Source organism: Micromonospora sp. RTBAU3-60, from assembly GCF_054963695.1.
Map to the genome: position 1 here is coordinate 1 of NZ_JBUEGB010000034.1, position 56,711 is coordinate 56,711.

General features: G+C 72.5%; 52 protein-coding genes and 1 pseudogene (1 of these 53 running past the window's edge). 26 read left to right on the forward strand and 27 right to left on the reverse strand.

Annotated elements, in window-relative coordinates:
* Positions 1–77: 77 nt before the first annotated feature.
* Positions 78–962, forward strand: coding sequence for an NAD(P)-dependent oxidoreductase (locus ACY34I_RS26405; protein WP_462757713.1), 885 nt, complete (start codon positions 78–80; stop codon positions 960–962).
* A gap of 72 nt (positions 963–1,034) precedes the next feature.
* Here ACY34I_RS26405 and ACY34I_RS26410 read toward each other — a convergent pair whose 3' ends face one another.
* On the reverse strand, positions 1,035–4,307 hold the full coding sequence (locus tag ACY34I_RS26410; RefSeq protein ID WP_462757714.1) for an ATP-binding protein: 3,273 nt from the start codon (positions 4,305–4,307) through the stop codon (positions 1,035–1,037).
* A gap of 133 nt (positions 4,308–4,440) precedes the next feature.
* Entirely contained in the window at positions 4,441–6,366 is a 1,926-nt protein-coding gene (locus tag ACY34I_RS26415) for a metallophosphoesterase (RefSeq protein WP_462757715.1), read from the reverse strand.
* 186 nt (positions 6,367–6,552) lie between these two features.
* Here ACY34I_RS26415 and ACY34I_RS26420 point away from each other — a divergent pair, with 186 nt between their 5' ends.
* From ACY34I_RS26420 to ACY34I_RS26440, 5 genes are all read left to right on the forward strand, one after another.
* On the forward strand, positions 6,553–6,888 hold the full coding sequence (locus tag ACY34I_RS26420; protein WP_462757716.1) for an ArsR/SmtB family transcription factor: 336 nt from the start codon (positions 6,553–6,555) through the stop codon (positions 6,886–6,888).
* Complete coding sequence (locus ACY34I_RS26425) at positions 6,885–7,340, forward strand: SRPBCC family protein (protein ID WP_462757717.1); 456 nt, start codon at positions 6,885–6,887, stop codon at positions 7,338–7,340. The genes ACY34I_RS26420 and ACY34I_RS26425 overlap by 4 nt, the downstream gene beginning before the upstream one ends.
* Positions 7,337–7,927, forward strand: coding sequence for a dihydrofolate reductase family protein (locus tag ACY34I_RS26430; RefSeq protein ID WP_462757718.1), 591 nt, complete (start codon positions 7,337–7,339; stop codon positions 7,925–7,927). Before ACY34I_RS26425 ends, ACY34I_RS26430 begins: the two co-directional genes overlap by 4 nt.
* 28 nt (positions 7,928–7,955) lie before the next feature.
* Positions 7,956–8,177, forward strand: coding sequence for a hypothetical protein (locus ACY34I_RS26435; protein ID WP_148795960.1), 222 nt, complete (start codon positions 7,956–7,958; stop codon positions 8,175–8,177).
* A 74-nt stretch (positions 8,178–8,251) separates the two neighbouring features.
* Positions 8,252–8,572, forward strand: coding sequence for a GYD domain-containing protein (locus ACY34I_RS26440; protein ID WP_148795958.1), 321 nt, complete (start codon positions 8,252–8,254; stop codon positions 8,570–8,572).
* On the opposite strand, the gene ACY34I_RS26445 is transcribed toward ACY34I_RS26440, so the two are convergent.
* The 3 genes and pseudogenes from ACY34I_RS26445 to ACY34I_RS26455 all read right to left on the reverse strand — a co-directional run bounded on the left by ACY34I_RS26445 (position 8,569) and on the right by ACY34I_RS26455 (position 10,733).
* A complete protein-coding gene (locus tag ACY34I_RS26445) occupies positions 8,569–8,787 on the reverse strand; it encodes an integrase core domain-containing protein (protein WP_462757719.1) in 219 nt (72 codons plus the stop codon). The genes ACY34I_RS26440 and ACY34I_RS26445 overlap by 4 nt on opposite strands.
* A gap of 107 nt (positions 8,788–8,894) precedes the next feature.
* Positions 8,895–9,032: pseudogene (locus tag ACY34I_RS26450) on the reverse strand (helix-turn-helix domain-containing protein); the annotation flags it as partial.
* Positions 9,033–9,041: 9 nt separating this feature from the next.
* Entirely contained in the window at positions 9,042–10,733 is a 1,692-nt protein-coding gene (locus ACY34I_RS26455) for a 2-isopropylmalate synthase (RefSeq protein ID WP_462757758.1), read from the reverse strand.
* Between the two features lie 260 nt (positions 10,734–10,993).
* Here ACY34I_RS26455 and ACY34I_RS26460 point away from each other — a divergent pair, with 260 nt between their 5' ends.
* The 3 genes from ACY34I_RS26460 to ACY34I_RS26470 are packed head-to-tail and all read left to right on the forward strand — an operon-like array spanning position 10,994 to position 13,188.
* On the forward strand, positions 10,994–11,635 hold the full coding sequence (locus ACY34I_RS26460; protein WP_462757720.1) for an NAD-dependent epimerase/dehydratase family protein: 642 nt from the start codon (positions 10,994–10,996) through the stop codon (positions 11,633–11,635).
* A 12-nt stretch (positions 11,636–11,647) separates the two neighbouring features.
* Positions 11,648–12,334, forward strand: a complete 687-nt coding sequence (locus tag ACY34I_RS26465) for a FadR/GntR family transcriptional regulator (protein ID WP_462757721.1) — start codon at positions 11,648–11,650, stop codon at positions 12,332–12,334.
* Positions 12,331–13,188, forward strand: a complete 858-nt coding sequence (locus tag ACY34I_RS26470) for an ABC transporter ATP-binding protein (RefSeq protein ID WP_462757722.1) — start codon at positions 12,331–12,333, stop codon at positions 13,186–13,188. The genes ACY34I_RS26465 and ACY34I_RS26470 overlap by 4 nt, the downstream gene beginning before the upstream one ends.
* A 150-nt stretch (positions 13,189–13,338) precedes the next feature.
* Here the strand turns inward: ACY34I_RS26470 and ACY34I_RS26475 are convergent, their stop codons facing one another.
* Positions 13,339–14,016, reverse strand: a complete 678-nt coding sequence (locus ACY34I_RS26475) for a DUF998 domain-containing protein (RefSeq protein WP_462757723.1) — start codon at positions 14,014–14,016, stop codon at positions 13,339–13,341.
* A 53-nt stretch (positions 14,017–14,069) separates the two neighbouring features.
* Here ACY34I_RS26475 and ACY34I_RS26480 point away from each other — a divergent pair, with 53 nt between their 5' ends.
* The gene (locus ACY34I_RS26480; RefSeq protein ID WP_462757724.1) at positions 14,070–14,663 is read left to right on the forward strand and encodes a PadR family transcriptional regulator; all 594 of its coding nucleotides are present in this window, start codon (positions 14,070–14,072) and stop codon (positions 14,661–14,663) included.
* Positions 14,664–14,789: 126 nt separating this feature from the next.
* Here the strand turns inward: ACY34I_RS26480 and ACY34I_RS26485 are convergent, their stop codons facing one another.
* The gene (locus ACY34I_RS26485) at positions 14,790–16,058 is read right to left on the reverse strand and encodes a sensor histidine kinase (RefSeq protein WP_462757725.1); all 1,269 of its coding nucleotides are present in this window, start codon (positions 16,056–16,058) and stop codon (positions 14,790–14,792) included.
* Entirely contained in the window at positions 16,055–16,711 is a 657-nt protein-coding gene (locus tag ACY34I_RS26490) for a response regulator transcription factor (RefSeq protein WP_187413434.1), read from the reverse strand. Before ACY34I_RS26490 ends, ACY34I_RS26485 begins: the two co-directional genes overlap by 4 nt.
* A gap of 131 nt (positions 16,712–16,842) precedes the next feature.
* Here ACY34I_RS26490 and ACY34I_RS26495 point away from each other — a divergent pair, with 131 nt between their 5' ends.
* The 4 genes from ACY34I_RS26495 (at position 16,843) to ACY34I_RS26510 (ending at position 20,529) form a co-directional block, all read left to right on the forward strand.
* A complete protein-coding gene (locus ACY34I_RS26495) occupies positions 16,843–17,391 on the forward strand; it encodes a hypothetical protein (protein WP_148795943.1) in 549 nt (182 codons plus the stop codon).
* A 188-nt stretch (positions 17,392–17,579) separates the two neighbouring features.
* A complete protein-coding gene (locus ACY34I_RS26500) occupies positions 17,580–18,632 on the forward strand; it encodes an efflux RND transporter periplasmic adaptor subunit (protein WP_462757759.1) in 1,053 nt (350 codons plus the stop codon).
* Between the two features lie 11 nt (positions 18,633–18,643).
* The gene (locus ACY34I_RS26505) at positions 18,644–19,324 is read left to right on the forward strand and encodes an ABC transporter ATP-binding protein (protein WP_462757760.1); all 681 of its coding nucleotides are present in this window, start codon (positions 18,644–18,646) and stop codon (positions 19,322–19,324) included.
* A complete protein-coding gene (locus tag ACY34I_RS26510; protein ID WP_462757726.1) occupies positions 19,321–20,529 on the forward strand; it encodes an ABC transporter permease in 1,209 nt (402 codons plus the stop codon). Before ACY34I_RS26505 ends, ACY34I_RS26510 begins: the two co-directional genes overlap by 4 nt.
* 97 nt (positions 20,530–20,626) lie before the next feature.
* On the opposite strand, the gene ACY34I_RS26515 is transcribed toward ACY34I_RS26510, so the two are convergent.
* Positions 20,627–21,574, reverse strand: coding sequence for a helix-turn-helix domain-containing protein (locus ACY34I_RS26515; RefSeq protein ID WP_462757727.1), 948 nt, complete (start codon positions 21,572–21,574; stop codon positions 20,627–20,629).
* 65 nt (positions 21,575–21,639) lie between these two features.
* On the reverse strand, positions 21,640–24,249 hold the full coding sequence (locus tag ACY34I_RS26520) for a S8 family serine peptidase (protein WP_462757728.1): 2,610 nt from the start codon (positions 24,247–24,249) through the stop codon (positions 21,640–21,642).
* Positions 24,250–24,629: 380 nt separating this feature from the next.
* On the opposite strand from ACY34I_RS26520, the gene ACY34I_RS26525 reads away from it, so the two are divergent.
* The 3 genes from ACY34I_RS26525 (at position 24,630) to ACY34I_RS26535 (ending at position 25,851) form a co-directional block, all read left to right on the forward strand.
* Positions 24,630–25,079, forward strand: a complete 450-nt coding sequence (locus ACY34I_RS26525) for a hypothetical protein (RefSeq protein ID WP_462757729.1) — start codon at positions 24,630–24,632, stop codon at positions 25,077–25,079.
* On the forward strand, positions 25,076–25,387 hold the full coding sequence (locus ACY34I_RS26530) for a winged helix-turn-helix domain-containing protein (protein ID WP_462757730.1): 312 nt from the start codon (positions 25,076–25,078) through the stop codon (positions 25,385–25,387). The genes ACY34I_RS26525 and ACY34I_RS26530 overlap by 4 nt, the downstream gene beginning before the upstream one ends.
* Before the next feature lie 137 nt (positions 25,388–25,524).
* Positions 25,525–25,851 carry a VOC family protein gene (locus ACY34I_RS26535; protein ID WP_462757731.1) on the forward strand — a complete coding sequence of 109 codons (327 nt, stop codon included), beginning with the start codon at positions 25,525–25,527 and terminating at the stop codon, positions 25,849–25,851.
* A gap of 202 nt (positions 25,852–26,053) precedes the next feature.
* Here ACY34I_RS26535 and ACY34I_RS26540 read toward each other — a convergent pair whose 3' ends face one another.
* The 9 genes from ACY34I_RS26540 to ACY34I_RS26580 all read right to left on the reverse strand — a co-directional run bounded on the left by ACY34I_RS26540 (position 26,054) and on the right by ACY34I_RS26580 (position 38,051).
* Positions 26,054–26,665, reverse strand: a complete 612-nt coding sequence (locus ACY34I_RS26540; protein ID WP_462757732.1) for a GTP-binding protein — start codon at positions 26,663–26,665, stop codon at positions 26,054–26,056.
* A complete protein-coding gene (locus tag ACY34I_RS26545; RefSeq protein ID WP_462757733.1) occupies positions 26,646–27,023 on the reverse strand; it encodes a DUF742 domain-containing protein in 378 nt (125 codons plus the stop codon). The genes ACY34I_RS26540 and ACY34I_RS26545 overlap by 20 nt, the downstream gene beginning before the upstream one ends.
* Positions 27,024–27,031: 8 nt before the next feature.
* On the reverse strand, positions 27,032–27,451 hold the full coding sequence (locus tag ACY34I_RS26550; RefSeq protein ID WP_148795929.1) for a roadblock/LC7 domain-containing protein: 420 nt from the start codon (positions 27,449–27,451) through the stop codon (positions 27,032–27,034).
* Positions 27,452–27,467: 16 nt separating this feature from the next.
* Positions 27,468–29,882 carry a sensor histidine kinase gene (locus tag ACY34I_RS26555; RefSeq protein ID WP_462757734.1) on the reverse strand — a complete coding sequence of 805 codons (2,415 nt, stop codon included), beginning with the start codon at positions 29,880–29,882 and terminating at the stop codon, positions 27,468–27,470.
* 202 nt (positions 29,883–30,084) lie between these two features.
* Positions 30,085–31,677: a prenyltransferase/squalene oxidase repeat-containing protein gene (locus tag ACY34I_RS26560; protein ID WP_462757735.1), complete on the reverse strand. Its 1,593-nt coding sequence runs from the start codon at positions 31,675–31,677 to the stop codon at positions 30,085–30,087.
* On the reverse strand, positions 31,667–32,572 hold the full coding sequence (locus ACY34I_RS26565) for a terpene synthase family protein (RefSeq protein WP_462757736.1): 906 nt from the start codon (positions 32,570–32,572) through the stop codon (positions 31,667–31,669). The genes ACY34I_RS26560 and ACY34I_RS26565 overlap by 11 nt, the downstream gene beginning before the upstream one ends.
* A gap of 11 nt (positions 32,573–32,583) precedes the next feature.
* Positions 32,584–33,966, reverse strand: a complete 1,383-nt coding sequence (locus ACY34I_RS26570; protein ID WP_462757737.1) for a cytochrome P450 — start codon at positions 33,964–33,966, stop codon at positions 32,584–32,586.
* A gap of 286 nt (positions 33,967–34,252) precedes the next feature.
* Entirely contained in the window at positions 34,253–35,236 is a 984-nt protein-coding gene (locus tag ACY34I_RS26575; RefSeq protein WP_462757738.1) for an AraC-like ligand-binding domain-containing protein, read from the reverse strand.
* 130 nt (positions 35,237–35,366) lie between these two features.
* Entirely contained in the window at positions 35,367–38,051 is a 2,685-nt protein-coding gene (locus ACY34I_RS26580) for a helix-turn-helix transcriptional regulator (RefSeq protein WP_462757739.1), read from the reverse strand.
* Between the two features lie 95 nt (positions 38,052–38,146).
* Here ACY34I_RS26580 and ACY34I_RS26585 point away from each other — a divergent pair, with 95 nt between their 5' ends.
* On the forward strand, positions 38,147–38,557 hold the full coding sequence (locus ACY34I_RS26585; protein WP_462757740.1) for a hypothetical protein: 411 nt from the start codon (positions 38,147–38,149) through the stop codon (positions 38,555–38,557).
* 63 nt (positions 38,558–38,620) lie between these two features.
* On the opposite strand, the gene ACY34I_RS26590 is transcribed toward ACY34I_RS26585, so the two are convergent.
* Together ACY34I_RS26590 and eccB are read right to left on the reverse strand one after the other, a co-directional pair.
* The gene (locus ACY34I_RS26590) at positions 38,621–39,271 is read right to left on the reverse strand and encodes a LuxR C-terminal-related transcriptional regulator (protein ID WP_462757741.1); all 651 of its coding nucleotides are present in this window, start codon (positions 39,269–39,271) and stop codon (positions 38,621–38,623) included.
* A complete protein-coding gene (gene eccB / locus ACY34I_RS26595) occupies positions 39,268–40,713 on the reverse strand; it encodes a type VII secretion protein EccB (protein ID WP_462757742.1) in 1,446 nt (481 codons plus the stop codon). Before eccB ends, ACY34I_RS26590 begins: the two co-directional genes overlap by 4 nt.
* Before the next feature lie 152 nt (positions 40,714–40,865).
* Here eccB and ACY34I_RS26600 point away from each other — a divergent pair, with 152 nt between their 5' ends.
* Positions 40,866–41,906 carry a type VII secretion protein EccE gene (locus ACY34I_RS26600; RefSeq protein WP_462757743.1) on the forward strand — a complete coding sequence of 347 codons (1,041 nt, stop codon included), beginning with the start codon at positions 40,866–40,868 and terminating at the stop codon, positions 41,904–41,906.
* A gap of 11 nt (positions 41,907–41,917) precedes the next feature.
* Here ACY34I_RS26600 and eccD read toward each other — a convergent pair whose 3' ends face one another.
* Genes eccD through ACY34I_RS26625 form a run of 5 tightly spaced genes read right to left on the reverse strand, consistent with a single transcriptional unit; the run spans position 41,918 to position 47,976 of the window.
* Positions 41,918–43,291: a type VII secretion integral membrane protein EccD gene (gene eccD, locus ACY34I_RS26605; RefSeq protein ID WP_462757744.1), complete on the reverse strand. Its 1,374-nt coding sequence runs from the start codon at positions 43,289–43,291 to the stop codon at positions 41,918–41,920.
* Positions 43,288–43,590, reverse strand: coding sequence for a YbaB/EbfC family nucleoid-associated protein (locus ACY34I_RS26610; RefSeq protein WP_148795910.1), 303 nt, complete (start codon positions 43,588–43,590; stop codon positions 43,288–43,290). The genes eccD and ACY34I_RS26610 overlap by 4 nt, the downstream gene beginning before the upstream one ends.
* A 59-nt stretch (positions 43,591–43,649) precedes the next feature.
* Positions 43,650–46,058 (reverse strand): TPR repeat domain-containing protein, encoded by a 2,409-nt coding sequence (locus ACY34I_RS26615; protein ID WP_462757745.1) that lies wholly within the window; start codon positions 46,056–46,058, stop codon positions 43,650–43,652.
* Position 46,059: 1 nt separating this feature from the next.
* The gene (locus tag ACY34I_RS26620; RefSeq protein ID WP_462757746.1) at positions 46,060–47,157 is read right to left on the reverse strand and encodes a hypothetical protein; all 1,098 of its coding nucleotides are present in this window, start codon (positions 47,155–47,157) and stop codon (positions 46,060–46,062) included.
* 54 nt (positions 47,158–47,211) lie between these two features.
* Positions 47,212–47,976 (reverse strand): hypothetical protein, encoded by a 765-nt coding sequence (locus tag ACY34I_RS26625; RefSeq protein ID WP_462757747.1) that lies wholly within the window; start codon positions 47,974–47,976, stop codon positions 47,212–47,214.
* A gap of 198 nt (positions 47,977–48,174) precedes the next feature.
* Here ACY34I_RS26625 and eccCa point away from each other — a divergent pair, with 198 nt between their 5' ends.
* The 7 genes from eccCa (at position 48,175) to ACY34I_RS26660 (ending at position 56,393) form a co-directional block, all read left to right on the forward strand.
* A complete protein-coding gene (gene eccCa, locus ACY34I_RS26630) occupies positions 48,175–52,122 on the forward strand; it encodes a type VII secretion protein EccCa (RefSeq protein ID WP_462757748.1) in 3,948 nt (1,315 codons plus the stop codon).
* 181 nt (positions 52,123–52,303) lie between these two features.
* Entirely contained in the window at positions 52,304–52,654 is a 351-nt protein-coding gene (locus tag ACY34I_RS26635) for a WXG100 family type VII secretion target (RefSeq protein WP_222870482.1), read from the forward strand.
* Positions 52,655–52,679: 25 nt separating this feature from the next.
* Positions 52,680–52,982, forward strand: a complete 303-nt coding sequence (locus tag ACY34I_RS26640) for a WXG100 family type VII secretion target (RefSeq protein WP_148795904.1) — start codon at positions 52,680–52,682, stop codon at positions 52,980–52,982.
* Positions 52,983–53,082: 100 nt separating this feature from the next.
* Positions 53,083–53,412 (forward strand): hypothetical protein, encoded by a 330-nt coding sequence (locus ACY34I_RS26645; RefSeq protein WP_462757749.1) that lies wholly within the window; start codon positions 53,083–53,085, stop codon positions 53,410–53,412.
* Positions 53,413–53,416: 4 nt separating this feature from the next.
* Positions 53,417–54,688 carry a PPE domain-containing protein gene (locus ACY34I_RS26650; protein WP_462757750.1) on the forward strand — a complete coding sequence of 424 codons (1,272 nt, stop codon included), beginning with the start codon at positions 53,417–53,419 and terminating at the stop codon, positions 54,686–54,688.
* Positions 54,679–55,995, forward strand: coding sequence for an alpha/beta hydrolase (locus tag ACY34I_RS26655; protein ID WP_462757751.1), 1,317 nt, complete (start codon positions 54,679–54,681; stop codon positions 55,993–55,995). Before ACY34I_RS26650 ends, ACY34I_RS26655 begins: the two co-directional genes overlap by 10 nt.
* Positions 55,992–56,393, forward strand: coding sequence for a hypothetical protein (locus ACY34I_RS26660; protein ID WP_462757752.1), 402 nt, complete (start codon positions 55,992–55,994; stop codon positions 56,391–56,393). Before ACY34I_RS26655 ends, ACY34I_RS26660 begins: the two co-directional genes overlap by 4 nt.
* Before the next feature lie 13 nt (positions 56,394–56,406).
* On the opposite strand, the gene ACY34I_RS26665 is transcribed toward ACY34I_RS26660, so the two are convergent.
* Positions 56,407–56,711: the 3' portion of an RNA-guided endonuclease InsQ/TnpB family protein gene (locus ACY34I_RS26665; protein WP_187413431.1), read on the reverse strand. The gene runs 979 nt beyond the window's last position; 305 of the gene's 1,284 nt are visible here — the last part of the coding sequence; its start codon lies beyond the right edge, outside the window; the stop codon is at positions 56,407–56,409.

Here is a 56,711-nt window from a genome sequence, read left to right on the forward strand (position 1 = left end):
TAGCCCGACCATCCCGGGCGGAGAGCGAAACATCCCAACCACTCAACAATGAGTGTTAATAGGAAGCAGTTGAGGGCATGTCCTCGGACACCGAAAAGTCTGTCACCGTGCTCGGCCTGGGCCCGATGGGTCGGGCACTGGCCGGCGCCTTCCTGGCGGCCGGCGTGCGGACGACGATCTGGAACCGGACGCCGGGCCGGGGTCGGGCCCTGGTCGATCGGGGCGCGGCCGACGCGCGATCGGCGGAGGAGGCGGTTGCGGCGAGCGGGTTGACCGTGGTGTGCGTGGTGAACTATGACGCCAGCGACGCCATCCTCCGGCCGGAGGCGGTCACCGACGCGCTCAAGGGGCGCACGGTGGTGAATTTGACCGCGGACACGCCGGCCCGGGCCCGGGACACCGCCGACTGGGCGGCCGCCCATGGCATCGGCTACCTGGACGGCGCGATCATGACCCCGGCCACGACCATCGGGACGCCGGCCGGGGTCTTCATCCACAGTGGCCCGAAGGGGCTCTACCAGCAGCACCGGTCGGTGCTGGACGCGCTGGGCGGCAGCCACACCCACCTCGGCGAGGAGATCGGTCGGGCGGCGGCGTACGACATCGCACTGCTCGACATCTTCTGGACCGCGATGGCCGGCTACGCGCACGCGCTGGCGGTGGCACGGGCGGAGGGTGTCAGCGCACGCGAGTTGGCGCCGTTCGCCAAGGGCATCGGGGCGATCATCCCGCCGCTCTTCGAGCAGTTCGCCGAGGACGTGGAGAACGGGACCTACTCCGGTGAGATCAACCCGATCACCTCCGCCGCGTCGTCGATGGCCCACATCGTCCACGCGTCCGAGGCCCACGGCATCGACGCGGGGGTGATGCGGGCGGTGGAGGGCATGGCCCGCCGCACGATCGGGCTGGGCCACGGCACGGACGGGTTCATCCGGGTCGCCGAGGTCCTGGGGCGCCGCTGACCGCCCCGGCGACCATCTGCGTCCCACTCGCGTCGGCCTGCCGGGCCGGCCCGGCAGCCGGTGTGGCACCGCCTACAGCTGCCAGGGCAGGGGCTCTGGCGGCAGGTAGCGGCAGGAGCTGCCGGTGGAGACGGTGGCGCGCAGGTGGTCGGCGAGCGCCGGGTGCCGGTCGTCGAGCCGGCGCAGGGTGTCGCGGATCCGAGCGGTGACCGCCTTGCGGGCCCGCTCGGCCTCGTCGCCGAGCCGGCGGCTGCGGCCGGCCAGCCCGGCCGCGGCGCGCAGCTCGTCCAGCAGCGCCGCGCGCTCGGCGTCGAGGGCGGCCGCCTTCGCCTCGTCGCCGCGTTCGGCGGCTCGGTCGATCTCGTCGTCGAGCCGCTGCAGATGGCGGCGGTAGCGGGCCTTGGCCTCGTCGTCGAGGACCGGGTCGGCGCCGAGGCGCCGGGCGGCGACCAGCTCCGGCCCGGCGGCGGGGTCGAGCAGTTCGACGGCGGGTACGTCCACGCCGGGGCGGCTCAGCAGCAGGCGCAGGTCGTGCAGGCCCTTGGCGTCCGGCAGGTGCACCACGCTGCCGGCGTAGGCGAGCCGCCACACCGCCCCGTCGCGGCGGAACTCGTGAGCGGCGACGGGCGCCGCGGGCGCGGCGGCGGCCCCGGCGAACGGGTTGCCCGGCCGGGGCGGTGCGGTCGAACCGCCACGGGCGCCGACCGTCGCGGCCGCCAGCTCGGCCGGGTCGCCGCCGCGATCGGTGCCGTGGGCAGCCCGGACGCCCAGCCGGTGCAGCACCTGGGTCATGCCCAGCGCCCGCGCTTCGGCCGTCACGGCGGGGCGCAGCTGGGCGGCGGCCTCCGCGTCGCCCGCGCGACCGCGCCCCGTCAGCGCCTCCACGAGCGCGGCGCGGCTGATCAGCGACCACGGTCGCGCGCCCATCCGGTCGGCGGCGTCGCGGGCCGCCGCGAACCCGGCGATCGCGTCGTCCCAGCGCTCCTGCGCCGCGTCGACGACGGCCAGCCAGTGGTCGACCGGGCCGCTGAGGTCGCAGCCGAACAGGGCGGCCATCCACTGGCCCCGGTGCGGCGCCAGCGCTTGCCGCGCCTGCACGCAGCGGCCCGGGTCGCGGGTCGCGGCGGCGGCCTGCGCGCGCAGGCGCAGCCACAGCGGGGACACCCCACGGTTGTACGTCGTGTCGGCGGCTTCGATGCCGGCGGTCAGCCGGGCGGCGGTCTCGCCGTCGCCGCGCTCGGCGGCGGTGATCGCCCGGACCAGCTCCAGGTAGAACCAGTCCGTCGGGTCCACCGCGGCGAGCAGCGTGTCGATCTCGTCGAATCGGCCCTGCAGCAGCAGCCGCGCCCAGCGCAGGTGGTGGTTGAGGAACGCGGTGTCGGAGTGCTCCCACTCGCCGAAGTCGGCCAGCTCGGCGAAGCACCGGTCGGCTTCGGCGAAGTCGCCCCGGAAGCCGGAGATGACGGCGCCGTCGATGGCCGCCGCCATCCGGTGGCGGGCGACGTCACCGGCGCGGCCGGCGGCGACGAACGCGGTGAGCTCCTGGTGGTAGCGGGGGTCGCCGAGTTCCAGCAGCGCGACCCAGCGCAGCGAGGTCGCCCACAGCTCGGTCTCCCGGTCGCCGCTGCGGCGGGCGACGTCGCGGATCTCGGCGGTCAGCGCGGCCCGGTCGGCGGCGGTGCCGAGCCCCCAGGTGGTGTCGTGGCGGGCCCACAGGCTGAAGGTGAGCGCCTCGTCGTCCTGGCCGCGGCGGGCGAGCGTCTCGGTGGCGGTGATGAGGTCGGCGACGACGGTGCTGAGCGGCACGCTGCCGTCGGGCTCGCCGATGAGCCGTCGATAGGCCTCGCGCAGCAGCTCCTCCGCGTCGGTCCGGCGGCCGGTGAAGGTCTGCTGCCGGTGGACGGTGAGCGCGACCCGGGCCAGCACCACCGGTTCGTCGAGGGTGAGCGCCACCGCCGCGGCGTCGGCGAGCAGCCGTTGGGCCTCGTCACCGTCGAGGTGGAGCAGGAGTTGGGCGAGCTCCACCATGATCCTGACCCGTTGGGTCGGCTCCCTGGCCACCTCCAGCGCGCGGCGGAAGTGCTGCGCGGACTCCTCCACGGCGAGCCGGCCACCGGCGTCGCGGGCGGCGGCGACCAGCAGGTCGGCGGCCCGGGTCGGGTCGAGGTCGGCTCGGGCGAGCCAGGCGTGGCGGGCCAGGTCGGCGGGGATCAGCCGGTCGGCGAGCGCCGCCGAGTGGTCGACGGCCCGGACCACGGTGGCGTGCCGGGCGCGCCGCTCGTCGTCGGGCAGCCCGTCGTAGAGGGTTTCCCGGACCAGGTCGTGGGCGAAGGCGAACCGGCCGCCGCCACGGGAGACCACGAGCCGGGCGGTCACCGCGCGGTCCAGGAGCCGGTCGACCTGCGCGGCCGGGGTGGGTACGCAGGCGGCGAGGACCTGGCGGTGGAAGTGGCGACCGAGCACGGCGGCGACGGTGAGCGCCTCGACCACCGGGGCGGGCAGTTGGGCCAGCCGCCGCCGCACCGCCTCCCGGACGCCGGGAGCGATGGTGCTGACCTGGCCGTCGGCGCGCCACAGCCGGGCGGTCTGCTCGACGAAGAACGGGTTGCCGCCGGTGCGCCGGTGCACCTCGTCGACGACACCGGCGTCGGGCTCGCAGCCCGCCGTGCGGGCCATCAGCGCGGCCACCTCGTCGCGGGACAGGCCGGTGAGGGTGATGGTGGTGGCCTTCGCGGTCAGCGGCATCAGCAGCGGTCGCAGCCGGTGGTCACCGGACTCGACCTCCGCGTCGCGGTAGGTGCCGATCAGCAGCAGCCGTTCGAACCAGGTGTGCTGGGTGGCGAACTGGAGCAGCCGCATCGAGGCCGGATCGGCCCAGTGCAGGTCGTCCAGGACGACCACCACCGGCCGGCGCTGGGAGGCCGCGACCAGGGCGGTGGTCACCGCGTCGTGGAGCGCGAACTCCTCCCGCTCCCCGTCGTCCCCGGCGTCGGTGCCGCCGTCGTTGTTGACGGTCTCGCCGAGCAGCACGGCGAGCCCGGGCTCGGCGGCCTCCCGCGCGAGGGTCCACTCGTCGGGAGCGCGACGCAGGCCGCGCAGCACCTGCACCCACGGCCAGTAGCCGGGTGCGCTGTCGGAATCCCAGCAGGCGGCGCCGAGCACGAGCGCGCCGCGCCGCCGGGCCGCTTCCGCCGCCGCGGTCACCAGCGTGGTCTTGCCGATGCCGGGCTCGCCGGTGACCAGGACGAGGCCGCCGTGGCTCGCGGCCACCCGGTCGACTTCGGCGCGCAGCAGCCCGACGGGGTGCTCCCGCCCGATGATCGCCTCGCCCAACCGCGGCTCCATGACGTTCCGACGGTAGCGGACCGGTCCGACACCGGGATCACACCCGGCCGGTGGCCTTCCTGCTCCGCGGCTCTCCCTGCCGGCTGACCCCGCCGACCGGGATGCCGGTCGGCGGGGTCACGGCGCCTGGCGGCTACCGGTGGCAGGACGCCGAGCCGGAGTCGGTGAAGCCGCCGGTGCTGCCGGCGATCGGTACGAATCGCCAGTCGTAGCCGGTGGGCCTGAGGGTCAGCTCCAGCGCCCCGAACGTGTCGCCCTGCGCGACCTCCAGGTTGGGGACCTGGTCAGGGGTGCCGTGGAAGCCGACACCGCCGGTGCCGACGATGAACTCCCGCGGCGCGTCGGGCCGGGGGTTGCCGTCGACGTCCTGCGGCGCGAACCGCTGGTAGCTGTGGTCGTGCCCGTTGAGGATCACGTCCACCCCGTAACGGTCGGCAAGCTCGTAGAGCGAATTGCTGTCGGGGTTTCCGTAGATGCCGCCGCGGAAGGTGCCGGTGTGCACCGGCTTGTGCCAGACGGCCAGCGTGCACATGTTGTGGTGCTGCTGGAGGTCCTGCTCGAGCCAGGCGTACTGGGCGGAGCCCGGGGAGCATGACACCACGCCGCACTCACTGTTGAGCGCTACCACGTGCCAGCGGCCGACGTCGTACGAGTAGTAGCCCTTCTCCCGGTCGCCGGCCCGCCCGTCCGGCGCGCCTACCCCGTTGAAGTAGTCGAAGTAGCCGTCGGCGCGGGCGCCCGGGTAGTAGGCCTGCGCGTACTCGTGGTTGCCGACGACCGGGTAGGTGATGTCCTTGACCGCGCCCCACGACTTGTCGTAGGAGGCGAGGAACGCGGGCAGCGTGCCGACGTCGTACTGGTTGTCGGCGAGGGTGAGCACGGCGTCGGGGTTCAGCGACTGCACCGTGTCGGCGACGGCGGCCTGCTGGCAGGTCGTGGGGGTGGTGCGGCTGGTCGCCGCGCAGGCGATGTCGCCCGCGGCCACGATGCGCGCCACGTCCGGACCGGCCATGGCGCGGTCGGGCCGGATCTGGCCGCGGTCGTAGGCGCCGGGTGCGATGGTCGGCGCCGGGGTCCGGAAGGTGACGTTCCGGGTGCTGGCGTTGCCGGCCGCGTCCGTGGCAGTGACGGTGAGGGTGTGCTCGCCGGCCGGGATGTTGCCGGTCGGGAAGGAGTTGGGGACGGGGATGGTGCGGCCGTCCAGCTTGGCGGTCACCGAGGCGACCGCGGAGACGCTGTCGGTCGCCGACACGGTGACCTCGATGCGGTCCCCGGTGACGGTGGCGCCGTCGGCGGGAGTGGTGGCGGTGACGACGGGCCCGGTGTTGTCGGTCAGGAACCGGACGACGGTGGCGGTGCCGGCCGAGGTCGCGGTGAGGGTGTGGGGGCCGTCGGGCAGCGGGCGGGTGTCCACGGCCGCGGCGACGCCGTGCGCCCGGGGCTCGTCGAGGGTGATCGCGAAGTTGGCGGTCACCTGGGCTTCGGTCGCGTTGCCGCCGGGGTAGCCGTCGCCGAGCGAGACGGCCCGGGTCGGCGGGATCGCGGGATCGGCGATGTCCGTACCGTCGAGGGTGGTGATCCGCACGTTGCGGACGGTGAAGTCGTCGTGGTTCGCGGTGAGATCGGTGGGCGAGATCGAGCTGCCGGCGCGGATGGTGAGCGTGTTGGTCCCGGCGGTCAGGTAGCCGGCCGGGACCGGGATCTCCGCCGTGGCGTAGCCCAGGTAGTCCTTGTTGATCAGGGTCACCAGCTTGCCGTTGAGCCAGACCGAGTTCAGCAGCCGCTGGGATCCGCTCTGGATGCCCTCCCCTTGGAAGCGCAGGGTGGCGGGCAGGCTCGATACCCCGGCCGCGTTGAGCGGACCGCCGTCCAGGTCCAACGTGGGCAGCGGCGAACCGGTGGCGTAGACGGTGGTGACGCCACGGATGACGGCGCCGTCGTGGACCGAGGTCGCGGGCGGCGCGCCCTGCGCGTACGCCGGCCCGCTCAGCAGGCCGGCGAGCAGTCCGGTGGCGGCGAAGACCGTCAACGCCCGGCCATGGGGGCGTTGCAGGATCATGTGTCCCTCCAAGGTTCGGTGAGCCAGTGCCGCTCGTACGGGCACAGCCTCAGGCCCTGGTCAGGCTAGGAACCCTGGCGATCTTGAAGGTGAACTCGGCGACAACGCCGGCGGACGAGCTGGGGCCGAACAAGAAGTTCAACCAATCTGTTGAACGTTGGCCGGCAGAGGACTATCGTCAACCACATGGTTGAGGATCCGGTGGGGATGGACGACGTGTTCCACGCCCTCGCGCACGGCGCGCGCCGCACCATGCTGCGCCGGCTCGCCGAGCGGGAGCTGACGGTCGGCGAGCTGGCCGAACCGCTGGCCATGTCCCTGGCCGCCGCCTCCAAGCACATCCAGGTGCTGGAACGCGCCGGCCTGGTGAAACGGACAGTCACCGGCCGGCGGCACGTCTGCCGGCTGGAGCCAACCCCGCTCGCCACCGCCTCCGCCTGGCTGAACTTCTACCAGCGCCACTGGACCGAGCGCCTCGACGCTCTGGAAGCGCTGTTCTCCGAAGAAGGGACCGAAGAATGAGCACCGTCGTCCGGCTGCACCGCGACATCTCCGCCCCACCCGACAAGGTCTACCGGGCCTGGCTCGACCCCGACCTGCTGCGCCGCTGGATGGCGCCCGGCGGGCTGGACGTGGTCCGCGCCGAGGTCGAGCCGAAGGTCGGCGGTCGGTACCGGATCTGGCACACCGACGCCGGCACCGACGTCGGCGGCTTCGACTGCGAACTGGTCGAGCTGGAGCAGGACCGGCGCATCGTCTGGCGGTGGGGCTTCGTCGGTCCGCAGCGCACCGACGCGCCGCACTTCGACTCCCTGCTCACCGTCACCCTCGACGGCAAGCCGGACGGCCGGACCGCGCTCACCCTCGTACACGAGCGGTTGGCGGAGCTGGCGGCGGCGCTGCCGCAGGTGGCCGCGAACGTCGCGGCCGGTTGGGAATCGGCGCTGGACAAGCTCGCGGAGGTGGCGGCATGAAGCTCGTGGTGGTCGAATGGATGAGCCTGGACGGCGTGGTGCAGGCGCCCGGCGCGCCCGACGAGGACCCCAGCGGCGGCTTCGCGCACGGCGGCTGGCACCTGCGCTGGTTCGACAACACCTCCCGGCAGTGGGTGGTCGACAACCTGAACGCCGCATCGGCGTTCCTGTTCGGACGGTCGACCTACGAGCGGTTCGCCGCGCACTGGCCGCACGTCACCGGGCCGGAGCGGGTGGTCGCCGACCCGCTGAACAGCAAGCCGAAATACGTGGTGTCGTCGACCCTTTCCGCCCCCGCGTGGACGGGTTCGTCGGTGCTGCCGGACGTGCCCGCGGTCGCCGAGCTGACCAAGTCGGGCGGGGGTGAGCTGCACCTGATCGGCAGCGCCCGGCTCGCCGCCGCCCTGCTCGCCGAGGACCTGGTGGACGAACTGCGGCTGATGGTCGACCCGGTGCGCCTCGGCGGCGGCAAGGCGATCTGGCCGTCCGACGGCGCGTTGCGTTCGTTCGCGCTGACCCGCTGCACGCCGACCAGCACCGGCTCGCTGCTGCTGCACTACGAGCGCGCCGCGGGGACGCAGGACTAGCGGCGGGCGGAGCGGGTACGCCCGGCGCATGGGTAGCCACAAGCGGAACAAGCATGATCCGGGCGGCGAGTCGGCGCGCGCCGGGCGGAATCCGGGCAGCGGGGCGCGGGGCCGGCAGGGCTCGGAGGTGGAGCACTCGCCGGACCGGCGGCACCTGCGGGCGGCGACCGGGACCTCGGGCACCGAACGTGACCAGGGCCGGGCGAGGGTCGAGGGTGGGGAGCGGGTCCAACGCCAGGGGACGCGTTGAGCTTCCGGGCCTGATTCGAGCAGGCGCTGGCGGCGGTCCGAGAGCCGCCAGCGCATCGGGGAGTTGATGTCGAGGTGCCCAAGTTCCTGTTGCAGTCGACCTACACCATCGACGGGATCAAGGGGCTGATCAGCGACGGTGGGACCAGACGCGCCCAGGTCGTCCGGAACACGATCGAGGCCAACGGCGGGCACATGGACTCGCTTCACTTCTCATTCGACAAGTACGACACCTACGTCTTGTGTGACCTGCCGGACCACAAGAGCGCCGCGGCGCTGGCCATCGCCATCCGGGCGGCGGGCGGGGTGGACACCCGGGTGATCCCGCTGCTGACGCCCGAGGAGATCGACAGGGCGACCCGGGCAGAGCCCCCCTACGAGCCGCCGGGCCGCTAGGTGTAGGAGGCCAGGACGTTGCTGACGCCGGTCGCGAGTCGTGACGCTGGCGGTTCTCCGTTCGCGGCGCTGTGTGGCCGGTGGTAGTTGTAGTGAATGTTCCAGACTCCAAGGGCTTCGCGGCATTGGTCCTCTGAGGTCCATGTGCACCATGTGCCCAGGGCGGCGGGCGACGATCTTCTGCGGCTCGCGATTCGACTCCCCGTTGGGGTCAATGAATCTGCGGTGGTTCAGTCCCAGCGCTGCCAGATGTCGGGTCACCGTCCGCCGGCTGATATCCACCCCGGCTGCATGAAGCTCGAAGGCGATGCGTGATGCCGAGCCACCGGTTGACCCACTTCGACGCTGTCGCCCGAGAGATTCCCATCTCGGCCGCGACGTGCGCAACCGGTCGAGTACGGCATCGCTCGACAAGTCGGCGTCGGCCTGTTGGCGTGAGGGGCGCGTTGCTGTGCACCATGACAGCGGTTCAGGCCGACGTTAGGGTGCCGGCGGTGGCGAGCGCGGCGCTGAGCACCGCGCGCACGCTGGCGGTCAACACGGACCGGTCTCGCCCGGCGGCCCAGTGAGTGCCGCCGCTGTTGCGGTATTCGATGAGGGTCAGCGCGTCGCTGTCGTTCCCGGATGTGAGCGAGGACTGGTGCAGGGAGAGGATCTCGACGCCGATGTGCTGCTCCTCGAGCAACCGGGCGGTGGCTTCGACAGGGCCGACGTCGTAGGTGCCGCTGTGTTCCACTCCGTCGATGCGCAGGCGGATATCCGTGCGGCTCGTGCCATCGTGGCTCCCGGATTGGAGGTCGATCAGCTCGATGTCATCGGTGTCGGGAGTCAGGTAGGCAGATTCGAAGAGTTTGAGCAGCTGTGGCGGGTCGATCTCGAGACCTGTGGTGTCGGCGCATTCCTGCACCCGGCGTGCGAAGTCGATCTGGAGACGGCGGGGCAGCTCGATGCCGTACTCGGCTTCGAGGAGGTAGGCGATGCCGCCTTTGCCGGACTGGGAGTTGACGCGGATGACCGCGTCGTAGTTGCGTCCGATGTCAGCGGGGTCGATCGGCAGGTAGGGCACTCGCCACTCGATTTCTCGCTCCGTGCGGTTCTCGGCCGCGGCCCGGTCCCGGTGCTCGGCGAAGCCCTTCCTGATGGCGTCTTGGTGGGTGCCGCTGAAGGCGGTGTGCACGAGGTCGCCGACGTAGGGGTGGCGGGGGTGCACTTCGAGTTGGTTGCAGTGCTCGACGGTACGGCGGATCTCGTCGATGTCGGAGAAGTCGACCATCGGGTCGATGCCCTGCGCATGGAGGTTCAGCGCCAGGGTCGCGATGTCGACGTTGCCGGTGCGCTCCCCGTTGCCGAAGATGCAGCCTTCGACACGTTGCGCGCCGGCCAGCACCGCAAGCTCCGCGCATGCGATGCCGGTGCCGCGGTCGTTGTGCGGGTGGACCGAGAGGATCACGCTGTCGCGGCGGGAGAGATTCTTGTGCATGTACTCGATCTGATCGGCATACACGTTCGGAGTCGCGACTTCGACGGTCGCCGGCAGGTTGAGGATCACCGGCCGTCCGGGCGTCGCGTCCCACAGCGTCGTCATCGCGTCGCAGATGTCGAGGACGTAGTCGGGCTCGGTGAGATTGAAGACCTCGGGCGAGAACTCGAATCTCACGTTCAGCATGCCGTCGGTGAGTGCCAGGACGTCGCGACCGCCACGGAGGATGAGCTCCTTCAGCTCGTCGGCCGGGTGACCGAGCACGACATCGCGCCAGGTCGGGGCGGTGGCGGTGTACATGTGGATCACGACCTGGTTCGGGATGCCGCGGATCGAGTCCACCGTTCGCTCGATCAGGTCGCGACGGGCCGGCGTGAAGACCACGATGGTGATGTCCTCGGGCGCGATGTCGGACTCCGCGATGAGGCGCACGAAGTCGAAGTCCGTCTGGGACGCCGACGGATAGCCGACCTCGATCTCCTTGTAGCCCATCGCCACCATCAGCTCGAAGAACCGGCGCTTGCGCCCAGGATCCATCGGCTCGGGCAGTGCCTGGTTGCCATCACGCAGGTCGACCGGCACCCACAACGGAGCCTTGGTCAGGCGGCGGCTGGGCCAGTCACGGTCGGTGAGGGGGATCTCGACGCGTGCGTAGACGTCGCGGTAACGGTACGACGGCATCTGCGATTCCCGCTGGCGGTTCCAGGCGGGAGCGGCATCCGGAACAGGACCTGAGGGCGTGGCGATCGTGGGAAAGCTGGACATGCTGGCGGTTCCTTCTCATCGAGGCTGGGAGATGAACCGGCGCACGTCTCGACTCCACGGTGGGGAGCCGGTTCGACTAGGCCCCGCCGTGGCAGCGAAGGAGAAGCACCTGCTGGATCAGCACCTAGTCACGCTAGCACAACTCCTCAGACAAGTAGACAGGTAGGGTTCTCATCATGAATGACGAGCCAGCGACTGTTTCGTCCAACGTTCCAGCACTTCGAGTGTTCGTCGCCGGGGCGACCGGCGTGATCGGATCGCGCTTACTGCCTCTGCTCACCCGCGCCGGTCACACCGTGGCCGGGATGACCCGCACCGCGTCGAAGGCGGGGCTGGTCCAGGAGCTCGGTGCAGAGCCCGTGGTGTGCGATGTCTACGACGCCGCCGCGCTCACGACCGCGGTGAAGGGCTTCCGACCCGACCTGGTCCTCCATGAGCTCACCGACCTGCCTGACACCACCGAGGAGCTTCCGGCTCGACGGGCAGACAACGCACGCATTCGCATCGAGGGGACGCGCAACCTCATCGCTGCAGCCACTGCCGCGGATTGCGGACGACTCCTCGCGCAGAGCGTTGCCTGGGAGCTGCCACCCGGCAACGGCGCTGAGGCCGTCCGGGCGCTCGAGGAAGCCATTCTCGGCTTCGGTGGCGTCGTACTGCGCTACGGCCAGTTCTACGGACCTGAGACTTTCTATCCCGACGCCCCGCCCGCCGGCCCCCGCATCCATATCGATGCCGCCGCGGAGCGCACGGTCGCCGTGCTGGATCGGCCCAGCGGGATCCACACGATCACCGACGACACCGCCACCTCGGACTGAGAGGGACGGCTCATGGAGCAGGTACAGCGAACCTCATTGGCTGACCAGGCTGCGCAACTCCTTCTCGAGCGGATCCGCGCGGGCGAGTGGCACCTCGGCGCGAAGCTCCCCGGCGAGACGACGCTGGGCCCCCAGCTCGGCGTCGGCCGATCGACGGTTCGCGAGGCGATCCGACAACTGGCCGGGCGTGGCGTTCTCGAGACCCGGCAGGGTGCAGGGGTGTTCGTCACGGCGCTCGACGTCAACGAGGACTGGGACCTGGTACTACGACAAGCAGACATCGCCGCGGTCATCGAGGGCCGCATCGCCATCGAAACCGAGGCGGCATCGCTCGCGGCTCAGCGGCGTACCGCATCGGACATACGAGCAATGCGACGGGCCCTCGCGCAACGCGTCACAGCAGGGCAGAGCGCTGAGAAGTACGTCGATGCCGACATGGCACTGCACCGCACCGTCGTGGCCGCGGCCCACAACAACGTCCTGCTGGAACTCTTCGACGGGTTCGTGCCACGGGTCCGCCGGGCGATGATCGACATGCTCAACCTGCAGCCAGCCGGCACCCCGTGCGACTCCGACGCGTCTGGGAACGACCAGGAGGCACATGCCGAACTCGTGCAGGCCATCATCGACCGCGAGTCAGCCACGGCCGCCCAGCTCAGCCGTACCCACCTCACCTCACTAAAGGCGGCCCTGGCGTGACCAACGGCAGCGTCGCCCACGCACGGCCCGTCATCGAGCTCGCCGAGGTCACGTTCCGGCGCGGCGAGCAGACCATCCTCGACTCGATCAGCTTCGCCGTACATCCGGGTGAGCACTGGGCGCTGATCGGCCCTAACGGTGCTGGCAAGAGCACGATCCTGGGATTCTGCGGTGCGCTCACGCATCCCACCTCCGGGACGGTCGACGTCCTTGGCTACCGGCTCGGGCGTGTTGAGCTACAAGCACTGCGCCGTTCCATCGGTCATGTCAATCCACGACACCCGCTGACCTCTCCGCTCGCGCTGCGTGAGGTGGTGCTGACCGGACTGACCGGCTCAATCGAGCTACCGCTGCGCTGGCAGCCCACACCCTCTCAGGTCCGCGCCGCCGATGCCCTGATCGAGCAGATCGGCCTGGCCGGGAAGTACGAGGCAAAGTGGCCGACGTTGTCGCAGGGTGAACGCGGCCGCGCCCTGATCGCCCGCGCACTTATCTGCGAGCCCGATCTGCTCCTCCTCGACGAGCCGACCACCGGTCTCGACGTGGCTGCGCGCGAGCAGCTGTTGGCGACCATCGCAGCACTCGAACATACTCACCCCGAACTCGCCTCGATCCTGGTCACCCACCACCTCGAGGAGCTTCCGCCGAGCACCTCACACGCCGTCCTCCTCAACGATGGACGCATCGTCAGGTCCGGTCCAGCAGCAGACGTCCTCACCACCGAGTACGTGTCGCTCGCCTTCACCTACCCCATCCAGGTCGGCCAGCACGGAAGGCGATGGTTCGCGCGAGCGAATTCAGCCGACGGGAAGTACCCGGTCGCAAGAGCTAAGACCCAGGTTTACTCGACTTGAGCCGTAGGCCGCAGAGGCGCTGAAGAACTCACGGGCGGGCCCCCACACACGCACGCCACCAAGATTGGATGTCAACAACGTCTTGGCCCGCAACAGCTAGGGCTTCACCTGCCGCGGTCTTGGGTCCTGTGCGAGCACCGCCTGGGGGTCTCACTCACCGATCGGATCGTGCCGGTACGCCAGCCAGCCCATGACCACGAACCAGCCGTGCACCTGCAGCACCAGCAGCCGCTGCACGAGTCCCGCGATGCCGTGCTCGGCGCCGTCGGCGGTCGGCTGGAACGTCGCGAAGAAGGCGACCAGGAGCACCAGGGTCAACGGGCTGCCGAGCAGTAGCAGGGTGCCGAACCGTCGCCACCCGGGGACGCCGCGGAGGTAGCACCCGGCGACGAGGAAGGCGGCGATCGGGATGCCGACGGCCAGGGTGAAGCCGAGCGAGTGCAGCATCGCGGCCTCGAGGTTGAAGATCCCGCACACGACCTGACCGATCCCGGTGCAGGCGAGCAGCGCGACCGACCAGCGCCGCAGGGCCGGCCGGTTGGGCGGGACGGCGCGGAACACGCCGACCACGCCGACGGCCAGGACCAGTCCGGTGACGACGAAGGCGATGTTCATGTAGGGGGCGGTCACTCCGAGGCCGAGGCCGCTGATCGGTTGGCTGATCGGCGAGTAGTCGGTGAAGCGGTGACCGAAGAACGTGTAGCCGGGGCTCAGGATGCCGAGGACGAGCCAGGCGAGGGTGAACAGCACCGGCCCGACCACGGCCCCGAGGGCGAGCCGCCGGGTCGAGCGGGAGACGTGGAGGCGAGGGATCGTCATCGTAGTCATGGATTGACTATACATATTATGACTATGAGTGTGTCAAGCGTTAGGCTCGGCCGGTGAACCAACCACGCCGCTCCGTGCTCGCGCTGGCCGTGCTGTCGATGCTCACCGAGGAACCGATGCACGCGTACCGGATGCAGCAATTGATCAAGGAACGACGCAAGGCCGACGTGGTCAACGTCAGCCAGCGCAACAGCGTCTACCAGACGATCCAGCGGCTGGTCCGGGACGGCCTGGTGGCGGTGGAGTCAACCGAACGCGCCGAGAACCGGCCGGAACGCACGACGTACCGCATCACCGACAGCGGGCGGGCGGCCCTGGGTGAGTGGCTGCGCGCCATGCTCTCCACCCCGACCCCGGAGTACCCGGAATTCCCGGCCGCCCTGTCCTTCCTGCCGAACCTCGCCCCCGCCGACGCCCTCGACGCGCTGACCACCCGCGCGGACCGGTTGGCGGAGCGGCTGACCGCACTCGACGAGGAGATCACCGAGGTCGGCCGGTTCCTGCCCCGATTGTTCGCGATCGAGTCGGAATACCAACGTCAGGTCGTCGCCGCGGAGCTGGCGTACGTCCGCACCCTGATCCAGGACCTGCGCGCCGAACGGATCACCTGGCCGTTCGTCGACGGCGCGCCGGTCTGGCCGGGCTGAACGAGGGCTCGGCCGCCGCGACGCCGTCGACCGAAGCCGGTCAGCTGAACAGCTCCCGGGACGGGAGGCCGACAAGGAACGCCGCAGATCAACGGCGGCGTGCACCGCTGTTCCGGTGGCACGAACTCACGCCCGGTGCCCGCGCGTCATGGCGGGCAGCGGTCGCGCCGGTTGGGCGGGGACCAGCGCGCCCAGCGGTGGCAGGGTCACCGTGACCACCAGCCCACCGCCGTTTCGCGGGTGGGCGTGCACGGCGCCGCCGTGCGCCTGGGCCACCGCGCGCACGATCGACAGGCCGAGCCCGAAACCGCGTCCGGCACCGGCCCGGTCGTCGGCGCCGCGGCGTTCGGCGGCCGGCCGGGGGCCGGCCAGGCGGTCGTGGTGCAGCCGCCGGAACGGCTGGAAGATGGTTTCGATCTCGTAGCTGGGCACCACCGGTCCGGTGTTGGCGACCACCAGGGTGGCCCAGCCGTTGACCAGGCCGGTGCTGACGTCGATCTCGCCGCCAGCCGGCAGGTTGTGCCGCACCGCGTTCTCCACCAGGTTCTGCGTCAGCCGCTCCAGCAGTACCGGGTCGCCGGCAGTGGCGGCGGACGCCAGTTGCCGGCGTACGGTCAGCTCCGGCGCACCGGCGGCCTGGTCGAGGACGTGCCGGGCGATCTCGGCGAGGTCCACCGGGGTACGGTCGACGACCTGCTGCTCGGAGTCGGCGAGGGTGAGCAACCCGTCGATGAGCCGTTCGTGGCGTTCGTTGATCGCCAGCAGCGTCTCGCCGAGCTGCCGGAGCTCGGCGGAGGCGCCCGGCCGGGACATCGCCACCTCCAGCAGCGACCGGTTGAGCGCCAGCGGCGTACGCAGCTCGTGCGACGCGTTCGCGACGAACCGCCGCTGGCCGTCGAAGGACCGGTCGAGCCGCTCCAGCATCAGGTCGAACGTGTCGGCCAGTTCCCGCACCTCGTCCCGGGGCCCCCGCAGCGCGATCCGCTCGTGCAGGCCCCGACCGGCGGCGCCGGCGGCGGCGATCCGGCGGGCGGTGCCGGTGATCTGGTGCAGCGGCTGCAACGCCCGCCCGGCGATCAACCAGCCGAAGCCGAGGGCGACCGCCGAGATCAGCAGCAGCGCCACCCCGCCCTGGGTGAGCAGGGACTCCAGCGCGGTCCGCTTCGCCTCGTCCTGGGCCTCCTGGATCAGGACCCGCACCTGCTCGGCCGCGCCGGAGGTGGGCAGCTTGCCGAACGGGTCCGCGTGAACGACCTGCGTCTTGACGTCTGCCAGCGGCTGGCGCATCCGCTGGTCGACCAGCACGTACGTGACGCCGAGCAGGACCACGCCGGCGAGCAGCAGGAGGCCGCCGTGGACCAGGGTCAGGCGGGCCCGGATGGTCAGTCGTTTCACCGGATCTGATACCCCACTCCCGGCACCGTCTCGACCACCTGTGGGTCGCCGAGCTTGCGGCGCAGCTTCATCACGGTCACCCGTACCACGTTGGTGAACGGGTCGATGTGCTCGTCCCAGGCCCGCTCCAGCAGTTCCTCGGCGGAGACCACCGTCCCGCCGGCCCGGACGAGTTCGGCGAGCACCGCGAACTCCTTGCGGGACAGCGCGACGTACCGGCCGTCGCGGTAGACCTCGCGCCGGGCCGGGTCGACCACGATGCCGGCGCGGCTGAGCTTCGGCGGGGCGGCCGGGCGGGCCCGCCGGGCCAGCGCGTGCACCCGGGCGGAGAGTTCGACCAGCGCGAACGGTTTGACCAGGTAGTCGTCGGCGCCGAGGGCCAGGCCGGCCACCCGTTCCCGGACGGCCGCGGCGGCGGTCAGCATCAGCACCCGCGTCTCGCCGCCGCTGTCCACCACCGCCCGGCAGACGTCGTCACCGTGCACCACCGGCAGGTCCCGATCGAGCACCACGACGTCGTAGTCGGTGATGCCGAGCCGTTCCAGCGCGGCGTCCCCGTCGTAGGCGACGTCCACCGCGAACGCTTCCCGGCGCAGCCACTCGGCGATGGAGTCGGCCAGCAGCGTCTCGTCCTCGACCACAAGCACTCGCACCCACCCATGGTGACGCGGCCGCGGATAACCACGGCGTTAACACCGACGGTTACGCCCCGGATACCGCCGCTGCGGTCGACTCGTCCGTATCGGCCGGCGATTCGCGCCGGCCCGGAGGAAGGAGTTGTGCGATGCGCCGACGAATGTCGGGCACACTGCTCGTCCTGCCCCTGCTGTGCGGGCTCGCGCTCGCTGGCTGCGCGCGTGCCGGTTCGGACGGGGAGCAGGTGGCCACGGCCGGCGGTGGTGCGGCCAGTGCCTCGCCCAGCGCCAGCGTCGTCCCGGTCAGCGACGAGGACCGGCAGCGCGAGTTCGCCAAGTGCATGCGGGAGAACGGGCTGCCGGACTTCCCGGACCCCGAGATCGCCGACGGGAAGGTCCGCATCCGCATGCCGGACGGAGCTGACAAGGCGAAGGGACAGGCGGCCATGGAGAAGTGCCGCAGCCTGATGCCCAATGGCGGCAAGGAGATCAAGCTCGACGCGGAGCAGGTGGAGAAGGTACGGCAGCTCGCCCGGTGCATGCGGGAGAACGGCGTGCCGGACTTCCCGGACCCGGGCCCGGACGGCGCCATCGAGCTCACCGGCGACGGCTTCGACCCGAAGAACCCGACGGTGCAGGCCGCGATGGAGAAGTGCCGGCAGGACGGCGCGCCGCTGCTGATGAAGAGGACACAGTGAGCGCGAGGAGTGAGCCGGATTTGCGAGCCCCGCAATCGCAAACAGAAGCAGCGCTCGTGAGCGCGAGTGAGCCGGGTTTGCAAGACCCGCAGCCGCGAACAGAAGCAGGCCCCGTGGGCGCCGGCGCCACCGCGCCGGCCGCCGGGTCCGCCGGGCGCGGCCGTCGCCGCCGGCGCGCGCGTACGCCGATCGTGGTCGCCTCCGCGGTGGTGGTCGCCGCCGCCGCGGGCGTGGCGGCCGCCATCGGGGTCGAGGGTCGCAGCGGGGGTACGCCGGCCAGCGGCGGGCTGCCACCGGCGACCGCCGAGGTCACCCGGCAGACGCTGGTCGACTCGGAGAGCTTCGACGGGGAACTCGGCTACGGCGCCACCCGCACCGCGACGCTGCGCACCGGCGGCACGATCACCGCGCTGGCCGCCACCGGCAGCCAGGTCAGCCGCGGCAAGCCGCTGTTCGCGGTCGACAACGCCGAGGTGCTGCTGCTGTACGGGCGGCTGCCGGCGTACCGGACGCTGGCGCCCGGCCTGTCCGGTGCCGACGTGCGGCAGTTCGAGGAGAACCTGAAGGCGCTCGGCTACTCCGGGTTCACCGTCGACGACGACTACACCTCGGCGACCGCGGACGCGGTGCGTCAGTGGCAGGACGACCTCGGCCTGCCCGAGACCGGCCGGGTCGAGCTGGGCCGGGTCGTCTACGCCGACGGCGCGGTCCGGGTGGACGGCCACGAGGCGGACCTCGGCGACCCGGCGCAGCCCGGCCAGGCGGTGCTCACCTACACCGGCACCGCCCGGGTGGTGACCGTCTCCCTCGACGTCGACGACGAGCGGCTGGCCAAGCGCGGCGCCAAGGTGAACGTCACGCTGCCCAACGGCAAGGACGTCGCCGGGACGGTCTCCGCCACGGAGACGGTGATCGACACCGGCACCGGCGGCGGGGCGGGCGGCCAGGGCGACCCGGAAACGAAGATCGAGGTCACCGTGACCGTGGCCGACCCGAAGGCGCTGACCGGTTTCGAGCAGGCCTCGGCCAAGGTGGCGTTCACCGCCGCCGAGCGCCGGGACGTGCTGACCGTGCCGGTCGCCGCGCTGCTGGCGCTTGCCGAGGGCGGCTACGGCGTGCAACTGGTCGAGGGCTCCACCACCCGGATCATCGCCGTCGAGACGGGGTTGTTCGCGTCCGGCCGGGTGGAGGTCTCCGGCACCGGGCTCGCCGAGGGGGCGACCGTGGGGATGCCGACGTGACCGGCGACGCGGTGGTGGAGCTGGCCGACGTGACCAAGTTCTACCCCGGCGGCGTACGAGCCCTCGACGGGGCGTCGTTGACCGTCCGGTACGGCGAGCTGGTCGCCATCGTCGGCCCGTCCGGGTCGGGCAAGTCCACCATGCTGCACCTGATCGGCACCCTGGACCGCCCCTCCACGGGCCGGGTACGCATCGACGGTCACGACGTGGCCGCCCTCGCCGACCGGCAGCTCTCCGCGCTCCGGTCGTCCCGGATCGGCTTCGTCTTCCAGCAGTTCCACCTGGCGCCGAACGTGCCGGTGCGGGACAACGTCGCCGACGGGCTGCTCTACGCGGGCGTACCTCTGCGGGAGCGGCGGCGGCGCGCGGAGGCCGCGCTGGACCGGGTGGGGCTGGGGCACCGGCTCGACCACCGGCCGCACGAACTATCCGGCGGCGAGCGGCAGCGGGTGGCGATCGCCCGGGCGGTGGTCGGTGCTCCCGCGCTGCTGCTGGCGGACGAACCGACCGGCAACCTGGACTCCGCGTCCGGTGCCGGGGTGCTGGCGCTGCTGCGCGACCTGCACGCGGCCGGGACCACCATCGTGGTGATCACCCACGACCTGGAGATCGCGGCCGGCCTGCCCCGCCGGGTGCAGATGCGCGACGGCCGGATCGTCGCCGACCACCGTCCCGTGGGAGTAGCAGCGTGAGCGCGCCGGTACGGCTGACGCCCGCCCGGCTGCGCCCGCGGGACGTCCTGCGGGTCGGCGGGGTCGGGCTGCGCACCCGGCCGCTGCGGGCCTTCCTGTCCGCGCTGGGCATCGCCATCGGTATCGCCGCCATGGTCGCGGTGGTCGGGATCTCCGCGTCGTCCCGGGCAGAGCTGGACCGCACCCTCGCCCAACTCGGCACCAACCTGCTCACGGTCAGCCCGGGCAACACGCTCTTCGGCGACAACGCGCAACTGCCGGAGGAGTCGGTGTCCATGATCGGGCGGATCGGGCCGGTGCGGGCGGTCGCCGCCACCGCGCTGCTGGCCGACACGAAGGTGTACCGCTCGGACCTGATCCCCCGCGGCGAGAGCGGCGGGATCGCGGCCCGGGCCGCCAGCCTGGAGCTGCGCGACACGGTCGGGCTGGAGATGGTCAGCGGCACCTGGCTGAACGCCGCCACCGCCCGCTACCCGGCGGTGGTGCTCGGCGCCGCCACGGCGCGGCGGCTCGGGATCGGCGCCGCCGGACCGGACGTGCAGGTCCAGCTCGGTGGACGCTTGTTCACCGTGGTGGGGATCCTGGCTGCCGCGCCGCTGGCCCCGGAGCTGGACCTGTCCGCGCTGGTCGGTTGGGACGCCGCGAGGTCGTACCTGGACTTCGACGGGCACCCGACCACCGTCTACACCCGCACCGCCGACACGGCGGTCGAGGCGGTACGCGCGGTGCTCGGCGCCACGGCGAACCCGGCGGCGCCGAACGAGGTGAAGGTGGCCCGCCCCTCCGACGCGCTCGCCGCGAAGCAGGCCACCGACGAGGCGTTCACCGGGTTACTGCTCGGACTCGGCGCGGTCGCCCTGCTGGTCGGGGGCGTCGGGGTGGCGAACACGATGGTCATCTCGGTGCTGGAACGGCGCCCGGAGATCGGCCTGCGCCGGTCGCTCGGCGCCACCCGCGGTCAGGTCCGCACCCAGTTCCTGGCCGAGTCGCTGCTGCTGTCCGCCCTCGGCGGGGTCGGCGGGGTGCTGCTGGGCGCCGGAGTCACCGCCGGTTACGCCCTCTCCCAGTCATGGCCGGCGGTGGTGCCGGCCTGGGCGGTGGCCGGCGGAGTCGGTGCCACCCTGCTGATCGGCGCCCTCGCCGGGCTCTACCCGGCGATCCGCGCCGCCCGGCTCGCCCCGACCGAGGCCCTCGCCACGCCCTGAGGAGCGCTCGCAAGATACTTGGCGGGTTGTGGTCGACCGAACGGCCACAACCCGCCAAGACCAGGTATGCGCTGTAATGGCCCGCCACCGAGGGCCATCAGGCCCAGCCGTGCCGCGCGGCGTGCCAGCCCAGCTGGATGCGCGTCGTCACTCCGGAAAGTGTCATGAGCGCTTGGATCCGGCGCTGAACGGTGCGCTTGGAGACACCGAGTTGGGTTGACACTGCTTGGTCGGTGAGGCCGACGAGGAGCAGCCGCAGAATCTGTGTGTCGAGCTGGTCGATGTCAGGGCCGGTCTGCCCATAGGGGCGGGCCGCCTGCCAGACGGCGTCAAACAGCGACTGCGCCAGCGCCGCGAGGCCGCCTCTGACGACGAGACTCGGATCCACGTCACCGCTCGCCGGGTTCAGCGGGAGCAGTGCGACCTCGCCGTCGACCACGACAAGCTTCGTCGGGAGCTCCTCGACGGTCCGCAGTATCGCGCCGCCCTGGAGGGACTCGTCGATGTTGGCGACGGCGTTCGGTGACGCGAGAAAGCCCTGGTCGATGACCGCCCGCAGGCGGATGCCGCGACCCAGCACGGTCGACTCCTTCGTCTCGGCCGGACCGACGGCTCGTGCCACACCGGTGACGAGTGTGTCGACGCGGGTTCGTGCCGCGAGCTGGAGCTGGACGTACCGGTTGCGAACAGTGTCGGGTCCCTCCACGACCTCGATGAGGTCGCCGGCCAGCTGGCTGAGCGACCCGGCGCGGTACTGCTCGACCAACTCGGCGACGGCGAGCTCGGCCCGGTGCAACCCGTCACGTCGGGCGGCCACTTCGGCGCCTAGTGCGAGTGCTGGAGGTGCGGGCACCCAGGCCCCGTCGTCGGGGCGGGAGCTGGCATAGCCCTTCTCCCGTAGCGCGGCCAGTGCGGCGGCCACCCGCTCACCCGACAGGTCGGCGACGATGACGATCTGCTCTCGGTCGCGCGCTATGCCGAGCGCGAGGAGGGCGCGGTACACGCCCTCCTCGTCTGAGGTGAATCCCAGCTCGCTCAGCGTCACAGTGGTCGACGCTCCTTCCCACCGGCCCCAGCTGGGGTCGACGGGCGTAAGCGTAGCGGCGTCGCTCACCGGATGAGCGTGACCTCGGGCGAAGTCCAGGACTCGGTCGACGGCGCCCCGTCGGCATCCCCACGTGCCTTGTCAAAGACGAGCCGGAGCCGGTAGGTGCCGGCTGGTGCGGGTGACCCGTCCGCCAAGGTGCCGTCCCACGACAGGAACGCAACGCCCGTGCCGGCGCCAGAGTTGCGGGTGACCCAGTGCTGGTCGACCGGGGTCGCTATGGCCCGGCCCTTGGTGTCGATGGCCTCGAGGCGGGCGCGCTCGAGCAGCGGGAAGCCGTGCGAGAGCATGACCCATGCCTTGTCGTTGGCTGTCGACGTGTCCGCGAGGTTGACCGTGGTTGGGACGCTCTTGCCGAAGCTGAAGTAGGCCGGCCGCAGCGCGGGGTTGTCCAGCGAAGGGTTGACCGCGGTAAACGTGGGGTTGATCGCCGATACCGCATCGAGGTCACCGGCGACACCTTGGTAGGGCACGCGCAGCGCCGGAAGGTCTGCCGCTACGGGTGTCAGGATGAGCCATCCCCCGTAGAGCGTTCCGGCCGGCACGTCCGCCGGCTCCGTCAGCTGCACGGCCGTCGTCACGGTCTCGCCAGGTGCCACGGTCAGGACCTGCACCCCGGGTCGCGCTGCGGGACCGGCCTCGGACGGCACCCAGGACCCCGTGTATGGCGGCATCGCAGAGATGGCTGCATCGTGGCCCAGGCGGTACGTCACAGGCGCGGACGTCGGGTTGTGAACGCTGATGGTCCTGACGCTCAGGCGACCCTCCGTGTCACCGAGTGGGAGCTCGGAGGGAGTGACGCTCGGCAGGCCGCGTTGCAGCTGTCCGATCGCGCGCGGTGCGTCGACGCGGCCGGCCCCCTGTTGCGCGAGCGGGTGGAGCCCTCGGTCCGGTGCCCCGGTGAGTCGGAGCGGTGTCGTCGTGTTCTGCAGGGCAGTGCGGATCGCGGCGGGGGTCGCCGTTGGCTGCGCCTGGCGCATCAGGGCCACCACGCCTGCGACGTGGGGTGTGGCCATGGAGGTGCCCGACATGATGCCGTAGGAACCGAGCCTAGGGGGCAGGGTGGAGAGGATGTAACCGCCGGGTGCCGCTAGGTCCGGCTTGAACTCCAGCTCGTTGCCGGGCCCCCACGACGAACTGGCATCCATGGTGCCCGCGAAGGTGGACGGCAGCGGCTCGTCGAAGTACGCACCCCACGTCAGGGCGGTGCCTGCTGGTGCGGCCTGGATCCGCCGGGCCGACGTGGCGGAGATGCCCACGAACGGGATGCTCGTGGTCCCGCAGCAGACGACGTTGTGGATGGCGTCCCCGCTGTTGTCCTCGTAGTACAGGGCCCCGACAGCACCGGCAGCCTCGGCGACTCGGACGATGTCCATCGCTCGGCAGGTGTAGCTCCCGGTGGCCCGCGTGAGCAGGGCTATCGTCCCGGTCAGGCTCCCTGAGGGGAGCGGGTCGCATGAGGCCGGGATCTGACGGACCGGGTAGGTCCCGCTCACCGGGGCAGCCGGCGCGTGGGACGTGTCAAGGTACGGGATGGGCCGACCGCCGTCGGCGAAATCGAATGCAAGGTAGGGGTACCGGTCGTTGTAGGTGCTGCCGACGCCGATGGCCAGGTCGGCCACAGCGGGGGACGACGCGTTGAACGGGCCCGCATAGCCATTGCCGATCGCGACGACGACCGGGGTTCCCGAAGCCACGAGGGTGTTGACTGCCTCCGCCAGGACGTGGTTGCTGCGCTTGCCGGTAAGCCCGAGGCTCATGCTCACGACGTCGACACCGTCAGTGGCGGCACGGTCGAGCGCCGCGAGCACCACAGCGTCGGTCGCCGGGTTCTTGTCGCCGAAGACCCGGTACGCGCGCAGCGCCGCATCGGGTGCGACGCCGACAAGATGTGCGTCGTTGCCCGCGATGATGCCTGCGACGTGCGTGCCGTGTCCGGCGGCCGGACCGAACTGGTCGTCGTAGGGGTCGGCGTCCTCGTCGGCGAAGTCGTAGCCACCAAGAACCTTGGCATTCGGGAAGCCGCCACCACCCAGGGCTGGATGGTCGTAGGCGACGCCTGAGTCGATGACACCGACGGTGACGCCTGTGCCGGTCCAGCCCTCGTCATGGGCGGTGGGCACGCCCGTCAGGTTCGTGGCGGTCACGGTCTCACGACCGGGCCGGTCCTTTGTGGCTGAGGCCGCCACGAGTGAGTCGACCGCGTCGGCGGTGAGCGCCGTCGGCACGGCCGGCATGTCCAGAGCCGACGGCTCGACGACCGACGCGACGCCGGGCAGGGCCGCCAGCGCGGCGAGGTCGTCCGGGTCGACGTCGACCACGACCGCGTTGGCGACATCGGTGACTCGGCTCTTTACCGTCAGGGCGACCCCTCGGCCGCGTGCCTCGCGGACGACTCCGTCCTGTTGCGCGCGAAGGTTCGCCCGCGCACTCGCGCGGCCCGACGGAGCCGCCCTGATTGCAGGAGCGCCTGAAAGCACGAGGATTCGCGCCGCCGTCGCGAGATCGCCAGCGCCTGACGCGGGCGCCGGGGGCACGGCGGACGCGACACCACCGATCAAGAGGCTGGAGGCCGCCGCGACGGCGAGGGCCATGCAGGAGGGCAGAGGTCTCATGCCGAGCATCAAAGGTGAGCCGCCCGAACCGGGTCAACGGATCTGCGTGGCGCCAACGCGCCATGGCGGCAAGACGACGTAGTGGCAGGTCAGACGCCCGTCTGTGGGGCGGTTGGTGCGGCGGTGGCGGGCGGTGCCGCGCCGACGGGAGACCCCGGCCGCCATGGCCTGCGAGTAGGTAAATGGTCGATGGAAGATCTCGCAAGACCTCCCGTCCGGCTGCCGACTCGCCCGCTGAACCCACGGGAGAAACCCCTTACACCTCCGGCGTAGCTGTAGCGGATTTCTCCCGCGTGGCCGGCAGCAACGCCGCAACCCACCAACCCGCGCCCCTGCGGCAACCACTTGAACGTCATTCAAGTGGTTGCTATCTTCGCCACATGGCCCCCTCCAGCGCCGACCCGTCCTCCACTCCCGGTGCCGGACCCGCTCCGCTCGACGCCGCCACCGCCGTGCGCGAAATCCGACGCGTCACTCGTCGGGTGCGCGCGAGCCTCTGGCGGGAAGTCCTCCAATGGCTGTTGATTGCCGGGTACATCCCCAGTTACCTGCTCATCCAGCACCTGCATCCCGAGTATTCGAACGGGATGGTGATTGCTGCGATTGTGATGTGTGTGCCGCTGGCCGTCCTCCAAGCGCGCACCGGTGCGTTCAGTCGGGGTGCCACCCGCCGAGACAAGGTGATCGGCTGGATCTGGATACCCCTCTTCTGCGGCGCCCTTGCCGCGCTGGACCGGCTGCCCCCGGGCCTGTCACCATGGGTGATGATCATCGCGATCGTGCCGGGTCTGCCACCGCTCCTAGCTGCGGCGTGGGTACTGCGCCGATGACCGACCAGGGCAGCCACCCACGTCACGGCCTCGTCGATGTCATCCACGCCCCGGTCCGGTTGTCGATCGTCGCCGCGCTCGCCGGGCTGGAGAAGGCGGAGTTCCGATTCCTCCGCGACACCATCGAGGTCAGCGATTCGCTGCTGTCCAAGCACCTGACCACCTTGGAAGCGGCCGGATACGTGCAGATCGTCAAGGCCGGCGTGGGGCGCCGACCGCGAACCTGGGTGAGTTTGACCCCCGCCGGCCGGACCGCCTTCACCGCCTACACCGAATCGCTGAAGAAGATCATCAACACCGGCGACTGAGCCGACCAGCGTCACGCTACTGCTCGGGTCGTCTCCTCCTCGGCCCATCTGCCGGTACCGGCGGTGGCGGTCGCCGCGATCGGCCTGCGCGCCTCCCGCGACGCCGTTATGGTCAACGCGTGATCAATGGTGCTCATGTGATCATTTACAGCCGCGACCCGGAGGGGGACCGGGCCTTCTTCCGGGACACGCTCGGCTATCACCATGTCGACGCCGGCCACGGTTGGCTCATCTTCCGGCTGCCGCCGGCCGAGCTCGCCCTGCACCCGACCGACGGCGAGCCGGCGCACGAGCTGTTTCTGATGTGCGACGACGTCGAGGCGACCATGGCCGAGCTGGCGGCGAAGGGCGTCGAGTTCACGATCCCGCTCACCGAGGAGCGGTGGGGGCTGCGCACCGCGCTGCGGTTGCCCGGCGGTGGGGAGCTCGGCCTCTACGAGCCGCGCCACCCGGTCACCATCTGAGGCCCGCGCGGCGACCACGCCGCCGCGTCGACCGCCAGGTCACGGCGCCGACCCGGGCGCGCGGGTCAACGCGACGAAACTCGACGCGTATGTGCCCGGGCGCGCCGGGCCGCGGGCACGTGCCGGTGACCTGCGGCCGGGCGACGGCGGCTGCGGCGCGGCCGGTCAGCCGGGTGGCCGACCGCTGGTCAGGCGCTGACCGTCAGGACCCCACGGTCTGGGGCGTGCGGGTCAGGCCCCGTCCCTTCATCACGTGCTGGAGCAGCGTGATGAGCACGTCCTTGCTGGACTCCCGCTTGCGGGCGTCGCACAGCATGACCGGCACGTCCGGGTCGAGGTTCAACGCCATCTGCACCTCTTCGAGGCTGTATTGCCGGGCACCGTCGAAGCAGTTCACCGCGACGATGAACGGCAGGCCCTGGCTCTCGAAGTAGTCGATGGACGGGAAGCAGTCGGCCAGGCGTCGGGTGTCGGCGAGCACCACCGCGCCGAGGGCGCCGAGGGCCAGCTCGTCCCAGAGGAACCAGAAGCGGTCCTGTCCCGGGGTGCCGAACAGGTAGAGCACGAGATCCTCGCCGAAGGTGATCCGGCCGAAGTCCATCGCCACCGTGGTGGTGGACTTCGCCTCCACGCCGGTGAGGTCGTCGACGCCGACGCCCCGCTCGGAGAGCACCTCCTCGGTGCGCAGCGGCTGGGTTTCGCTGACCGCTGCGACGAGGGTGGTCTTGCCGACGCCGAAGCCCCCCGCGATGAGGATCTTGAGGGCGGTGGGCAGGATCGTCCGATCCTCCCGGTCAGAGTTCTCGTAGTCCATGAATGAGCGCCTCGAATACGCTGTCGTCGGGGAGAGTGGCGGGCGGACGGGGTTCGGACACGTGCACAAGCTGGCGGGCGACCAGGTCGTCGAGCAGGACGCGGACCGTGCCGAGCGGCAGGTGCAGGTGCGCGGCGACCTCTGCCAGCGCGAGGGGCCGCTGGCACAGCTCGATGATCCGCGCGTGCTCCGGCACCAGTCCGACGTCGAGGGGCGGGGTCGCCCGAGCCGCGGTCACGAGTGAGATCACGTTGAAGCCGTTCCTCGGTCTGGCCCGGCCGCGGGTCATGGCGTAGGGCCGGACCACGGGTCCGGCCTCGTCATCGACCCACAGCGGTTCGGCGTCAGGCCTCGTCATGGGCGCCTCTACTTCCCGGACAACTGGACGGTGGCTCGGGCGGGGGCGGCGAGGAACTTGCCGGCCCGTTGAACGATCATGGCCATCTCGTAGGCGACGAGCCCGACGTCGGCGTCCTCGGCCGCGAGAACGGCCAGGCAGGCACCGTGACCAGCCGCGGTGACGAACAGGAACGACGACTGCATCTCGATGACGGTCTGGCGCACGGGTCCGCCACCGAAGCGGCGTCCGGCGCCCTTGGCGAGGCTCTGGATCCCGGAGGCGATCGCCGCCAGTTGCTCCGCGTCGTCGCGGCTGAGCCCGGCGGAGGACGCCATCAGGAGGCCGTCCACCGAGAGCACGACGGCATGCTGGGTCTGCTTGACACGTCCGACCAGGTCGTCGAGCAGCCAGGCCAGATCGGACCTCGAAGAGTTCTGCTGCTGCACGTGCTCGTTCCTCTTTCTACCGATCGGTTCCGGCCGTCGGTGAATCGTCAGCGGCCGGGGACTGTGCGTCTTCGTCGTCGAGCAGACGCGCGTCGTCGCGTCCGCGACGTGTGCCGCTCTGGTAGCGGCTCATCATCTGGCGGATCTGTTCCGGCGACCGGCCCGAGTCCGGCTCGGCGGGCGCCTCGTCGGCCGGTTCGGCGTCGGCCCGCAGTTGTGGCGCGAGGCTCGCCTGCCGGACTCGCACCGGCAGTCCCTGCGGGGTCCGGTCCGCGGCGGGCCGGGGGCGCGGCACGGGCGGGGCCTCCGCGCGGCCCGGCTCGGCAACGGGTGCCGCGTCCTCGACGGGTGCGGCGTCCGCAGCGGCCGGGCGCATCGGCTCCCGCGTGCCGACGGCCGGCAGCTCCAGGGTGGGCTGGCGGGCCGGCGGGGGCTCGGTCACCGCGACGGCCCCCCGCCGTTCCGCGGCGGCGGGCCCGCCGCCGCCGGGGGTCACGGCGGGCTCGCCGGCGGACGGACCGCCGGCCCGGCCGGGTCCGGCGGTGAGGGCTTCGGCGCTGGTCACCAGCTCCATCGGGATGAGCACGACGGCGGTGGTGCCGCCGTACGGCGAGGTCTTGAGGTTGACGCTGAGGTCGTGCCGCTGGGCGAGGTGGCTCACCACGAACAGGCCCAGTTGGTTGGCGTTGGCCAGGTTGAACTCGGTGGGGTTGGCGATGCGGTCGTTGGCCTCGGCGAGTTCCTCCTCGCTCATGCCCAGGCCGCGGTCCTCGACCTCGATGACGAAGCCGCGCGCCACCAGCTGTCCCCGTACCTCCACCTCGGTGTTCGGCGGCGAGAAGGACAGGGCGTTCTCGATGAGTTCGGCGAGCAGGTGGATGACGTCACCGGCGGCCCGGCCGGTGAGGCCGACGGAGCCGAACGGCAGCACGTTCACCCGCGTGTAGTCCTCCACCTCCTGCGTCGCCGCGCGCGCCACGTCGATCATGGGCACGTCTCGGCGCCAGGCGCGTCCGGGCGCCGCGCCGGACAGCACGATGAGGTTCTCGGCGTTGCGCCGCATACGGGTGGCGAGGTGGTCGACGCGGAACAGGTCTTCCAGCTCGTCGGCGTCGTGCTCGCGGCGCTCCATCGCGTCGAGCAGGGTCACCTGGCGGTGGACGAGGCCCTGCGTACGCCGGGCGAGGCTGAGGAAGACGTCGCGCACGTTGCGCCGCAGCTCCGCCTGTTCCACGGCGGTGCGGATGGCCGTCTCCTGGACCCGGTTGAACGCCTGGCCGACCTGCCCGATCTCGTCGGAGCCGAAGTCCAGCGGTGGTGCTTCGACGGCGACGTCGACGTTCTCGCCGTGGCCGAGTCGTTCGACCACGCTGGGCAGCCGCTCGTCGGCGAGCTGGTGGGCGGCGTCGCGGAGCCGCTGCAGCTGGGCCATCAGGGCCCGGGCGGTGGTGATGGAGACGACGATCGACGCGATGACTGCGAGCAGACCCAGACCGGCGGCCAGGATCAGGCGGACGACCACCCACACGCCGACCGGCACGGCCCGGTCCACGACGGCGTCACCGGCGTCGAGCACCATGTTCTGCAGCTCGGTCAGGGCGGTGTTGGAGACCCTGTCCCACTCCCCCGGGGCGACGGTCGGCCTGGTCTGCTTGCGGTCGCCGGACATGATCCGGTCCTCGAGGCGGCGCAGGTTGTCGAACGCCGAGCTGGTGATCACCTGGCGGAACTGCGACTGGTCAGGTTGGCGCAGCTGGGTCACCACCTGACCGGCCAGGTACCGCTGCACGGAGGCGAGCTGGGTGAACTGGATCTGCTCCGCGGCGGTGATCCGGCCGGCGGCCAGTGCGCCCGACAGGAGCGCGTCCTCCTGCGAGATCAGTTCCCGGACCCGGTACAGCTCGATCAGGTGCCGGGTGTCCTCCTGGATGTCCGGGTCGTCGAGGCTGCCGACGGCGTCGTAGAGCTGGAACAGCGACTCGATCAGCGCGGTGTAGGAAGCGGCGGTGCTCGCCCGGTCGAGGGACCGGGCGTCGATGGACTTGCGGATGGACGTCAGCCCGTCCAGCGCGGCGATCGTCGCGTCCACGTGCTGTTCGGCGGCTGCGTCGCTGGCCAGCCGGGCCCGCCAGCTGCGGGCCGTGGCCTTGAAGGCGTTGGCGTCCTCGTCGACGGTGCGGCGGGCGGCGTCGAGCGCCTCCCGCCGCGCGGCCGTGGGCTCACCGAGGTAGGCGACGGCGAGGCGTCGCTCCACTTGCAACTCGAGGAGGAGGGGCTCGCTCGGGGAGACGATCTGGCTGTCGACCGTCTGCACGCCCAGCAGGTTCACCCCTTCCCGCAGGGTCACCCAGGCCGCGAATGACCAGAGGGCGACGAGTGAGGCGAGGAGAGCAATAACCTTGAGCCGCAAATTGGCGCTGCGAGGCCGCATTTAACCGTCCCATGCCGGGCATTGAGAACTTGCCGGCGGGGCATGCCGAACAAGCCAAAGTCGTGTACGCAGACCGACGAACGCTAGCAGTTGTCGGACTATTGACTCAAGACCGCAACAAAAGGCGACCTTTGCTGCGCCGGGCACGGAACCGACCCGTGCCGCGAGGGAGGTCGCATCCGCGCAGGTGGCCGCCGATGCGTCAGGCATATGCGGACTGCCGCGTCGGGTCGACATCCACTGTGGTCCGGGCCAACTGCTGTGCGGCGAGCACCGCGGCGCCCACGATCAGCGTCGGCCGGTACAGGTCCTTGTCGTGCCACAGCGCCGGGCCCTCCCGGTGGCCGTGCGCGGTCAGGAAGGCGTAGCCACGGCGGATGGCGTCGGTCGCGCCCGGCCGTTGCCGGCCGACGGCGACGAGGAGCTGCACGGCGTACGCGGTTTCCTCGGCGGTGCCTTCCCAGCGGCCCCACGAGCCGTCGGACCGCTGCGTCGCGAGCACCCAGTCGACGGCGCGCGGGAGCGCCTCCGCCGCCGTGGTCGGCGGGCCGGACTCGGACAGGGCGAGGGCACAGGAGACGGTGGCGTAGTAGGGCGAGGCGTGCCAGCGGTCCCGCCAGCTGCCGTCCGGCTCCTGGCGCTCCCGCAAGGCCGCCGCCACCCGCCGCGCGGCCTCGCGGTACCGGGCCGGGGCACCGGGCCGGCTGCGCAGGTGCTGGCCGAGCGCGTCGAGCACGTGCGCGTTGGTGGTGAGGGAGAAGCCGTCCTCCCCCGGCCAGGTGCAGAACCCGTCCGGGGTTTCGTAGCGCCAGAGGCATTCCAGGTCGGTGGGCACGCCGAGCTGCGCGAGGGCGTACAGGGTGACCGAGGTCGTGTCGGCGTCCGCCGGCAGGCCCGGGCCCGCGGGTGTGCCGGCGGCGGTCAGATCCGCCGTCAGGCTGCCGACGAGGTCCGGGGAGGCGGGTACGGCGATGCCGGCGCGGGTGAGGGTGCCGACGACCCAGGCGCGTTCGAACACCGTGATCGGTGTCGCGCAGGGCACCGATCCGCTGCGGAGGTCGACGATGGACTCCAGGTAGCGCCGGGAGTCGTGGTGGTCGTCTTCCGCCTCGGGGTCCAGCCAGGCCACGGTGGCCGCCGGGGAGGCGCCGATGAGACCCGGCGGCAGCGGCCGTACGCCATGGGCCTGCCGGGCCTTCGGGCCGATGACCTCCAGGGCGTGCAGCAGCTTCTCGGGCACCGGCTTCCCGGCGGCCACGAGGGCCCGGACGGCGGCCAGCCGCCCGTCGTCGATGCCGCTTGGCAGGTCGAGGTGGGCGCGCCGGTGCGGCGGCCCGGCGTCGGCCCGCGACAGGTGCTCGTTGATCGCGGCGGTGAGTGCCGGCACGATGAGGTCGACCGCCGGCGTGTCGGGGATCCGCTGCCCGGCTTCGAGCCACCGGGTGAGGGCCCGCAGTCCACGATCGACGGCCCGGAGCACCGCGTCGGTCTGCGGGAACGTGTGCCGGACGGTGAGCAGCGCTTCGGTGGCGCTCAGGGTCGGCACCAGCGCGTACCCCTCCGGCGGGCCCCACCCGCCGTCGGGCCGTTGGCTGCGCAGCAGGTAGTGCACCCGCTCGGCATGCCCGGCGAGCCACGGGGCCAGGCTCACCAGCCGCGCCGTCTCGTACAGGGATGGGGAGACCTGCCCGGCGGGTTGGCGCATCATCGACGCGATCAGGTGGCCGGCGGCAGCGCCCGGGTGACCGGCGGGGTCGGCGTGCTGCCGTTCTCTGGTGCCCTGGTCAGTGCTCAAGGCTGCCCCAGAAGTCGGTGGCGTGGTAGAAGCCGGTGGTGAAGCCGATCTCCCGGCTCAGGTAGGTCGCCTGCTGCGGGCAGGTGTCGGCCAGGGTGGCCAGCAGGTCGCGGCAGTCGGCGATCCGGGCGGTGACCTGCCGGGCGATCTCGTCCCGGTCGACGCCGAGCAGGAGGGCGTTCAGGTCGCCGGACTTCACGTCCCGTTCGTAGCTGGCCAGGTCGTTGACCAGCCGTAGGATCTGCTGCACCTCCCGGCTCGCCGCGGTGAGCTCGGGGAGGTGGTTCACGGTCTGCTCGTCGCCGGTGGCGATCCAGTGGGACACGTTGACGAAGGTCGCCCCGTAGTTGTCGGCGTTGGCCAGATAGTCGGAAAAGGTGGGCAGCTGCGTCGGGTCGGCCGCGCGGGCGGCGTTCCACCGCCATTCCCGGGCGTCGGCGGTGAGCATCCGGCGGACCTCCTCGCGCCACAGCGGCTGCGCCTGCGCGAACGCCGCCACGGTGGCCAGCTCGTCGCGGATCTCGGCGAGGAACTGGCCGAGCTCGTCGTCGACGGCGGGCGTGGCGCCGTCGGCGACCGCCAGGCAGGCGTTGACGGTCGAGGTGACCTCCTCGAGCGAGGTCGCCCCGTTGTCGATCCGCCAGTCCTCCGCGGTGACCCAGAGGGAGGCACGGTTGGCGATCCGGAGCTGCGGCGCGGTGCACCAGGGGGCGATGAACGCCGTGGACAGCGCCAGCGCGCTGAGCATGGCGTCGTCGACCGGCGGGTTGGGGAACAGGCGGGGATACACCGCGACGCGCTGCTGCAGGTCACGTTGCCCGCGGGCGGCGAGCGCGCAGATGCGTCCCTGCTCGGAGGCCGCCGCGAGGGCGTCGCTGAGGTCGTGTGGAGCCACGGGGGGTGCTCCTATCGGGTGGCGGAACGTTCGAGGGGCTTCAAGATCATTTCTACCCGGCGTGCGGGGCGCAGCGAGGCGGCCACCCGGGTGCCCGGGATCGTGGCGTCGGTGAGGTCGAACCGGAACCTGCTCAGCAGGGTCGCCACGATCAGGATCGCCTCCAGATTGAACAGATGTTCGCCGAGGCAGCGGTGCATCCCCACGCCGAACGGGTAGTGGGCGTAGCGGTGGCGTCCTTCGGCGGCGGCCCGGCCGGGGGCGAAGCGCTCAGGGTCGAACACCTCGGCGCCGGGCCCCCACCAGGCGGCCATCCGCTGGGTGGCGTACGGGGAGACGATGACGGTGGCGCCCTTGTTGATCCGCACCCCGCCGAGGACGTCGTCGGCCGCCGCGCGGCGGGGCAGGATCCAGCCCGCGGGATAGAGCCGGAGCAGTTCCTCCAGGACCATCCTGGTGTACGTCAGCTCCGGCAGGTGCTCGGCGCTGACCGGCCCGGCGCCCACCACGCGGTCGATCTCGTCGTAGAGCCGGGCGGCGACGTCCGGGTGGTTGGCGAGTACCGGCCACAGCCAGGTGAGCACCACGTAACTGGTTTCGGTGGTGACGGCGACCATGGACACCAGGTCGTCGCGCATCTGCTTCTCGCTCAGGCCGTGGCCGTCCTCGGTCCGGGCTCGGGCCAGAGTGGACAGGACGTCGTCCCCGTCGCTCGGCTGGCGCAGCGCGTCGCGCAGCACCGGCAGGAGGATGTCGTCGATGGCCTGCACGGCGCCTCGGAAGCGGCGGTCGCCGGGCAGCGGAACCCACCACGGCACGAACGGCGCCAGGAGCCGAGGCGCCATGGCGGTGACGATGGTCTCCTGCGCCGCCATGATCCGCAGCGCTTCGTCCACGCTGATCCGGTCGGCGAAGAACACCCTCATGATGGCGCTGCAGACGATCCTGGACAGCTCGGTGCCGACGTCGATCGGCGTGCCCGCGGCGGCCGACTCGTCGAGCCGGTCGGCGGCCGTGTCGATGGCCTCGGCCATGGTGCCGACCATGGCGTTGATGCGGGACGGCCGGAACAGCGGCGCGAGGGTACGTCGGCTCGCCGCCCAGGTCTCGCCCTCGGCGAGGATGCCGTCACCGACGAGCTTGCGGACCGAGCGCCAGAGGGCGGTGTCGTCGCCGCGCGGATAGATGGCCGCCTTCTCGTGCAGCACTTCCTGCACGTGGGCGGGGTTGGTGACGAGGTACGGACGGGAGACGCCGAGCGCCACCCGCACCACGTGCCCATTGGACTCGTTGCCGAGGTCGACGAGGGCCCGATGGGCGTCCCGGACCACCGACGGGAGCGCCCTGCGCAGGGGTACGGTTCTGGCCCGCGATCCGGACATGGCGCTAGACATCGGGAACCTCCACAACGCCCTCCCCCACCCCGGTGCCGGAGCCTTGTTGACTGGCGACTCAAAACCCAATCGCGGCCAAGTGTCCTCTGTGCAACCACCGGGATGCAATGTGTGACCGGGTTCACTATCGTGATCATTCGATGGCCGGCCGGGCCCCGCTCGACGTTTGCCCTGGTGGACGGGGGCGGCCGGCCCAGCGCCCGCCAGGGCGCAGCGGCCCGACGGCGGACTGCGGCGAGAAAACCGGCGGGCCGCCGGTGAACGCACACCACGGACGCGCGGCGGCTCAGCGCGGCGGTGTCAGCGGCAGCTCCTGCCGGAACGCCCGCGGAGGCTGGCCGTAGGTGGCGCGGAACAGCCGGCTGAAGTGGGCCTTGTCGGGGAACCCCCAGCGGGCGGCGATCACGGAGATGGGCTCGGCGCGGAGCAGGGGGTTGGCCAGGTCGCGGCGGCATCGCTCCAGACGGCGGCGGCGGATCAACTCCGCGACGCTCGTCTCCTCGCCGGCGAACATCCGGTGCAACGTCCGCAGGGAGATGTGGTGCGCGGCCGCGACGGTGCGCGGACTCAGCTCCGGATCACCCAGGTTGCGGTCGATGAAGGCCTTGATCTGCACGTGCAGCGCGTGCTGTTGCACGTCCGCCGGCAGCGCGTCGTCGGCGTCGAGCTGCTGCGCGAGCGTCGCGGCGATGAGGTCGAGGAGGATGCTGCTCAGCCGGTCGGCGTCCGCCGCGGTGTACTGCTCCGGATGCTGGGCGATCTGCCGGAGGAACTGCGCGAGCAGGGCGCCCATCCCCGTCGACCCGCAGATGCTACCCGCGAGCAGCTTGCTCACCTTGTCGGTCGGCAGGGGCAGCAGCGTATGCGGGATGTTCACGGTGATGCTGTTGAGCGTCTCCCCCGGCGGGGCATCCTGGCGCACCTCGAACGGCCGCGAGTAGTCCAGCAGGGTGAACTCGGCGCCGCGAACCACCGCCTCCTGGCGGTGCTGCCGCACCGCGCCGTACCCGGTGCGGGTCAACGCCAGCTGGTAGTTCTCCGGATCGGCCTGGCGGATGAGCTTCGCGGTCCTCGCCATCGCCAGCGAGGGATAGGTGAAGTCGATGAGCCGGAGCTTGCCGAGCTCCATCGACCGGGCGTGGGCGTCGAAGCTGGCCGTGTGCGGGCTGGAGATCAGCGCGGGCGCGACGCTCTCGACCACCTCCAGCCACAACCCGAACCGATCCGAGGGCGGCAGGACGCGGGTGTCGAAGACATGGACCGGGAGCATCGCGATCACCTCCCGCCTCGCCGGCGTCACCTGAAAGATCACAATTGTATCGATGGTCGGGCCACAGGTGAGCGTCCTCTCGCTCCGCGTACCAGGTCAAGCGGTGCTGGCTCTCCTGCGGCGGGGGCCGTCAGCTGTGCGCCGAGGAGGGCCGGGCGATGGCCGCCAGTTGGGCGCGTGAGGTGACACCGAGTTTGGGGAACGCCTTGTAGAGGTGGTAGCCGACGGTCCGCGGGCTGAGGAACAGCTGCGCGGCGATGTCGCGGTTGGAGGCGCCACCGGCGGCCAGCCGTACGACCTGGCGTTCCTGGGGGGTGAGCACGCTCAGCGGATCGCCCGCCTTGCGCGGCGCCGCTGGCACGTCCCCGGTCGCGCGCAGCTCGGCGCGCGCCCGGTCGGCCCACAGCCCCGAACCGAGTCGGTCGAAGATCTCCAGAGCGCCGCGCAACTGTAGGCGGGCGTCCGACCGCCGCCGCGCCCGGCGCAGCCACTCGCCGTAGGCGAGCCGCGTCCTCGCCAGCTCGTACGGCTGGGTGTCGTCGTGGAGTTGCACGGCCCGCGCGAAATGCGGTTCGTTCTCCTCGACGAGTGCCCGGCAGCGCAGGGCGATCGCGTCCGACGACGGCTGACGGACGTGCCGTGCCCAGGCCAGGTAGCGGGCGAGCGGCTCCGCTGCTTGCGCCGGCTGGCCGCTGCGGACAGCTGCCTCGATCTGGTCCGGGGCGGACAGCACGGCGATGCTGGTGACCGGGATGGCCTGCAGCTGCGCGAGGGCGGCGTCCGGACGGCCCAGGCCGAGGTCGAGCAGGCCCAGGGCCCAACGCCCGATGGCCGCCGCGAGCACCATTCCCTGCTTGTCGGCTCGCGTCACGCCCGCTTCGGCCTTCGCCCGGCATCCCTGCGCATCCGCGAGGTGCGCGAGCACCCAGGCGAGGGAGCAGGTGAGGTGGCTGATCCGGTGTTCGTGGCCCAGGTCCGTCGCCAGCCGCAACCCGGCGTTGAGGGTTGCCGCGGCCTCGCCGTACCGGCCGAGCCACCCCTGCGCGAACCCATGGTCCTGGAGGGCGTTGGCGAGCCAGCCGATCATCCCGTTCTGCTGGCAGTCCGCCATGACGCCGCCGGTGATCGCCTCGCTGAGGGCGGCTCGGCCCAGTGCGAGACACAGCGAGGCGGTGAAGGTCAGTCCGGGCACCCCCAGCCCGGCGTTCTGGTGTGCGTCCACCGCCTCAGCCATGAGCGTGATCCCACCGCCGATGTCACCGCCCAGCAGGCGGGTCAGCCCGAGCGCCCCGGTGACCAGCGGCGAATCGATCCGGGGGAGGTCGCGGAGGCTGGCGGCGGCCTCCTCCGCCAGTTGGGTGTCGCCGGCGAACCAGGCACAGCGGATGGCCTCCACCAGCAGCCAGGTGGCCCGCTCTGCGGATCGGGCCGCCAGGCGAGGGACGCCGTCCATGATGATCCGGCCCGCCGCGAGCGGTGTGCCCAACTCGAATTCGCGGTGGGCGCGTACCTGGATCAGCGCGGCGATCATGTCCGGGTCGTCCACGTCGGGCGTGGCGCGGTCGGCGAGCGCGGCGGCCCGGTCCATCAGTCCGGCGTCACTTGCGGCCAGCGCGGCGGCGGCGAGTCGTCCGGATCGGCGTACCGGATCGGCGGTGAGCTCGGCGGCCCGCTCGTAGGCGGCCGCGATCGCGGCGTGGCCGCCGCGGGTCCGGGCCCGTTCCGCCGCTTCCGCCAACTCCCGTGCGATGTCCTCGTCGGGACCGAGCGCGGCGGCGGCCAGATGCCACGCCCGCCGGTCGGCCGCGTCGACGGCCGGCGAGCTGGTGAGGGAGTCGGCAAGGGCCCGGTGTACGGCGAGGCGCCGGGTGGCCGGAGCGCTCTGGTAGGCGGCGGCCCGGATCAGGGGATGGCGGAAACCGACTGCGGTTCCCCTGATCTCGATCAGCCGGCTCCGTTCGGCCGCGCCCAGCCCGTCGAGCGTGGCGCCCGCGGCGACCAGCGTCGCCAGCTCACCGGAGCCGTCCGCCGCCGCGATCAGCAGCGCGGTTCGCGCGGGCTCGGGGAGCGCGGCGATCTGTGCCTGGAAGGCCTCCTGGACGCGATCGGCGACGGGCATCGCACCGACCGGTGACAGCCGTCCGGCCCGCTGCTCGGCGCTGAGTGCGGCGGGCAGTTCGATGAGCGCCAGCGGGTTGCCGTCCGATTCGTCGATGAGGCGCTCTCGTACCTGCGGTGGGAGGTCGGCGGGGAGCAGGGCGGCGGCGGCCGCGCGGTCCAGCCCGCCCAGCCGCAGCTCGGGCAGGCCCACGGCGGGAAAGCCCGCGCGGGCGGCGAAGATCATGACGACGCCTTCGGCCTCGAGGCGGCGGGCGGCGAACATCAGCGCGTCGAGGGACGCTTCGTCGGCCCACTGCGCGTCGTCGATGAGGCAGAGTAGCGCGCCGTCCCCGGCGAGCTCGGTGAGCAGGCTCAGCGTGGCCAGCCCGACCAGGAACCGGCTCTCCGGAGCGGTGTCGCCCAGTCCCAGGGCGGCGTTGAGCGCGGTGGCCTGCGCGTCGGGCAGGGTGTGGATCCGGTCGAGTCCGGTGCGCAGGAGCAGGTGGAGTGCGGCGAAGGGCAACGTGGCCTCGGACTCGACACCGACGCCGCGCAACACCCGCGTGCCCTCGGCCAGGGCGGCGGCATGGTCCAGGAGCGCGGACTTGCCGATCCCCGCCGGGCCGCGGATGACCAGGGATGCGCTCCGGCCGCTCCTGGCCTGCGCCAGGAGCCGCTCGATCGTCGCCTGCTCCCCAGCTCGTCCGTGCAGCACGGTCAGGAAGCTACCGTCACGATGACTGATTCGGCTTGGCCTGGACCTCCGTAGCTTCGTGATCATCCGCACGGCAGTACTACGAAGGGACCGAGATGACCGCCGTCGCCAGCACCGCCCGCCCCGCCGCCGACGCCAAGCTGCTCCGCTTCGCCCTGAAGCAGGACGCGATCGGCTCGGGCGCCAACGGAGTCGTCTACGTCGTCGTCGCGGCGATCTTCGGGGAGCTGTTCGGCCTCCCCGCCGCCTTCCTCTACCCGATCGGTGTGTTCCTGGTCGCCTGGGCCGCCACGCTGTTCCTGCTCGCCGCGCGGCCGGCGGTGAGCAGGGCCGCGGTGGGCGCCGTGATGGCGGTCAACATCGCCTGGGTGGTCGCGAGCGTCGAACTGCTCGTCGCCGGTTGGTTCCCGCTGACCGGCCTCGGCACCGCGCTGGTGATCGTCCAGGCGGTGGTGGTGGCCGGCTTCACGGTCCTGCAGTTCGCCGGCCTGCGCAAGGCCGGGTGAACTCGTCGCGGTCCGATCGGCGCCCGCCCCGGCAGGAGCGGGCGCCGAGGCACGTCGGCCGGGTCAGTGCTCCCGGGCCGGGGTGGCGATGCCCTCCTCGATCGCCAGCCGGGTCAGCTCCGGCCGCCTTCGGCGCCCGGTCTTCTCCCGGATCCGGTCCAGGTGGGAGCGGACCGTGCGGACGCTGATCGCCAGCGCCTCCGCGATGTCCTGATCCCGCTCGCCGGCCGCCAGCAGCGACAGCACCTGGCGTTCCCGGTCGGACAGCGGCACCCGGTACAGCGGTTGCCGGCTGCGGGACGAGTCCAGCAGGATCGAGGCCAGGGTCGGTGACACGTACGTGTTGCCGGCTGCTATCTCCCGCACCGCCCGGAGGATCTCGTCGGCGTCGGAGTCCTTGGTCAGGTAGCCGCGGGCCCCCGCGGCGATCGCGCCGAGCACGTCGGACTGGTCACCGTGCGCGGAAACCACCAGCACCCGGTGGCCCATCCCGGTCACCGCCACCACCGCGGCGGCGTCGCGTACCCCGGGCAGCTTCAGGTCGAGGATCACCACCGCGCCCGCGGGCTGCCGGTACGCCGCGAACTCCTCCACCGACCTGGCGGTGGCGCTGACCCGGATGTCCGGCGCGTCCCCGAGCGCGCGGACCAGCGCGGTCCGGTAGAGGGGATGATCCTCCACCACCGACACCTCGATCGTCGCCGCGTCGGTCACCGGGTGGTCTCCCCGACGTCGGCGGACGGCCTGGCGGCGTCCGGCGGCACGGGCCGCTGGGCGGCCGCCGGGTCCAGCACCGGGCCCGTCGGGAAGAGCGCCAGCATGCTCGGCGGCACCGGGGTGGGGCTGACCCCGCCGAACCCGAGCGCCTTCAGCGCGTCGCCGTCCGGTACCGGATACCGCATTCCCTGGTCGGTGAGGAGGTAGACCGCGCCGAGGGCGGCTTGCGGCGCCGGCCGCTCGCGCAGGACGGCGGCCCGGCCGGCCGGCACGAACACCGCGTCGGCCCGGGCGCCGCCGCCGGCCGCGATCGGCGCCGCCCCGGCCGGTACGCCGGTCGAGGCACCGAGCCTGATCACCGTCGCGTCGCCGTCCATGGTCGCGCAGACCGCGACCTGGTCCGGGGGCGTCTCGACCGGCGGGGCGAGCCGGGCGGGGTAGTCGGCCGCCCCACCGGTCGCGGATCGTGACTCCGCCACGTCGGCCGCGGTCACCTGGATCTCGCGGGCGGCACCGCGGGGGTACGCCGCCCGGTTGGCCGGGTTCCCGAGCACCAGCGCCGCTTCGGTCTGCCCGATCGCCAGCAGCCCGTCGGCGCGGACGAGGTAGTAGCGGGATCCGGTGCCGATGTTGGCGACGACGAGCACCTGGCCCACCCGGGTGTTCCGGTCACCGACCCGGGGCCCACCCGCGCCCACCCGGTCCACGGTGCGCAGCCGCAGGTCCGGGCCGGCCGTCACCGCGTTCAGCCAGGCCGCGCTGACCGGCAGTGGGCGAACCGCGTCGTAGCCGAGGGCCACCGCGGTGGCCTGGTCGACGATCCGGTGCCGGCGCCCGGAAACCAGCGCGTACGCCACCCCGTCCGGGCCGGCGACCACGAGCGCCGCCGCCGGGTTCACCGCCGTGCCGGCCGGCGGCACCCCCGCCAGCGCCGTGGTGACCGGCGGAGTACCCGCCGGCCGGCCGGGAGCGGTCTGCGCGCAGACGGTGAACGGACCGGTCAGCAACCGGTCCCTGGGCGGCAGCGACGAGGGCGCGGCCGGGATCCCGAGCGGTACGCCCCGTGGCGCGCCGGCCAGGGACTTGCTCGACACCTGGCTGGTGGCGGTGCCGTCCCCGCCGGCGAGCAACCGCGCCGAGGCGTAGTTGAGCATCGGGTGCAGCAACCCGTCGGCGCCCATCACGTACACCGCGCCGGTGTCCTTCTCGATCACCACCCGGCCGGGCTTGCGCCAGTCGGTGTTCGCGCCGGGCCGCAGGAACCCGTACACACCGAAGCCGGCGGTCACCAGCAGGGCGGCCGCGGCGCCGAGGGCACACCCGATGACCAGGCGGCGGCTCGGCGAGACCGGGTGGTTGGCGTCACCGACCTGCAGCGCCGAGACGAGCCGGCGACGCAGGAACTGGTACGCCTGCAGTTGGTCCCGCTGTGTCCACATCAGATCGTCCTCAGGATGGTGCGGTGCACACCGGGTGCACTAGAACTACGGGGGCAAGGTAGGGATCGAGCTTGGGGAGCCGAGTCATGCCGCCAGCCGCTACGGCCATCGCGCCACCGACCAGTCCCGGACGGTCCGGTGGCGTACCCCCGATGCCGGCGCCACCGGCCGGGCCGCGCCGGTGGCTGGGGCTCGGCGTCGGCCGGTTGGTGCTCTGGCAGTGCGCGGTGCTGGTCGTGGTGGCCGTCCGTGGCCCGCACGACGCGATCAGCGGCACGCTCACCGGGTTGGCGGCGGTCGTGGCGCTCGCCGCCGGGGCGCGCTGGCAGGGCCGCTGGCTGCCCGACTGGATGGTCGTGCGCCACCGCTACCGGCGCCGGGCCCGGCGCACGCTGGTGGCGCTGCCCGTCCTGCCGACGCGCACCTACGCGGACCGGGCGGGCAACCGGGTCGGGCTGGCCGGTGACGGCCGTACGTGGAGCGCGCTGCTGCGGGTCGAACCGGACGGTGACCTCGACGACCTGCTGTGCCGGCTGTTGGCCCGCTACGACGATCCCGACCTGCCGCTCGCCGGTGCGCAACTGGTCGACTGGACGTCCCCCGGCACCGGCAACGCGGCCCGCTGGATCGCCGTCCGGCTCGACCCCCGGCTGGCCGCCCGCGCGGTACGTGCCCGGGGCGGCGGCCAGCCGGGAGCGGTCCGGGCCGTCGGCACCGCCGCGCTGCGGCTCGTCAACGAACTGCGCGCCGCCGGACATCAGGTCACCGCGCTCGACGGTGGTCAACTGCGCGACGCGTGGGCCACCGTGCTCGGCGTCGACCCGCGGCGGGCGGACGAGCCGGGCAGCGAGACCTGGCGCTACTGGTCGCTGGGCATGCTGCACCAGGTCTGCTACCGCCCCCGCCGCGCCGTGCGGGACCGGCACGCGGTGCTCCGGCTGCTCCGCCGGCACGCCACCCCACCGGCTCTGGTCAGCGCCGTGTCGGTGCGGTGGGACCGGCAGCGGGGTGGCGGTACCCGCAGCAGCGCGCTGATCCGGGTCGGGGTGCCCGCCGGGCCGGCCCAGGAGGCGGTCGCCGACGCGGTCCGCCAGGCCACCGCCGGGTTCGACGGGACCCTGGTGCCGCTGCACGGCGCGCACGCCGAGGCGGCCCGGGAGACGCTGCCGCTGGCTGGCCTGCGGGTCGGTTAGCGCGCGGGCTCCTAACCGCCCCATGCGCGTACCGCGCCGTAGATGTTGAGCACCGCGGCGGCGACCGGCACCAGGCTGACCAGCGCCAGGAACTCCACCACGTCGAGCAGCCGGCCCCAGTACGGCGACGGCGCGCCGGCCGGCGCGCGGACCGCGTACGTCGCGCAGACCACTCCGGTCACCAGCAGCAGCGCGGCGGCCAGCAGCCGCGTCCCGGGTCCACCGGCCAGGCTCGCCCGGACCGCCAGGCCGAGCACCGACCCGGCACCGGCGAGCAGCAGCGCCGCCCGCTGGCCGAGGCCGACGTAGGCACGGGCGCGCAGCAGCAGCGCGGCGCCAACCAGGCCGGCCAGGGCCCACGCCCAGCGCCCGCCGACCAGCAGCAGCGCTGCGGCACAGCAGGCCACGATGACCGCCAGCCCCCACAGCAGCCCGGTGAGGATCCGCTCCGCCTGCTCCGTGTCGCCGACCACCTCAGGCCCGAGCGTCGGCCGCTCGTCCCGCCGGAACGCCTCCACGTCGGTCGGCACACCGGGCAGCGGCAGCCGGCCGAGCCGCAGTGCGAGCGTCGGCAGCACAGGGCTCGCCATCACCGCCGCGCAGCAGGTCACCGCCGCGATGGCGGCCGGCGGGGCGGTGGTGAGCAGCGCGGCGAGCGCACCCAGGCTGCCGACCGTGGTGGCCATTGCGGCCGCGACGAACCGCTGCTCGGCGACCGCCGCGGCGGCCAGCATCGTGTAGAGGGTGCCCGCCGCACCGGCCAGCGCCAGCCGTCCCGCGGTCAGTCCGGTGGCCAGGTCCAGGCCGCCGGCCGCCGCCGCCCCGGCGATCATCGTGGCCGGCACGCCGGCGGCGGCCACCGCCGCGCCGAGGCCCCGGTCGCCGAACGCCCGCGACAACGCCCCGCCGGCGATCAGCACCGCCAGGGCCAGGACGCCGGCGAGCATAGCGACGGTCGGCGCGGCCAGCCCGCTCCAGCCGACCGCGACCGCGACCGCGGTGAACGCCAACGCGGCGACCGCCCCGCCGACCTTCCGGGAGATCGCGGCCCGCCACACGCCGGGCCGGTCCGCCGCGGCGCTGGCGATGGCGTCCACCACGTCGTCGAAGAGCATCGGGGTAGCCCGCCGGTCGACGGTACCCAGGTAGAGCACTTCGCCGTCGCGCACCCCGGCGCCGGTGACGGTGACCGAGCCGTCGAGCGGTGAACCGCCGAGGCGGCGCAGTTCCCAGCCGGCCCCGCCGGCCCGGTCGGCCTCGGTGGCCAGCAGCCGGACCAGTTGTGGGAGCAGTTCCGCCACCGTGCTCTGCGCCGGTAGCGACACGTCGAGTCGGGCGTGTGGTGCCACCACGGTGACCCGTCGGGGCGCGACCACGGTGGTCACTGCTGGGCCTCGTCGAGCAGCGGGGCGTACCGCGCCGCGGTGGCCGCCGCGAGCTTGGCGAGGCCGTCGTTCACCGCCTCGAGGACGAGTTGGCCGAGGGTGTGGGCGTCGTAGCGGCGGAGCACCTGCGGGTCGATGGTCACGTCAGTGAACCGGCCGTCGCCCTTGAGTTTCACCGTGACGTCGCCGTTGCCGGCGTATCCGGTCAGCTCCATGGTCGCCACCGAGCGCTGAATGTCCTCGATCCGTTGCTGCTGCTCACGGACCTGGGCGAGCAGATCCTCGATCGCCGGTTCCATGTACCGTTTCCTTCCCGTTGCGCCGGCGCCCGCCGGGCGCCGCGACGTCCACATTGGTACTACGGCCGCCGACCCTGCACGTCGTACTGGATCGACTCGCGGGTTTGGGTGGCGAGGTTCCCGAGATACGTGTATTGCGCCGCCGTAGTGTAGGCGGCCACGTAGTCGGCGCGGCCCGGGTCGGTGCGGGCCCACCGCACGGCCTCCTCGGCGGCGGCGCCGTCGACCGACCCGACCGGTACGGCCGGCGCCGATCCCCCGCCGCGCAGCTCGAAGTTGGCGAGGTCGGCGGCGGCCGTGTAGACGGTCCCGTTGCCGGTGAACTGTGGATGGTGGAACACGTCGGTGGGCAGGCTCTGCGGATGCACCGGGACGGGCGCCTGCATGGCGCCGGTGATGACGTTGGCCGCCTGACCGACGGCGAAACCGGCGAACGAGCCGACCTCCGGCAGCTTGCCGACACCGAAGCCGACCACGTCCTTGACGGCGTTGGCGATCGCCACCTGCCGGGCGTAGGCCTCCTGGGCGGTCCGGGTGGCCTGCTCGGCGTCCTGCACGTTGGCGTACCAGATCGCGTTGGCGGCCGCGGCGTTGGTCAGACCGTCGACGTTGCCGGCGTACCGGCCGGCCTGCTCCATCGGGATCGTGCCCGCGTCGGCCTGCCGCAGCACGTAGTCCTGGTACAGGTCGGCGGCCGCGTTGATCTCGTTGCGGCCGTCCTGGGTGACCTGGGCGAGCATCAGCATGTGCCGGGCGTCGGTGCTGCCCAGCCGGTGCGCGGCCGGGTTGGTGTCCAGCCCGTCGAGCGGCTGGGCGTACAGGTCCATGTTCGGCACGGTGGCCCGGGCGATCGCCTCGGCGAAGTGCGGGTTCTCCCGCATCGCGGCCAGGGCCTGCGGGTACGACGCCGAGTCGGTGATCGTCTGGGTGAGGTTGACGTACGCACCGCGGGCCAGATCGTGCTCGGCGGGATCGGCGGTCCCAGCTCCGATCCAGTCGATGACCCGGCCCGCGGTACGGCCGTCGTCAGCCCACGCGAAGCCGGCCAGCCGACGCAAGGTCGCGGGGTCGCTGGCCAGCGCCGCATCGGCGACGTGGTTGCGGGTGGACACGTCGAGCATCGGGGTCAACGTCGCATCCACCCGCTGCTTGTCCCAGAGCACCGCGTCGTTGGTCGACACGTAGTACCCGGGCTGGCTGGGGTTGTGCCGGGAGAGGTCGTCGAGGCGCTGGGTGACGTCGGCGATCTCGCCGACCCGGCGGGTCACCGCGGCGGAGTAGTCGGCCCCGCCGACGAGATCCCGGTCGGCCGCGCCGGTCAACTGGGAGAGGGCCTCCCACTGGGCGTAGCGGGGCACGTCGAGCCGGGTGGTGTAGACCGTCTCGCCAATCACCCCGGTCAGCGGCGGCCGGCCCGGCGTGGCCGGCACCTCGTGGCTGAAGCCGAACGAGTCGACCCCGATGTTGGTCTCGGTGGTCGCCGGATCGTGCACGAGGTCGCGGACCGCGGCGGGCAGGTCGGCCGGATCCTGCGAGAGCAGCAGGATGCCGTTGCCGACGGTCCGCAGCATCGCCTGCCGGTCGGCGGCGGCAAAGCCCGGGTCGACCTCGCCGAGCAGGCCGAACAGGCTGGTCTGGTAGCGGTGTTCGGTGGCGTTGAGGTAGCCGGGCAGCTCGAACACCCGGTCGCCGAGCGCGCCGTAGAACGCGGTGAGGAAGGCCTTGTCCGCGGCGGACGGTGGCCGGCCGGCCCGGAGCCGGTCGGTGACCGTACCCAGTTGCGCCATGGCCTGCCGGAACCGCGCCGGCGACGCCGCTCCGGCGAGCGCGGCCCGCACCGCCTCCCCCGCGGTACGCCCGTCGGCGCCGGCCGCGGCGGTCTGCTCGGCGGTAGCCGGGCCGTCCACCCCGCCGAGTTCGGCGGTGGCCTGCGCCAGCACCACACCGAGCGTGTCCTGGATCCCGCGCATCGCGGTCACCGCCTGCTCGCCGAGGCCGCTGGCCCGGTTGAGCAGGGCGGGGATCTGGCTGATCGGCACCGCCCGGGCGGTGGCGATCAGGATCTGGGCGTCGGCCCGGAACCGGGCGATGACCGCGTCGCCGCCGCTCGCCGCCGCCTCAAGTCCGCCGGCGGCACGTTCCAGCGCGGCGGCGTGCCGGCGCAGCCGGGCCTCGGCGCCGTCCAGGCCGGTGGCGACCCGGCAGGTGGCGGAGCCGAACGCGTCGTACGCGGGGCCGCACCAGTGCGCCGCGAGCCCGGCCCGGCGCCGCAGCAGGTCGCCGGAGGTGCCGGCCGCCTGGTCGGCGATCCCGAGATACGTCTGCGCCGCGGCCCGCAGGCCCGCCGGGTCGCCGGTCATCCGCCGGCGGTACTCGGCCAGCACGGTGGCGTAGCGGTCGAGCAGCCAGGACAGTACGCCGGACAGGTCCAGGGTGGTCCGGGCCAGGGCGGGAAGCGCGCCGATCATCTCAGTTCACCTTGACCGAGCCGTCGGCGCCGACGCTGACGTCGGCGTCGACGGTCTGCCCGCCGGAGCTGGCGGTGACCTCGACGTCGAACGCTCGTCCGGTGTCCACCGGCACCTCGACGGTCACCTTCAGGTCGCCCTTGCTGGCCGTGATGGTCACGTCGTGGTCGCCGCCGGACTCGACCGGTGCGGGCAGCGGGTGCGCGTCACCCGGCGTGGTCGGGGCCGGCAGGGTGTGCACCGGGCCGTCGGGCGTGACGGTCACCGGCGCCGAGCCGGAGGCGGACTGCCCGGGCTGCACCGCGACCCACTGGTCGGCGCCGAGCGCCGGGGGTACGTAGCTGGTCATCGACCCGCCGCCCGGATAGCCCGTACCGGTGAACGACGGCATGCCGCCGGTGCCGTAACCGCCGCCCAGGGCCGCCTGCCCCACCGCGGTGGCGACCCCGGACATCACCGGCGGCGCGACCACCGGGTTGTCCGCGAACCCGGGCCGGACGGTCGGGGTGGTCGACGAGCCAGCGTCGTTGTTCGTCGAGAACAGCGCCTCGACCTGGCCGACGATGGTGGCCAGACCGGTCAGGATCTGGCCGAGGTTGGTCACCCCGATGGCGGTGAGGATGCCACCGATGCCGGTGAGGAACGCCTTGAGGATCCCGGTGGTGCTGACCGCCAGCGCCCGCCCGGCCGCCCGGGTGTACGGGTTGGACATCAGCGCGGCGACCGTCGGGTTGACCGCGCTGACCACGGCCCGGTAGCCCGCCTGGGCGGTGGCCAGCTGCGCGGCGGCCCCCTCCAGCTCGCGGATGCCGGCGTACACGGTCTCGATGATCTGCTGGAAGCTGGCGAAGGACTGGGTCAGCTTCTGCGCCACCGATTCGCTCGCCGATCCGGCGGACCACACCTCGCGGAGCTGCTCGCGGGCCCGTTCGAGGTCGGCGAGGAGGGTGACCAGGCGGGCCACCCGCACGGTCAGCGCCGCGGCGTGGGCGACGATCGCCGCCGGGTCACCGCCCACGATGGAGGGCAGTGCGACGGTGCTGGGTCCGCGGCCGCCGGCGGCGGCGTCCATCGCGCCCGAGTTGGGGATGTCAAACACGGCGCACCTCTCTCAGCCTCAGGTGGTCGGGTCTCGGCCGCAGGTCGTCGGGGGTCACCACAGCGGGGTCGCGTCCGTCAGCGGCCGGTAGACCCGGACGCGGCCGAACGCCGCCGCCGAGCCGACCGCGCCGTGGTTGTAGAGCTGGCCGTTCGCCCCGGCGACACCGATCACCGGGCCGGCGTCGGCGGCGAACGGCTGCACGACCACCACGTCACCGGGGTGCACCAGGCCGGAGACGTCCCGTCCGCTGCCGGAGTAGACCGCGAGCAGGCCGACCCGTTCCTGGTTGGCGGGGCTGCTGTCGAGCCAGTCGGCGAAGTCCCGGGCGTCGCGGAAGGTCACGTCGGTCAGGGGCTGGACGGAGAGCTCGCCGAGCCGCGCCCGGCTCAGGTAGTCCAGCACGTTGCCGACGGACCCGGGTTCACCTGCCGCGCCGGCGCTGTCGTTGATCGCGTAACCGGCCAGTGCGGCGCTGGGTGCCGGGCCGGTGGACTCCCCGGCGCCGTTCAGGCCGCCACCCAGTGCGGCGGCGACGGCCTGGTCCGCGGCGTCGTAGTCGTTGGCGCTGCGGTGGACCAGGTCGTTGGTCTCCTGCAGCAGCTGCAGCAGCGTGCGCATGGTGCCGACGAGCTGCCCCTGCATCGCGATGTTCGCCGAAGCGACCGGCGAGCCGAGCTTCGCGAACGAGGTCGGCGCCAGCGTCAGCCGCTCCAGCTCCATCACCGTGCTGTACACCTGGAGCAGAATGCCGACGACGTTCCCGACCACTCCGCGTACGGCGTCCGGCCGCACGTTGTACGAAGAGCCTGTCATCATCGATCGCACCTTCCCGCCGGATCGAGCGGCCCGGACACGCGGGGCCGGACGGCTCACGGCGACCGCACGGTTCCGAAATGGACGCGGGTCATCGTAGGTTGATGCCGGCCGCCGCTTGAACGGCAAAACTACCCACGACCTGGTCCGTCAAAGTGACCATCGAGCACCGCTCCATCGAGCCGAGGAGGCGTTCCCGGAATGTCCGTCGACACCTTCCGTCGCCGGGCCACGCTGCCCGAACCGCCCCGGGGCGAGATCATGTTGCAGGCCCCGCCCGCCCTCCCCCGTGGCTCCGGGCAGGGCGGCCTGCAGCTGATGTTCATGCTGCCGATGATGCTCGGCATGGGCGCCATGTCGTTCGTCTACATCGGCCGTTCCGGTGGGGCGATGACCTGGGTCTTCGGCGCGCTCTACCTCAGCGCCATGGTCGGCATGCTGGTGATGAGCCTGTCCCGGGGCGGCGCGTCGAAGAAGGCGCAGATCAACGACGAGCGGCGCGACTACCTGCGCTACCTCGGCGGCCTTCGCGGGCAGGTCCGCGAGGTGGCGGTCCGGCAGCGGGAGGCGGCCCTGGCGGCGCTGCCCGACCCGGCCGACCTGTGGTCGTTCGCCGGCACCGACCGGCTCTGGGAACGCGGCCGCACGGACCCGGACTTCGCTCGGGTCCGGGTCGGCACCGGGCCGCAGCGGCTGGCCACGGCGCTGCGGGCGCCGCAGACCGCACCGCTGGAGGATCTCGACCCGGTCTCGTCCACCTCACTGCGGCACTTCATCCGCACATACGCGACGGTGGAGGGACTGCCGGTCGCGGTGTCGCTGCGCTCGTTCCGACGGGTCACCCTGGCCGGTGACCGCCCCGAGGTCCTGGACCTCGCCCGGGCCCTGCTGGCCCACCTGGTCACCTTCCACTCCCCGGACAATCTGCGCGTCGCCGCCTGCCTCGCACCCGACCGGCACGACGGCTGGGACTGGCTGAAGTGGCTGCCCCACGCGGTGCACCCGGGCCGGGCCGACGCCAGCGGGCCGACCCGGCTGGTCGCGCCCACCCTCACCGACCTGGCCGCGCTGCTCGCGGACGACCCGGCCGCGCCGGCGGCCCGGGGGCCGTTCAAGCCCGGGGCCCGGCCCGAGGCGCCGCACCTGCTCATCCTGCTCGACGGGGCCGGCACCCTGCCCGACGCGGGCCTGGACCCACCCGACGGCCTGTCCGGCACCACCATCCTGGAGATCGGCGGCGGCGCCGGTGCAAGTGCCGGCACCCTCGACCTGGTGATCGCCGACGGGCACCTCGGCATGCGCACCCCGGACGGGCTTGCGCTGGTCGGCGTACCGGACCGGCTCGGCGTGGCCGGTGCCGAGGTGGTCGCCCGGCAGCTCACCGCGCTGCACACCGGCACGCCGGTGGCCAGCGAGCAGCCGCTGGCGGGCACGTTCGGCCTGGCCGACCTGCTCGGCATCGGGGACCCCCGCCGGCTGGACCCGGCGGTCACCTGGCAGCCCCGGTCGGCCCGGGACCGGCTGCGCATCCCGATCGGGGTGGACACCGACGGACGCCCCGTCGACCTGGACCTCAAGGAGTCCGCGGAGGGCGGGATGGGGCCGCACGGGCTGGTCATCGGTGCCACCGGCTCCGGCAAGAGCGAGCTGCTGCGGACCCTGGTCACCGGGCTCGCCGCCACGCACTCCTCGGAGACGCTGAACCTCGCGCTGATCGACTTCAAGGGTGGCGCCACCTTCGCGGGCATGACCGACCTGCCCCACACCTGCGCGGTCATCACCAACCTCGCGGCCGACCTGACCCTGGTCGACCGGATGGCCGACGCGCTGCGCGGCGAGCTGGTGCGCCGGCAGGAGCTGCTGCGCGCCGCCGGCAACCACGCCTCGGTACGCGACTACGAGCGGGCCCGCGCCGGCGGTGCCCAGCTGCAACCGATGCCCTCGCTGCTGGTGATCATCGACGAGTTCAGCGAGCTGCTGTCGAGCCGACCCGACTTCATCGACCTGTTCGTGATGATCGGCCGGCTCGGGCGCAGCCTCGGCGTGCACCTGATGCTCGCCTCGCAGCGGCTGGAGGAGGGACGGCTGCGCGGCCTGGACAGCCACCTCAGCTACCGGATCGGGCTGCGCACCTTCTCCGCCGCGGAGAGCCGGGCGGTGCTCGGGGTGTCCGACGCGTACGAGCTGCCGTCCGTACCCGGCTCGGCGTACCTGCGGCTGGACACCAGCACGTTGCAACGCTTCAAGGCCGCGTACGTCTCCGGGGAGCTGCCGCCCGAGCAGCCGGCCGCCGCGGTCGAGGAGGTGCCGTACGGGCGGCGGATCCTGCCGTTCGGGCTCGCCCCGCTGGCGCCGGCCGACCCGGTGACCACCCCGGCACCGGCGAGCGGTCCCGGCGTTCACCAGTCCGGCGGCGAGACGGTGCTGAGCGCGATGGTCGGCCGGCTGCTCGGCCGCGGGCCGGCCGCACACCAGATCTGGCTTCCCCCGCTGGCCGACCCGCCCACCCTCGACCAGCTGCTGCCGCCCCTGGACATCGACCCGGAGCGCGGCCTGTGCCCGGTCGGCTGGGCCGGCAACGGGCAGCTCACCGTGCCGCTGGGCATCGTGGACAAGCCCTTCGAGCAGCGCCGGGACCTGCTGTGGGCGCAACTGTCCGGGGCCGCCGGGCACGCGCTGGTGCTCGGCGCTCCGCAGAGCGGCAAGAGCACCCTGCTGCGTACCCTCGTGACCGCGCTGGCCCTCACCCACACCCCGGCCGAGGTGCAGTTCTTCCTGCTCGACCTCGGCGGCGGTCTGGCCACGCTGTCCGGCCTGCCGCACGTCAGCGGCTACGCCAACCGGATGGACGCCGAACGGGTCCGCCGGATGATCGCCGAGTTGACCGGCCTGCTGGCCGAGCGGGAGCAGTCGTTCGCCGCGCACGGCATCGACTCGGTCGCGGACTTCCGTCGGCGGCCCCCGCCCAGCCCGGACGGGCGGGCGTTCGGCGACGTGTTCCTGGTCGTCGACGGTTGGCTGACCCTGCGCCAGGAGTTCGAGCCGCTGGATGAGGCGGTCACCACGCTGGCCGCCCGGGGTCTCGGCTTCGGCGTGCACGTCGTGCTGTCCGCCAACCGGTCGATGGAGATCCGGCCGGCGCTGCGCGACCTGATCGGCACCCACGTCGAGCTTCGGCTCGGCGACCCCGCCGACTCGGCGTACGACCGGCGGGCCGCGGCCGGCGTGCCGAAGGACGCACCGGGCCGCGGCCTCACCGCCGACAAGCTGCACTTCCTCGGCGGACTGCCGCGGATCGACGGCCGCACCTCGGTCGCCGATCTGCCGGACGGCGCGGCCGACCTGGTCCGGCAGGTGGCCGCGAGCTGGCGCGGCCCGCGAGCCCCCCAGGTGCGGCTGCTGCCCCGGTTGGTTCCGGCCACCGACCTGCCCGGTCCGACCGGCGACGACCGGCGGATCCCGATCGGGCTGGCGGAGGCGGACCTGGGACCGGCCTGTCTGGACTTCGACGCCGACCCGCACTTCATCGCCTTCGGCGACGTGGAGTCCGGCAAGACGGGGCTGCTGCGGGTGATCGCCGAGCAGATCGTGGCCCGCTATCCGGTCGCCGACGCCGCCGTCGTCGTCGCCGACTACCGGCGCGGGCTGCTCGACGCGGTCACCGGGCCCCACCTGCTCGGCTACGCCGGGAGCGAGCCGGTGCTCACCCAGCTCGTCGCCGAGGTGGCGGAGGGACTGCGGCGGCGGCTGCCCGGCCCGGACCTGACCACCGCGCAGCTGCGGGACCGCAGCTGGTGGACCGGCCCCGAGTTGTTCGTCCTCGTCGACGACTACGACCTGGTGGTCTCGCCGAGCCACAACCCCCTCGCGCCGCTGCTGGAATTCCTGCCCCAGGCCAGGGAGGTTGGCCTGCACCTGGTGCTCACCCGCCGCTCCGGCGGCGCCAGCCGCAGCCTGTTCGAACCGGTCGTGCAGCGGCTGCGTGACCTGGGCACGCCCGGCCTGCTGCTGTCCGGCTCCCGCGACGAGGGCGCGCTGCTGGGCGACGTCAAGCCGAGCAAGCAGCCACCCGGACGCGGGCAGCTGGTGGACCGGCGGACCGGGGTGTCGCTGGTACAGGTCGCCTGGGTCGGCGCCGACCCGGGCTGACCGCCGGCCACCGGGCTGCCGGCGCCGGTGCCGGTGCCGGTGCCGGTGCCGTGTGGGTAATAGTGCCGATACGTGCCGGGTAGTTGTGCCGTACTGACACCGGGTCACGGCTGCATAGCATCCCCACCGTGTAGGGCGCCGCGAGTCGGCGCGCAACTCCGCCAAGAGGAGGTGACCCGACGTGGCCAGTCCCGGATACCAGAGTGATGCCGCCGCGATGACGCGAGCGGTCCGTGGGTTCGACGAAGCCGCGACCAACACGGCCCGGACCATGTCCGAGCTGGAGAGCGAACTCGTATCGGTGCTGAGCCGGTACGCCGGCAACCAGGCCACCGCGTTCTGGCAGCTGCAGAACCGGCTGCAGGAGAGCATGAAGGCCGCGTCGCGGGAGCTGCAGACCATGTCCGGCCTGGTCAACGAAAGCTTCCGCAACTACGACAGCGGTGACGCGGCCGCCGCCGATTCGCTGCGGGGCCTCACCGGCGCTGTCAGCGAGGGCAGCGGTGTCCTGCGCCGGATGGCCGGCGCCTAACCAGCCCAGAAAGGGGTGATGTGAGATGACCGCCGACGTGATCAACGTCGAGTTCGCCGCGCTGCGGGCCGCCGCCGACTCGCTGCAGGTCAAGGCGCAGGCGCTGAACAGCCACATGGACCAGTTGCACAGCAGCCTGGCCCCGATCAAGGAGACCTGGTACGCCTCCGGCAGCACCGCCGGTCAGTCCGCGGAGCAGTCCGAGACGCGGCTGCGGGCGGCGCTGGCCGACATCATCGCGGTGATCGGTCAGTTCTCCGGCAAGGTGCACGAGGCGCACGACACCCAGCTGGCGCTGGAGAACAGGAACACCAGCTTCTTCGCCTGAACCGGGCGGCGACGGCGGCGTGGGGTGGGGCGAGGTCGTCCCACCCCACGCCGCCCCGCTGGTCGGCACGGCTCTCAGCCGAGCTCCGAGACAGGAGAGCGTGACGATGTCCTACGAGGAGTCGTTCCGGGTCCACCTCGAATCGCTGCTGGCGTTCGCCCGCGAGCTGGAGGACCAACTGGAGGCGATGCGCAGACCCACGGACAGCATGGGTCAGTTGCGCATCCGGCCCGTACTGCTCGGCGAGTTCGGTGAGGCGTCCTCGCTGGCTGACCGGCATCGCGCGGCGGCCGAGCAGATGCACGACCTGCTGCACACCGTGCGGGCGGCGATCGCCTTCGCCAACGACGTCACCCGCATGATCGCGGACGGGTACGCCGACTACGACGTCGGCGTCGCCACGTCCTTCCGCGTACACGGAAAGGACTGACACGATGCCGGGTCACGGTCGGGCGCGGACCGACTTCAGCCAGTACAACCACCACCAGTTGGTCCAGATGCTGCACGCCGGCAAGCCGGAGTCGGTGGCCGCGGCAGCGGAGGACTGGGGGGCCGCCGGCACCGCACTGCACGAACGCGCGGGCGACATCGAACGCCAGCTCCGCGAGTTCCAGCAGTGGTGGGACGGCAGCGCGGCCCGGCAGTACCAGACGATGATCAACGACTTGACCTCGGGCATCCGGCGGGTGGCCGACACGGCGTTCGCGGTACGGGACCTGGCCCACTCGTCGGCCGAGGCGCTCACCGCCGCCATGGCGGCGATGCCCGCACCGGTCGACGTACCCGATCTCGCCCCCTCGGTCATCGCCGCCGCCACGACGCCGCTCATCGTGCCGGCGGACACTCCGCCCGCCACGGTCGACGCGCTGCGCCAGCAGCAGGCCGAGGCGGCCGTCGAGGTCCGCGCCCAGCAGCAGGCACAGGCCGCGTCGAACGCGGCGCACCAGCAGGCGGTGCAGGTGATGAACGTCCTCGCCGCCGAATACGTCATCGCCGAGGATTCGATGCCGGCCACCCCGCACGCGGTGTCGCCCCCGGCCGCCGGCACCCCGGTCGAGGAGGTGTCGCCGCCCACGCCGGCCGTGCCGGTTGCGCCGCAGCCTGGCGGCGACCCGTCGGCCCCACCGGCCGCCCCGGCGCCGCTCGCCCCGGGCGGGCAACTCCCGGCAGCCTCGCCTCCGCTGTTCGGCACGATGTTCACCGCCGGGCTGGCCGCGGCGTCCGCCGCGCTCGGCGGCCGATTCGCCACCGTGCCACCCCGGCTCGGCGCCAAGCCGAGGGACGACAACAAGAAGGACGACAAGAAGAAGGACGCCGTCCCGAAGCCGCCGACGACCGAGAATGCGGCCGGCGGCGCCCGGATCCCCACCGGCGGGGGCGGCGGTGTCGGTGGTGTCGGGGGCGGCGGCGCCGACCTCTCGCCGGTGGCGAACCAGACGCTGGCCGGGCACGCCGGCGGGCCTGCGGTGAGCGGCCTCGCCGGAGCGGCGGGAATGGCCGCCGGGGCGGCCGCGGCGAAGGGCATGGCGGGGGGCTTCATGCCGGCCATGCCGTACGCCCCGATGGGCGGCGCCGACGGAGCCGGCGGCCGGCGGATCCCACCCTGGCTGGTCGAGACCGAGGACGTCTGGGGCGAGCGGTCCGTGGTGGCACCGGCCGTGATCGGCGAGGAGCCCGAGCAGCCGGGAACCCCGTCATGGACCTGACCACTGCCGGCTTCCGGGTCGTCCCGACCGCGCTGGACGACGCGGCGGCCGAGTTCACCACCGGCGCCGACCGGTTGACCGCCATCCGCGGCCAACTCTCCGCGCCAGCCGTCGACGGCAACGCGTTCGGGCTCGTGCCGCAGTCCCAACAGCTCATGCACGCACACGGCAGCAGCCTCCAGCTCAGCACCACCGAGTTGGAGGCCGCGGTCGTGAGCACCCGGCGGCTGGCCACCGGGATGACCGCGACGGTGGCCAACTACCGGCAGGGCGACGCCCAGGCGAGCCAGGGATTCCGGCAGCTGCTGGGACTGACCGGCGGCACCGCCCCGGCCGACGCCGGAGCCGGCGCACCGGGCGGCTCGATCCCGTTCACCACCCGGATCACGACCAACCGCGAGGCGGTCGCCACCGAGTTGGCGGTCGAGCGGCAACGCCTCGCCGGCTACCAGGCCCAACTGACCGGCGACCCGGCCACCGACCGCGAGCTGCGCGAGACCATCACCCGCTCACAGGCCCGCATCGACCTGTACGAGAACGTTCTCGCCGAGCACCGCAAGATCCTCTCGTTCGACCCGTCCGGCGACGGCTCGATGGTCGAACTCGTCGGCGACCTCGGCACCGGTACCCGCAACGTCGCCGTGTTCGTGCCGGGCACCTACTCCGAGCTGGCCACGTTCGAGCGGTACCGGGACGCCACGGCCGGTTTCGTCGACGCCGCCCCCCGGCGGGACCTGTCCATGGTCGTCTGGATGGACGGCGACCTGCCGTCCAACCTGTTCCCGCAGGCGCCCTCGGCGAGCTACGCCGACGCGCTCGGGCCCCGGCTCGCCGACTTCTCCCGGGAGCTGCGTGCCGAGATCGCCGGCTCCGCGGCGGCCGGCAACGACGTGCAGGTCACCTTCGCCGGCCACTCCTACGGCGGCGCCGTCGTCGGCACCGCCGAACAGTACGGCCTGGACGCCAACCGGGTGCTTCACATCGAGTCGGCGGGCATGGGTCACGACGTGGACGGCCCGGAGGACCTGCATCCGGCCCGGCCCGACGTGCAGCGCTACTCGATGACCGCGCCGGGCGACCCGATCGCCTGGGTCCGGGACATCAACATCGGCAACTGGGGGCACGGCGCCGACCCGGACGAGTTCCCCGGCGTGGTCCGATTGGAGACCGGCAACTATCCCGACGGACGGCCGTTGCGGGGTGTCGCCGCGCACTCCGACGTGCTGACATACCACAGTGACGCGTGGTGGAACATCTATCAGGTGTTCACGGGTGGCGCGGTGGTGACGGTACCGTCGGCGCCATGACCAGACCGATCGACTTCGAGCCGCTGGCCGCGGTGGCGGGGCCGCTGCGGGACGTGCTGGACGGGATCGCCGCGCGGTTCGGCGCCGACGTCCGGATCAGCCGCGACGAGCAGCTCGACTGCGATCCGTTCCGGCCGGCCGGCGCGCCGAGTGAATCGGTGCGCTGGGAATACAACCTGCGGGTGCCCACACCGCCGGACGCCGCCGGGATCCTGCTCGCCGAGGTGGTGCCGGCGTTGACCGCGGACGGCTGGCGGGCCACCGACCGCAGCAGCATGACCGAGCTGGCGTACCAGTTCCAGCGAGACGGGACGAACCTCGGCGTGCACGTCTCCCGGGACGGCACCGGCGACGTGGTGGTCGGCGGCTCCAGCCGCTGCGTCCCGACCGGCGCTTGACATCCTCCCCTGCCTAATGGCGGGAGATTCCCGCTTCCAGCGCTGGTTGTCTGCGCCGCTGGGCGGGTGGTCGACAGGGCGCCGGTCGACCCCTGTCCCGGGCTGCCCGCCCGGTGAGCTGGGGCGCCGCCTCGGCGGCGTCCCTGACGTTGATCGCCGCGTTCACGTCAGCGTTCGCCTGGTATCCGCAGGACCCGCACCGGAACACCGCTTGGCTTTCGCGATTGTTCCGGTTGGTGTTCCCGCAGCGGCTGCACTGCTGGGAGGTGAACGCGGCTGGCACCTTCACGATTCGCGTGCCGGTGATACGTGCACGGT

Coding starts and splice junctions, on each gene's coding strand:
- ACY34I_RS26530 (WP_462757730.1), top strand. CDS start 25,076: ATGACCGACCAGGGCAGCCACCCACGTCACGGCCTCGTCGATGTCATC.
- ACY34I_RS26625 (WP_462757747.1), bottom strand. CDS start 47,976: ATGATGACAGGCTCTTCGTACAACGTGCGGCCGGACGCCGTACGCGGA.
- ACY34I_RS26610 (WP_148795910.1), bottom strand. CDS start 43,590: ATGGAACCGGCGATCGAGGATCTGCTCGCCCAGGTCCGTGAGCAGCAG.
- ACY34I_RS26545 (WP_462757733.1), bottom strand. CDS start 27,023: ATGACGAGGCCTGACGCCGAACCGCTGTGGGTCGATGACGAGGCCGGA.
- eccB (WP_462757742.1), bottom strand. CDS start 40,713: ATGTGGACACAGCGGGACCAACTGCAGGCGTACCAGTTCCTGCGTCGC.
- ACY34I_RS26640 (WP_148795904.1), top strand. CDS start 52,680: ATGACCGCCGACGTGATCAACGTCGAGTTCGCCGCGCTGCGGGCCGCC.
- ACY34I_RS26615 (WP_462757745.1), bottom strand. CDS start 46,058: ATGATCGGCGCGCTTCCCGCCCTGGCCCGGACCACCCTGGACCTGTCC.
- ACY34I_RS26420 (WP_462757716.1), top strand. CDS start 6,553: ATGGTTGAGGATCCGGTGGGGATGGACGACGTGTTCCACGCCCTCGCG.
- ACY34I_RS26415 (WP_462757715.1), bottom strand. CDS start 6,366: ATGATCCTGCAACGCCCCCATGGCCGGGCGTTGACGGTCTTCGCCGCC.
- ACY34I_RS26570 (WP_462757737.1), bottom strand. CDS start 33,966: ATGTCTAGCGCCATGTCCGGATCGCGGGCCAGAACCGTACCCCTGCGC.
- ACY34I_RS26660 (WP_462757752.1), top strand. CDS start 55,992: ATGACCAGACCGATCGACTTCGAGCCGCTGGCCGCGGTGGCGGGGCCG.
- ACY34I_RS26585 (WP_462757740.1), top strand. CDS start 38,147: ATGACCGCCGTCGCCAGCACCGCCCGCCCCGCCGCCGACGCCAAGCTG.
- ACY34I_RS26460 (WP_462757720.1), top strand. CDS start 10,994: ATGAATGACGAGCCAGCGACTGTTTCGTCCAACGTTCCAGCACTTCGA.
- ACY34I_RS26410 (WP_462757714.1), bottom strand. CDS start 4,307: ATGGAGCCGCGGTTGGGCGAGGCGATCATCGGGCGGGAGCACCCCGTC.
- ACY34I_RS26430 (WP_462757718.1), top strand. CDS start 7,337: ATGAAGCTCGTGGTGGTCGAATGGATGAGCCTGGACGGCGTGGTGCAG.
- ACY34I_RS26455 (WP_462757758.1), bottom strand. CDS start 10,733: ATGCCGTCGTACCGTTACCGCGACGTCTACGCACGCGTCGAGATCCCC.
- ACY34I_RS26525 (WP_462757729.1), top strand. CDS start 24,630: ATGGCCCCCTCCAGCGCCGACCCGTCCTCCACTCCCGGTGCCGGACCC.
- ACY34I_RS26425 (WP_462757717.1), top strand. CDS start 6,885: ATGAGCACCGTCGTCCGGCTGCACCGCGACATCTCCGCCCCACCCGAC.
- ACY34I_RS26600 (WP_462757743.1), top strand. CDS start 40,866: ATGCCGGCGCCACCGGCCGGGCCGCGCCGGTGGCTGGGGCTCGGCGTC.
- ACY34I_RS26655 (WP_462757751.1), top strand. CDS start 54,679: ATGGACCTGACCACTGCCGGCTTCCGGGTCGTCCCGACCGCGCTGGAC.
- ACY34I_RS26495 (WP_148795943.1), top strand. CDS start 16,843: ATGCGCCGACGAATGTCGGGCACACTGCTCGTCCTGCCCCTGCTGTGC.
- ACY34I_RS26555 (WP_462757734.1), bottom strand. CDS start 29,882: ATGCGGCCTCGCAGCGCCAATTTGCGGCTCAAGGTTATTGCTCTCCTC.
- ACY34I_RS26520 (WP_462757728.1), bottom strand. CDS start 24,249: ATGAGACCTCTGCCCTCCTGCATGGCCCTCGCCGTCGCGGCGGCCTCC.
- ACY34I_RS26405 (WP_462757713.1), top strand. CDS start 78: ATGTCCTCGGACACCGAAAAGTCTGTCACCGTGCTCGGCCTGGGCCCG.
- ACY34I_RS26650 (WP_462757750.1), top strand. CDS start 53,417: ATGCCGGGTCACGGTCGGGCGCGGACCGACTTCAGCCAGTACAACCAC.
- ACY34I_RS26475 (WP_462757723.1), bottom strand. CDS start 14,016: ATGACTACGATGACGATCCCTCGCCTCCACGTCTCCCGCTCGACCCGG.
- ACY34I_RS26465 (WP_462757721.1), top strand. CDS start 11,648: ATGGAGCAGGTACAGCGAACCTCATTGGCTGACCAGGCTGCGCAACTC.
- eccCa (WP_462757748.1), top strand. CDS start 48,175: ATGTCCGTCGACACCTTCCGTCGCCGGGCCACGCTGCCCGAACCGCCC.
- ACY34I_RS26435 (WP_148795960.1), top strand. CDS start 7,956: ATGGGTAGCCACAAGCGGAACAAGCATGATCCGGGCGGCGAGTCGGCG.
- ACY34I_RS26540 (WP_462757732.1), bottom strand. CDS start 26,665: ATGGACTACGAGAACTCTGACCGGGAGGATCGGACGATCCTGCCCACC.
- ACY34I_RS26575 (WP_462757738.1), bottom strand. CDS start 35,236: ATGCTCCCGGTCCATGTCTTCGACACCCGCGTCCTGCCGCCCTCGGAT.